Annotated in this window: 51 protein-coding genes and 2 pseudogenes (2 of these 53 only partly in view); 38 read left to right on the top strand and 15 right to left on the bottom strand. The window is 68.3% G+C overall.

All coding sequences use genetic code 11. The features are described 5' to 3' along the window. The 19 genes from IEY68_RS02880 to IEY68_RS02790 form a co-directional block, all read left to right on the top strand. Positions 1-127 carry the 3' portion of an adenine phosphoribosyltransferase gene (locus IEY68_RS02880; RefSeq protein ID WP_058853212.1) on the top strand. 380 nt of this gene lie to the left of the window's left edge, so only the last 127 of its 507 coding nucleotides appear in the window; the start codon falls outside the window, past its left edge; the stop codon is at positions 125-127. A gap of 192 nt (positions 128-319) precedes the next feature. Next, positions 320-1897 (top strand): ATP-binding cassette domain-containing protein, encoded by a 1578-nt coding sequence (locus IEY68_RS02875; protein ID WP_156426014.1) that lies wholly within the window; start codon positions 320-322, stop codon positions 1895-1897. A 176-nt stretch (positions 1898-2073) separates the two neighbouring features. Beyond that, positions 2074-4476: a RelA/SpoT family protein gene (locus IEY68_RS02870; protein WP_062995913.1), complete on the top strand. Its 2403-nt coding sequence runs from the start codon at positions 2074-2076 to the stop codon at positions 4474-4476. 439 nt (positions 4477-4915) lie between these two features. Next, positions 4916-6562, top strand: a complete 1647-nt coding sequence (locus IEY68_RS02865) for a cutinase family protein (protein WP_058853191.1) — start codon at positions 4916-4918, stop codon at positions 6560-6562. 57 nt (positions 6563-6619) lie between these two features. Further along, positions 6620-7552, top strand: coding sequence for a DUF8176 domain-containing protein (locus IEY68_RS02860; protein WP_058853190.1), 933 nt, complete (start codon positions 6620-6622; stop codon positions 7550-7552). Positions 7553-7566: 14 nt separating this feature from the next. Next, entirely contained in the window at positions 7567-8433 is an 867-nt protein-coding gene (locus IEY68_RS02855; protein WP_058853189.1) for a MinD/ParA family ATP-binding protein, read from the top strand. A gap of 64 nt (positions 8434-8497) precedes the next feature. After that, complete coding sequence (locus IEY68_RS02850; protein WP_058853188.1) at positions 8498-9163, top strand: hypothetical protein; 666 nt, start codon at positions 8498-8500, stop codon at positions 9161-9163. A gap of 96 nt (positions 9164-9259) precedes the next feature. Further along, positions 9260-9559 (top strand): hypothetical protein, encoded by a 300-nt coding sequence (locus IEY68_RS02845; RefSeq protein ID WP_030521532.1) that lies wholly within the window; start codon positions 9260-9262, stop codon positions 9557-9559. Positions 9560-9566: 7 nt separating this feature from the next. Next, complete coding sequence (locus IEY68_RS02840) at positions 9567-9836, top strand: hypothetical protein (protein ID WP_030521531.1); 270 nt, start codon at positions 9567-9569, stop codon at positions 9834-9836. Positions 9837-9867: 31 nt separating this feature from the next. Next, positions 9868-10518, top strand: coding sequence for a DUF8175 domain-containg protein (locus IEY68_RS02835; protein ID WP_229718571.1), 651 nt, complete (start codon positions 9868-9870; stop codon positions 10516-10518). After that, the gene (locus IEY68_RS02830; RefSeq protein ID WP_058853187.1) at positions 10515-11321 is read left to right on the top strand and encodes a DUF8175 domain-containg protein; all 807 of its coding nucleotides are present in this window, start codon (positions 10515-10517) and stop codon (positions 11319-11321) included. The genes IEY68_RS02835 and IEY68_RS02830 overlap by 4 nt, the downstream gene beginning before the upstream one ends. 5 nt (positions 11322-11326) lie before the next feature. Beyond that, positions 11327-12889 carry a conjugal transfer protein TraG N-terminal domain-containing protein gene (locus IEY68_RS02825; protein WP_229718570.1) on the top strand — a complete coding sequence of 521 codons (1563 nt, stop codon included), beginning with the start codon at positions 11327-11329 and terminating at the stop codon, positions 12887-12889. Next, a complete protein-coding gene (locus IEY68_RS02820) occupies positions 12886-14376 on the top strand; it encodes an SCO6880 family protein (protein ID WP_058853186.1) in 1491 nt (496 codons plus the stop codon). The genes IEY68_RS02825 and IEY68_RS02820 overlap by 4 nt, the downstream gene beginning before the upstream one ends. A gap of 7 nt (positions 14377-14383) precedes the next feature. Then, entirely contained in the window at positions 14384-16426 is a 2043-nt protein-coding gene (locus IEY68_RS02815) for a putative type IV secretion/conjugal transfer ATPase (protein WP_229718569.1), read from the top strand. Further along, positions 16423-16731 (top strand): transposase, encoded by a 309-nt coding sequence (locus IEY68_RS02810; protein ID WP_058853185.1) that lies wholly within the window; start codon positions 16423-16425, stop codon positions 16729-16731. Before IEY68_RS02815 ends, IEY68_RS02810 begins: the two co-directional genes overlap by 4 nt. Positions 16732-16747: 16 nt before the next feature. Then, entirely contained in the window at positions 16748-18424 is a 1677-nt protein-coding gene (locus IEY68_RS02805) for a peptidoglycan DD-metalloendopeptidase family protein (protein WP_058853184.1), read from the top strand. After that, positions 18421-19032 carry a hypothetical protein gene (locus tag IEY68_RS02800; RefSeq protein WP_058853183.1) on the top strand — a complete coding sequence of 204 codons (612 nt, stop codon included), beginning with the start codon at positions 18421-18423 and terminating at the stop codon, positions 19030-19032. The genes IEY68_RS02805 and IEY68_RS02800 overlap by 4 nt, the downstream gene beginning before the upstream one ends. Before the next feature lie 28 nt (positions 19033-19060). Beyond that, entirely contained in the window at positions 19061-21010 is a 1950-nt protein-coding gene (locus IEY68_RS02795; RefSeq protein ID WP_082681110.1) for a type IV secretory system conjugative DNA transfer family protein, read from the top strand. Further along, on the top strand, positions 21007-21465 hold the full coding sequence (locus IEY68_RS02790) for a DUF4913 domain-containing protein (protein WP_082681109.1): 459 nt from the start codon (positions 21007-21009) through the stop codon (positions 21463-21465). Before IEY68_RS02795 ends, IEY68_RS02790 begins: the two co-directional genes overlap by 4 nt. Before the next feature lie 80 nt (positions 21466-21545). Here IEY68_RS02790 and IEY68_RS02785 read toward each other — a convergent pair whose 3' ends face one another. Both IEY68_RS02785 and IEY68_RS02780 read right to left on the bottom strand, forming a co-directional pair. Then, positions 21546-22142 (bottom strand): hypothetical protein, encoded by a 597-nt coding sequence (locus IEY68_RS02785; RefSeq protein ID WP_058853182.1) that lies wholly within the window; start codon positions 22140-22142, stop codon positions 21546-21548. Between the two features lie 323 nt (positions 22143-22465). Further along, positions 22466-23359, bottom strand: coding sequence for a peptidylprolyl isomerase (locus tag IEY68_RS02780; protein ID WP_058853181.1), 894 nt, complete (start codon positions 23357-23359; stop codon positions 22466-22468). A gap of 191 nt (positions 23360-23550) precedes the next feature. On the opposite strand from IEY68_RS02780, the gene hisS reads away from it, so the two are divergent. Together hisS and IEY68_RS02770 are read left to right on the top strand one after the other, a co-directional pair. Further along, the gene (gene hisS, locus IEY68_RS02775; RefSeq protein WP_058853208.1) at positions 23551-24810 is read left to right on the top strand and encodes a histidine--tRNA ligase; all 1260 of its coding nucleotides are present in this window, start codon (positions 23551-23553) and stop codon (positions 24808-24810) included. Positions 24811-24941: 131 nt separating this feature from the next. After that, entirely contained in the window at positions 24942-25586 is a 645-nt protein-coding gene (locus IEY68_RS02770) for a hypothetical protein (RefSeq protein ID WP_058853180.1), read from the top strand. Between the two features lie 236 nt (positions 25587-25822). Here the strand turns inward: IEY68_RS02770 and IEY68_RS02765 are convergent, their stop codons facing one another. The 4 genes from IEY68_RS02765 to IEY68_RS02750 form a co-directional block, all read right to left on the bottom strand. Continuing rightward, positions 25823-26953 (bottom strand): 2-oxoacid:ferredoxin oxidoreductase subunit beta, encoded by a 1131-nt coding sequence (locus tag IEY68_RS02765; RefSeq protein WP_058853179.1) that lies wholly within the window; start codon positions 26951-26953, stop codon positions 25823-25825. Next, positions 26950-28911, bottom strand: a complete 1962-nt coding sequence (locus IEY68_RS02760) for a 2-oxoacid:acceptor oxidoreductase subunit alpha (RefSeq protein WP_058853178.1) — start codon at positions 28909-28911, stop codon at positions 26950-26952. The genes IEY68_RS02765 and IEY68_RS02760 overlap by 4 nt, the downstream gene beginning before the upstream one ends. Before the next feature lie 372 nt (positions 28912-29283). After that, positions 29284-30297 carry an Rv2578c family radical SAM protein gene (locus tag IEY68_RS02755; RefSeq protein WP_058853177.1) on the bottom strand — a complete coding sequence of 338 codons (1014 nt, stop codon included), beginning with the start codon at positions 30295-30297 and terminating at the stop codon, positions 29284-29286. A 31-nt stretch (positions 30298-30328) separates the two neighbouring features. Continuing rightward, positions 30329-31330, bottom strand: coding sequence for an NAD-dependent epimerase/dehydratase family protein (locus IEY68_RS02750; protein WP_058853176.1), 1002 nt, complete (start codon positions 31328-31330; stop codon positions 30329-30331). A 201-nt stretch (positions 31331-31531) separates the two neighbouring features. On the opposite strand from IEY68_RS02750, the gene IEY68_RS02745 reads away from it, so the two are divergent. Both IEY68_RS02745 and IEY68_RS02740 read left to right on the top strand, forming a co-directional pair. Further along, entirely contained in the window at positions 31532-31849 is a 318-nt protein-coding gene (locus IEY68_RS02745; RefSeq protein ID WP_058853175.1) for a type VII secretion target, read from the top strand. Further along, entirely contained in the window at positions 31846-33459 is a 1614-nt protein-coding gene (locus IEY68_RS02740) for a hypothetical protein (protein ID WP_058853174.1), read from the top strand. The genes IEY68_RS02745 and IEY68_RS02740 overlap by 4 nt, the downstream gene beginning before the upstream one ends. Before the next feature lie 18 nt (positions 33460-33477). Here IEY68_RS02740 and ypfJ read toward each other — a convergent pair whose 3' ends face one another. Next, the gene (gene ypfJ, locus IEY68_RS02735; protein WP_058853173.1) at positions 33478-34404 is read right to left on the bottom strand and encodes a KPN_02809 family neutral zinc metallopeptidase; all 927 of its coding nucleotides are present in this window, start codon (positions 34402-34404) and stop codon (positions 33478-33480) included. A 145-nt stretch (positions 34405-34549) separates the two neighbouring features. Here ypfJ and aspS point away from each other — a divergent pair, with 145 nt between their 5' ends. Next, positions 34550-36373 (top strand): aspartate--tRNA ligase, encoded by a 1824-nt coding sequence (aspS, locus tag IEY68_RS02730; RefSeq protein ID WP_058853172.1) that lies wholly within the window; start codon positions 34550-34552, stop codon positions 36371-36373. A gap of 6 nt (positions 36374-36379) precedes the next feature. Here aspS and IEY68_RS02725 read toward each other — a convergent pair whose 3' ends face one another. Beyond that, entirely contained in the window at positions 36380-37390 is a 1011-nt protein-coding gene (locus tag IEY68_RS02725; protein ID WP_229718568.1) for a hypothetical protein, read from the bottom strand. 191 nt (positions 37391-37581) lie between these two features. On the opposite strand from IEY68_RS02725, the pseudogene IEY68_RS02720 reads away from it, so the two are divergent. The 7 genes and pseudogenes from IEY68_RS02720 to IEY68_RS02690 all read left to right on the top strand — a co-directional run bounded on the left by IEY68_RS02720 (position 37582) and on the right by IEY68_RS02690 (position 46804). Continuing rightward, positions 37582-38749, top strand: a pseudogene (locus IEY68_RS02720) (phosphotransferase family protein). Between the two features lie 524 nt (positions 38750-39273). Continuing rightward, on the top strand, positions 39274-40650 hold the full coding sequence (locus IEY68_RS02715) for a replication-associated recombination protein A (protein WP_082681108.1): 1377 nt from the start codon (positions 39274-39276) through the stop codon (positions 40648-40650). Positions 40651-40686: 36 nt separating this feature from the next. After that, complete coding sequence (gene alaS / locus IEY68_RS02710) at positions 40687-43365, top strand: alanine--tRNA ligase (RefSeq protein WP_058853170.1); 2679 nt, start codon at positions 40687-40689, stop codon at positions 43363-43365. Then, positions 43365-43973: a Holliday junction resolvase RuvX gene (gene ruvX, locus IEY68_RS02705; protein ID WP_058853169.1), complete on the top strand. Its 609-nt coding sequence runs from the start codon at positions 43365-43367 to the stop codon at positions 43971-43973. The genes alaS and ruvX overlap by 1 nt, the downstream gene beginning before the upstream one ends. Beyond that, the gene (locus IEY68_RS02700) at positions 43970-45433 is read left to right on the top strand and encodes an endolytic transglycosylase MltG (protein WP_058853168.1); all 1464 of its coding nucleotides are present in this window, start codon (positions 43970-43972) and stop codon (positions 45431-45433) included. The genes ruvX and IEY68_RS02700 overlap by 4 nt, the downstream gene beginning before the upstream one ends. Further along, positions 45423-46250 carry a shikimate dehydrogenase gene (locus IEY68_RS02695; RefSeq protein ID WP_058853167.1) on the top strand — a complete coding sequence of 276 codons (828 nt, stop codon included), beginning with the start codon at positions 45423-45425 and terminating at the stop codon, positions 46248-46250. The genes IEY68_RS02700 and IEY68_RS02695 overlap by 11 nt, the downstream gene beginning before the upstream one ends. 80 nt (positions 46251-46330) lie before the next feature. Continuing rightward, positions 46331-46804, top strand: a complete 474-nt coding sequence (locus IEY68_RS02690) for a B-4DMT family transporter (RefSeq protein WP_229718567.1) — start codon at positions 46331-46333, stop codon at positions 46802-46804. Between the two features lie 336 nt (positions 46805-47140). Here IEY68_RS02690 and aroB read toward each other — a convergent pair whose 3' ends face one another. The 4 genes and pseudogenes from aroB to IEY68_RS02670 all read right to left on the bottom strand — a co-directional run bounded on the left by aroB (position 47141) and on the right by IEY68_RS02670 (position 50930). Beyond that, positions 47141-48253: a 3-dehydroquinate synthase gene (gene aroB, locus IEY68_RS02685; RefSeq protein WP_058853165.1), complete on the bottom strand. Its 1113-nt coding sequence runs from the start codon at positions 48251-48253 to the stop codon at positions 47141-47143. Between the two features lie 350 nt (positions 48254-48603). Continuing rightward, positions 48604-49125: pseudogene (locus tag IEY68_RS35900) on the bottom strand (shikimate kinase); the annotation flags it as partial. After that, complete coding sequence (gene aroC / locus IEY68_RS02675; RefSeq protein ID WP_308434945.1) at positions 49125-50342, bottom strand: chorismate synthase; 1218 nt, start codon at positions 50340-50342, stop codon at positions 49125-49127. The gene aroC and the pseudogene IEY68_RS35900, both read right to left, overlap by 1 nt. Before the next feature lie 96 nt (positions 50343-50438). Further along, positions 50439-50930, bottom strand: a complete 492-nt coding sequence (locus tag IEY68_RS02670; RefSeq protein WP_062995902.1) for an A24 family peptidase — start codon at positions 50928-50930, stop codon at positions 50439-50441. A 167-nt stretch (positions 50931-51097) separates the two neighbouring features. Between IEY68_RS02670 and IEY68_RS02665 the strand changes: the two genes are divergently transcribed. The 5 genes from IEY68_RS02665 (at position 51098) to IEY68_RS02645 (ending at position 54242) form a co-directional block, all read left to right on the top strand. Next, on the top strand, positions 51098-52234 hold the full coding sequence (locus tag IEY68_RS02665) for a M24 family metallopeptidase (RefSeq protein ID WP_062995900.1): 1137 nt from the start codon (positions 51098-51100) through the stop codon (positions 52232-52234). Positions 52235-52270: 36 nt separating this feature from the next. Beyond that, a complete protein-coding gene (gene efp, locus IEY68_RS02660) occupies positions 52271-52834 on the top strand; it encodes an elongation factor P (RefSeq protein WP_062995898.1) in 564 nt (187 codons plus the stop codon). Position 52835: 1 nt separating this feature from the next. Then, complete coding sequence (gene nusB / locus IEY68_RS02655; RefSeq protein ID WP_062995896.1) at positions 52836-53348, top strand: transcription antitermination factor NusB; 513 nt, start codon at positions 52836-52838, stop codon at positions 53346-53348. A 1-nt stretch (position 53349) separates the two neighbouring features. After that, the gene (locus IEY68_RS02650) at positions 53350-53607 is read left to right on the top strand and encodes a YciI family protein (protein WP_062995894.1); all 258 of its coding nucleotides are present in this window, start codon (positions 53350-53352) and stop codon (positions 53605-53607) included. Between the two features lie 101 nt (positions 53608-53708). Beyond that, positions 53709-54242: a DUF4334 domain-containing protein gene (locus tag IEY68_RS02645; RefSeq protein ID WP_062995891.1), complete on the top strand. Its 534-nt coding sequence runs from the start codon at positions 53709-53711 to the stop codon at positions 54240-54242. Here IEY68_RS02645 and IEY68_RS02640 read toward each other — a convergent pair whose 3' ends face one another. Continuing rightward, on the bottom strand, positions 54243-55217 hold the full coding sequence (locus IEY68_RS02640) for a quinone oxidoreductase family protein (protein ID WP_062995889.1): 975 nt from the start codon (positions 55215-55217) through the stop codon (positions 54243-54245). Between the two features lie 85 nt (positions 55218-55302). On the opposite strand from IEY68_RS02640, the gene IEY68_RS02635 reads away from it, so the two are divergent. Then, entirely contained in the window at positions 55303-55869 is a 567-nt protein-coding gene (locus tag IEY68_RS02635; RefSeq protein ID WP_062995887.1) for a TetR/AcrR family transcriptional regulator, read from the top strand. Positions 55870-55875: 6 nt separating this feature from the next. Here the strand turns inward: IEY68_RS02635 and IEY68_RS02630 are convergent, their stop codons facing one another. Beyond that, positions 55876-56496, bottom strand: coding sequence for an alpha-ketoglutarate-dependent dioxygenase AlkB (locus IEY68_RS02630; RefSeq protein WP_062995885.1), 621 nt, complete (start codon positions 56494-56496; stop codon positions 55876-55878). A 190-nt stretch (positions 56497-56686) separates the two neighbouring features. Beyond that, positions 56687-57283, bottom strand: coding sequence for a TetR/AcrR family transcriptional regulator (locus IEY68_RS02625; protein ID WP_062995909.1), 597 nt, complete (start codon positions 57281-57283; stop codon positions 56687-56689). Between the two features lie 384 nt (positions 57284-57667). Between IEY68_RS02625 and IEY68_RS02620 the strand changes: the two genes are divergently transcribed. Then, positions 57668-57671, top strand: partial view of an alpha/beta fold hydrolase gene (locus IEY68_RS02620; protein ID WP_062995884.1) — the start only. 875 nt of this gene lie beyond the right edge of the window; only the first 4 of its 879 coding nucleotides appear in the window; its start codon is at positions 57668-57670; its stop codon lies beyond the right edge, outside the window.

Genomic DNA, 57671 nt, shown 5'->3' with positions numbered 1-57671 from the left:
TGCCGCCGATCTGTTCGCCAGCGCCGGAGCCGAGGTGGTGGCGGCCGCGGTCGTCCTGGAACTCGAGGCACTGGGTGGCCGTGCCCGGCAGGGCGACTACCCGGTGACGTCGATCGTCACTGTGTAAGCGGTCCCGGCCGGTCCCGGAACCCGGGATGTGACGCGGCACGTAATTCCCTGGCATTCACGGTGGTCAGGGGTGTACTCTCGCCGAGGTCTTGTTCCCGAGGATCGGAGCTGCCGTTGCTCTCATGAGGTAGTCGCTCGTGCGGCCCGCGTTCAGCGCGTCGCTTCCGTATCGATACCTCCAGGGGCAGCCGTGGCCGATATTTCTCTTTCCGATCTTTCTTTCGCCTGGCCGGATGGGACTCCGGTATTCGACGGGCTCGACGTGGTGCTCGGGCCGGGTCATTTCGGGCTCGTAGGAGCCAACGGCGCCGGGAAATCCACTCTCTTGCGGTTGGTCGCACGTGATCTGCCGCCTGCGCGTGGGTCGATCACGGTGACCGGGCAATTGGGCTATCTGCGTCAGGATCTCGGCCTCGCCGCCGGTCGTCGCGTCGACGAAGTGCTCGGTATCGACGAGGTGCGAAACGCGCTGCACCGCATCGAGTCCGGTGGTGGGACCGATTCCGATTTCGAGGTCGTCGGAGCGCAATGGGATATCGAAGAGCGCGCCGTGGCGTTGCTCGGGCGGCTCGGCCTCGGTTACCTGACCGGTACCGTGCGGCAACTCGATCGCCGGCTGGACACGCTGTCGGGTGGCGAAACGGTCCTGCTGGGTCTGGTCGCCCAACTGCTCACCGAACCGGATGTGTTGTTGCTCGACGAGCCCACCAATAATCTCGATCGGGCTGCCCGCACCCGCCTCTACGAGGCAGTCGCGCAGTTCACCGGGACCGTCGTGGTGGTGAGCCACGACCGGGATCTGCTGGAACGGATGGACACCATCGCCGAACTACGTGGCGGCGCGATGCGCTTGTTCGGCGGTAACTACAGCGACTACGAGCGGACCGTCGAACAGGAACAGGAAACCGCTCGCGCCGCGATCCGCGATGCCCGTGGCGATATGCGCAAACAGTCGCGGGAACTGGTGGAGGCGCGGATCAAGCTCGATCGACGACAGCGCTATGGGCAGAAGATGTTCGAGAACAAGCGCGAGCCGAAGATCATCATGGGCCAGCGCAAACGCCAAGCCGAGGTTTCGGCCGGCAAACTGCGCAACAACCATCTGGAGAAGGTGGAGGATGCCCGGAACCGGCTGGATCAGGCCGAGGAGATGCTGCGCGACGATCGCGAGATCCGCGTCGACCTGCCCGGTACCCGCCTGCATCCGGGGCAGGAGGTCGTCGGCCTGCACGAGGTGCGGCTGGCCAACGGGCCGGTGGTATCGCTTGCCGTGCGGGGTCCGGAACGGCTGGCGATCACCGGCCGCAACGGTGCGGGCAAGACGACCCTGCTGCGGCGGATCACCACCGAACCGCCCCGGGTGCCGTGGCGTTCGCTTCCGCAGCGCCTCGATATCTTCGACGAGCACCGGACCGTCTACGAGAACGTCGCCGACGCCGCCCAGCACGCCGAACCGCAACAGATCCGGGCCGGGCTCGCCCGTTTCCTCTTCCGCGGCGCGGCCGCCGATGTTCCGGCCGCCGCGCTCTCCGGCGGCGAGCGGTTGCGGGCGGCACTGGCCGTATTGCTGCTCGCCGAGCCCGCGCCGGGCCTGCTGATACTCGACGAGCCCACCAACAATCTGGATCTGGTGAGTCTCGGCCATCTCACCCAGGCGCTCGCCGGGTACCGGGGAGCGCTGATCGTGGTGAGCCACGAACAACGGTTTCTGGACGAGATCGGTGTCACCCGGCAGTTGGAACTGACTCCGGCCGGGTTGGTGGGATGAGCCCGGGCCCCGCCACCCGGGGAACGTGGGAGGGTGGTGGGGCGTTCTACCGGGTGGCCGGGTATATCGAGAGATGTCGATGGTGTCGCGGTGGGGGTTTCCCACGGTGCTGTGGGGGTTAAAGTTGGTGGTCTGGAACGTTGCGGTGATCGGCCGTGGCACGGAGAGGTGGTGGCATGACTCAGCATCTGGGCGAGGCGAATGTCGAGCAGACGTCCGGCGCACAGTCGAACGGTGCCACCACCCCCGCCCCCGCCCCTGCTGCTGGTCCGCGCCCGGAGACCGCGCCCGAAGCCGAGGGCGTCCGCTCCTCCGGAGCGGTGCCGAGTTCGGCCTCGCGGCGGGTACGCGCCCGGCTGGCCCGGCGGATGACCGGTCAGCGTGGTATCCCGGCCGTGAAACCGGTGCTCGAACCCTTGGCCACGGTGCATCGGGAGCTGTATCCGAAGGCCAATCTCACCCAGTTGCAGCGCGCGTTCGATGTCGCCGACGAGCGGCACGCGACCCAGTTCCGGAAATCCGGTGACCCCTACATCACCCACCCGCTGGCGGTCGCGAACATCCTCGCCGAACTGGGCATGGACACCACCACCCTGGTCGCGGCCCTGCTGCACGACACCGTGGAGGACACCGGGTATTCGCTGGAGCAACTGACCGCCGATTTCGGTACCGAAGTCGCTCACCTGGTCGACGGTGTCACCAAGCTGGACAAGGTGAACCTGGGCGCGGCCGCCGAGGCCGAGACGATCCGCAAGATGATCATCGCGATGGCGCGGGACCCGCGTGTCCTGGTGATCAAAGTGGCCGACCGGCTGCACAATATGCGGACCATGCGGTTCCTGCCCCCGGAGAAGCAGGCCAAGAAGGCACGCGAGACCCTCGAGGTGATCGCGCCGCTGGCCCACCGGCTCGGCATGGCGACCGTCAAATGGGAGTTGGAGGACCTCGCGTTCGCGATCCTGCATCCCAAGAAGTACGACGAGATCGTCCGGCTGGTCGCCGACCGCGCACCGTCACGTGACACCTATCTGGCCAAGGTGCGCGCGGAGATCGTCAACACCCTCGCGGCATCCCGGATCCCCGCCACCGTCGAGGGCCGCCCCAAGCACTACTGGTCGATCTATCAGAAGATGATCGTGAAGGGGAAGGATTTCGACGATATCCACGATCTGGTGGGTATCCGGATCCTGTGCGACGAGGTGCGCGATTGCTACGCCGCGGTCGGTGTGGTGCATTCGCTGTGGCAGCCGATGGCCGGGCGGTTCAAGGATTACATCGCCCAGCCCCGTTACGGCGTGTACCAGTCGCTGCACACGACCGTGGTCGGCCCGGACGGTAAACCGCTCGAGGTGCAGATCCGCACCCACGATATGCACCGGACCGCCGAGTTCGGTATCGCCGCGCACTGGCGCTACAAGGAGACCAAGGGCCGCCATTCCGGAGACGCCGCCGAAGTCGACGATATGGCCTGGATGCGGCAGTTGCTGGACTGGCAGCGGGAAGCCGCCGACCCCGCGGAGTTCCTGGAATCACTGCGGTTCGACCTCAAGGCACCGGAGATCTTCGTGTTCACCCCGAAGGGTGATGTGATCACGCTGCCGCAGAAATCCACGCCGGTGGACTTCGCCTACGCGGTGCACACCGAGGTCGGCCACAAATGCATCGGCGCCCGAGTCAACGGGCGGCTGGTCGCGTTGGAACGCCAGTTGGAGAACGGGGAGGTCATCGAGGTCTTCACGTCCAAGGCGCCCAACGCCGGGCCCAGCCGGGACTGGCAGACCTTCGTCGTCTCGCCGCGCGCCAAGGCCAAGATCCGGCAGTGGTTCGCCAAGGAACGCCGTGAAGAGGCCCTGGAGAGCGGTAAGGAGCAGATCAACAAGGAGGTCCGCCGGGTCGGGCTACCGTTGCAGCGTCTGATGAGCGTCGACGCCATGAACGCCGTCGCCAACGAGTTGCACTACGGCGATATCTCCGCGCTCTACACCGCGGTCGGGGAGCATCAGGTCTCCGCGCACCATGTGGTGCAGCGGCTGATGGCCCAGCTGGGCGGTATCGGCGATGTCGAGAACGAACTCGCCGAACGGTCCACCCCGTCGTCCACCCCGTCGCGGCAGCGGCTCACCGGCGACGCCGGCGTGCTGATCCCGGGCGCCGAGGGGACCGTCGCGAAACTGGCCAAATGCTGCACTCCGGTCCCGGGCGACGAGATCCTGGGCTTCGTGACCCGCGGTGGGTCGGTCAGCGTGCACCGTATCGACTGCACCAACGCCGGTTCGCTACAGGAGCAGTCCGAACGCATCATCGAGGTGGAGTGGGCGCCGTCGCCGCATTCGGTGTTCCTGGTGGCCATCCAGATCGAGGCACTGGACCGCACCCGCCTGCTCTCCGATGTCACCAAGGTTCTCGCCGATGAGAAGGTCAATATCCTGTCCGCGTCGGTGGCCACCCACGGGGACCGGGTCGCGATCAGCAAGTTCACCTTCGAGATGGGTGACCCGAAGCATCTCGGGCATTTGCTGAATGTTGTCCGGAATGTCGAGGGCGTCTACGACGTGTACCGGGTCACCTCCGCCGCCTGAGCGTACCTCCGCGTTCGCTCCGGCCGTGCGCTCTCTGCGTACCTGAGCGTTCGCTCCGGCCGTGCGCTTTCTGCGTACCTGAGCGTTCGCCCCCCGGCCGTGGGGTCTCCGCGTACCCGAGTGATCGGTCCGGCCGTGCGCGCTCCGCGTACCTCCGCGTCCGCTACGCCGTGCGCGGACTGCGGATGGGCTACGCCCGACCGCGACCGAACGGTGTTTTGGGGTCTTGGCAGCGGATCTGGGTCTGTCGGAAATATATAACGTTCGAGCTTCGGCGCGCCGCGTCACATACGGATGAGCATGGCGGGTCGCGTAAACTCTTCGCCGCTTCAGCGGTCATAGCCGGAATCTGTTACCGTTTACTGCGTTTCGTCGCGCTCGGTAACTGCGGTAGGACTGATTGCGGGTCGCTATGGCTGGACACACAAGATTCTCGGGGATGCTGATCGCACTCACCGTCGCTGTGGCGACGGCGACGGCGGGCACGCTTGTCGCCCCCGCGTACGCTCAACCCCCCAACTCGGCGGGTCCGCCGACCGAACTCACGGTGACATCGTGTCCGGCACTGTACGCCTTGGGGATCCAGGGCACCGGGGAATCGTCGCCGGACGCGGCGCCGACGACCGATACCGGCATGCTGTCCACCGTCTTCCGGCCACTCATGGCAGCGGCACCTGAACAGGGACTCGTGGAGCGGGCCTATGTGCCCTACGAATCCAGTTTCGGTGGGGTCGACGGCGGTAGCGCCACACCGTATTCGGATTCGGTGAAGGGCGGCCTGATCCGGCTGCGGAGTATGGCGAACTCGGTGGCGCAACGCTGCCCCGAAACCCGCTTCGCGATCGTCGGGTATTCGCAGGGCGCGCATGTGGCCTCGGTGTTCGCTCAGGAAGTGGGCCAGGGGCAGGGCAGCCTGCCCGCCGAAAAGGTTGCCGCCGTGGCGCTGATCGGCGACCCCACCCGCAATACGGGGGCCTCGTTGTTCCCCGGCTCACCCGGCAAGGCCAATCCCGATCCCGCACCCGGTACCGAAGGGACCGAGATCGGGCATATCGCGGCGCTGAACCAAACGCCCGCCTCCGGCGGCGGTATCGCCCCGGACCGCGATACCGCGGAGAATTTCGGTGCGCTCACCGGCCGCGTGGCCAGCTTCTGCGCCGCGGGCGATCTCGCCTGCGACGCCCCCGAGGGCGCACCGATTCTCAAGGCGGTCGCCGGTGTCGTCGGTCAGATGAAGCTCAGCGGCGGCGATCCGATCGCCTCGCTCACCTCGATCGCGCAAGCACTCGCCTTCACCTCGATCAAGACCGCCACCAAGGTGGTCAACGAGGATATCCAGGGCACTTCGCTGGCGACATTGAACATCTCGCCGAAGAAGTCGATCTCCGAACGGTTGGCCGATGCCGCCGATCCGCGGACCCCGCTGGATATCCCGGGCGCCATGCGCGCACTGCTCAAAGTGGGCATGATCGGGCTGAACGCGGTGGTCACGGTGGTGCGGACGGTCCTGAACCCCACGGCGATCGCCGAACTGGCCACCGCCGGCCTGGCGAATCCACCGGCAGCGCTGCTGATGCTGGGAGTCAAACTGCTCGGGGCGATTCCGCAGCTCGTTCCGCCCACCACCGGTATCCGGCTGGTGAGTCAGGCTTTCGACGCGGTGATCGACAACATCACCGACAATCACGCGCTGCTCGATACCACGACATGGGTTCGGTACTGGGACACCATCCAGCGGCATCAGGCCTATGGCAACGCGGCCATTTCGGCCACCGGCGAAGCGCCCACCCGCTTCATCGCCGACTGGTTCGCCGCCGCCGCGCGGGATCTCGCCGCGGTCCACGGCAGCGGCAACGAGCCGGTCGCGGAAAAGGCGGCGCCGCAGGTGGGAAGCGTGCCGGACGGTGGAGTTCCCGCTCCGAACGGATTCTCAGGTTCCGACCCCGGCGCGTCTCCCGCGCCCGCTCCCTCCGGTACGGGACAATTCCCTTTTGGGACAGGAGTGAACAATGGTGCCCCGGAAGGTCCGGCGGCCGCCGCTCCCGCACCCCGTACAACCGAAACCGACTCGTTCTCCGTGAACTGATCGCCGAGAGGGATCGATGATGCCAGATCACGCGCCCGGCGCCAGGGGAATGGGGGAATGTTGAAGTCCTACAAAAAGCTCGATCGATGGTACGGTCCGCTGGAGCCGGAAGGGGCGCGCGATACAGGCGCGTCGATACCCACGCCCGAATCCGCCGACGAGGACGTGCCGGGAGCCGACGACGGCCCTGCCAGGTACCCCGACTACATCGCCGAGGCCGGAAGCGCATCCGCGCGACCCGATCCCGCGCCCGCCGAACTGTCCGGTCGGCGTACCGAGTTCACCGGCGGCTGGTCGGACTGGGTGGATGCTCCCGACGACGACCGTGATGCGGATCTGGTGCGGTTCCCCTGGGTGGATACCGACGGAGAACTCGCCGAACCGGCCCGGATAGGCCGTGCTCCGTCCCGGCTGCGCGATGCCGGAGCCGATCACGGTGCCCACCGGCGGCGCACCGCCGGTGTACTCCTCGCCGCCGTCGTACTGCTCGGTATCGCCACGGCCGTGGTTCTGTACCTGCTGGCGCCCGGTACGCCCGGTGCCGCTGCCCCCGGTGTGGCTCCCGGCGAGGGCTCGGGGCTGCGTTTCACCGCCGGCAGCACAGGAGCCGATCCCACCGCCGCGGCGTGTCCGGAAGAACGGACCGCTCAGGTGGTACGCGGCGCGGGCCCCGGTACGACGAATTCCGGACCCGAGGCCATCCTGCGTTTCCAATACGCGTACTACGTGCAGCGTTCCGGCGCCGAGGCGCGCGCTGCGGTCGCGCCCGATGCCCCGGTGTCCGCCCCCGAGGTCATCCAGGCGGGTATCGACAGCGTCGCGCCCGGAACCGAGCACTGCGTACAGATCGTGACCGTGGCCGACGGCCGGTACACGGTCGAGGTCACCGAGTTCCGGCCCGGTGGCGAACCCGCTACCTACAGCAGGCAAACGGTCACCACCGCGGTGATCGACGGCCGCACCCTCATCACGGGTATTTCGGCCGGATAGAGGAGAGTGCACCGATGGGAGAGGATTGGAGCCGCTGGCTCGATACCGCACCGGGTTCGGCGGCGGACGAGACCGACGGAGACCGGAAGGCGCGAGTGGTGCGGTTGCCGGGCGGTGCCCGGACCCGTGCGGCGGGCGCACCCCGGCCGATCCTGGTGGTAGGTGGTTGCGGGGGAGCCGGAACCACGACCACCGCGCTAGGCCTGGCAGGTGAACTCGGTCTGTCCGGCGCGGCAACGGTGGCGGTGGACGCCACTCCCGCGGGGGGCGATCTCGCGCTGCGCGGCGCCGACGAGCATCTGCATCCGATCAGCATGCAGCAGTGGCTGTACGGCCGGGGCGACGACGAACCGGCCCCCCTGAAGGAATGTATGTCGCGGGCGACCTCCGGTATCGGCCTGCTGTGGCGCGACGCTGCACCGCTGCGCCGCCGCGCGAGCTATCTCACCGTGGCCCGGGCGGTGGACCAGGCCGGGTACACCGGCGTCTACGACGGCGGGAATCCGATCGCGAGCCGGCAGTTGCGGCCGCTGCTCGACGACGCGGATGTCGCGCTGGTCCTGACCATCCCGGCGCGCGTGGACGCGGCCAACCGCTTGCGGGTGACCCTCGAATGGCTCGATGACGAATACGGCGACTCGTCGGAGCCGATGGGCGGCGGGATCGTCGGTGACACCACCATCGTGGTCTCCCATCAGCAACGCGGCGCCGATTCGCGGGTAGCCGAGCATTTGCGGGAACATCTGTCCGGGTGGGTCCGCGATATTGTCGAGGTGCCCTACGACCCCCATCTGGCCCGCGGCGAACTGGTCCGCCATATCGCGCTCGCCGACGAGACCCGGCAGACCTACGAGCGCCTACTCGCCGGGATGGCGTCATGATGCGATCCCTCCGCCAAGGCTGCGGGCTCCGCGGATTACCTGCCGCATCTCGGGGGGAGGCAAAATGTCTGTTGCTATGAATCTTCCTCGCCGACCCGACCATAACGCCGTTGCCGGAGTGGTACCGCCGCCGGAATCGCGCCGTGCCGCGGTCTGGGACCGTCCTGTTCCCGGTGCCGGCCGCGCGCCACTGGTGTGGCTACTGGGCGTCCACGGCGGCGCGGGCGCGAGTTCGCTCGCCCACGTACTGGCGCCTGCCGCGGATTCGGGCCGGCGCTGGCCCGGTGTCTTCGACCGCGAATCGCCGTTCGTCGTGCTGGTGGCGCGGGAGACCATCGCGGGACTGACCCACGCGCACGATCTGCTGCGCCAGCATCATTCCGGATTCGCCGGACCCAGCCAGGTTCTCGGCCTCATCACGGTGGCGGCTCGCCCCGGCCGGATGGCGCCGGAGATCCGGCGTTACCGCGAGGTGGTCGCCTCACTGGCCGGGCAGGTGTGGCAGGTGCCGTGGTACGAGGAGTGGACGCTGGTCGAACCGGAGAAACTACCGGTGTGGACGCCGGGGGTCGCGACCTCAGCGCAGCGCCGCCGCCGGATCGACCCACTCGACGAGGTCCCGCTCGATATCAGGGAACTCGGTTCGGAGATCGTCGCGGCCGCCCGGGCCGCGCTGGAGGAATCGGAGGCCGCCCCATCTCGGGGCCGATCGAGATTCGTAGAGGAGTGATGCCGTGATCGCCGCCGTCGAGCACGTAAACCATGTCGTGCTCCCCGCGCTCGCGCGGACCGAATGTTGCACCTCAACTATCGAGAAAGGCACCCGATGAGCACCGTACTTCTCGCGGTTCACCAGGTCTACGACACCGTTGTTGTGGCCCAGGTGGGTAACCCGACGCCCGAGGCCCCGCCCGGGTCGGAGAAGATCCTGCAGCTGGTCCGGTATCTCACCTGGTTCGTGCTGCTGTCCGGGATCTGCGGCATCATCTACGCGGGCGGTAAGTTCGCGTGGGAGAAATGGACCGGCGGCGGGCTGGAGTCCCCGAAGATGGTGGCCGGGGCGATGATCGGCGGCGTGGTCGCGACGAGTGCCGGCACCATCATGAACGCTGTCATCGGAACGTGAGGTTGTGATGGATCTGGTCGGGGCGGCCGGTGTTCTGGCGTACAAGCAGATGCCGGCCGAGGTGTTGGAACCGTTGATGCAGTTGCTGAACTGGTTGCTGTGGTTCGTTCTCATGGGCTGTCTGGCGTGGATGATCGTCTCGGCCGGGAAGCTGTGGCTGACCTTCAAGGGCGATCTGGCGATGAACGACGCTTCACACGGAGTGCTCATGAGCTTGCTCGGCGCGATCGTGGCCAGTGGCGCCTCCGGTATCGCCCTGGCGTTCCTGCCCGGATGAGCCGGGGCGAGGCGAGGAGAACGACCTGCGCATGAATTCGACCGTGATTCCGGCTGCGCGCCGGGCCGTCCGGCCGTCTGCCCGCTGGGCTGCCCGACTGCTGTCCGTGGCACTGCTGTCCGGCGCCGCGGGCTGTGGTGGCGGGGACGCCGCGGCGCCGCCCGATCTGTCCGCGCCGCCGACGAATGTCCGATGGTTGCCGTTCCAGGGCGTATCGTTACCTCATACCGATCAAGGTCCGGCAGCGGAAACAGACGGTGCCGCAACGAGTTTCGAGCACTCTCCGATCGGCGCCGGAGTGGCCGCGGTGGTGCACGCCGTGCGCCTGTCGATCGCCGACGACGGACAGTGGTCGAGTATCGCGGCCCGGGAGGTGGTTCCGGGCCCGGCGAAGGACGAATGGGCGGTGAACCGGGTGCAGCTCTCCATCAGCGGGCCCGCGGATCCGGTCTACGCGCCGCGACTGCTCGGGTACCGGATCACCGGGTACAGCGATCAGCGCGCGACGGTGGATGTGTACACCGAGTACTCGGACAGTTCGAAGGCGGTGAACCACACGATCGTGGAGTGGTTCGCGCAGGATTGGAGGTTACGGCTGCCGGATCCGCAATCGACCACGCGACCGATCGACCCTGTAGCCGAATTACCGAGTGACACTGTGAAATTGGAGGCGCCGAAGTGAGCGGGAAGGAGACCTATCAGCGTGACCGCGTCTCCTTCGGCGTCGTGGCGTCCGCGGCGGTCCTCGCGCTGATCGTGGTGGTCGGTGTCGTCATGTGGACGGGCCGCGACGAGGAGCCCGAATCGGGTCCGGCGCCGGCCGTGGCGGTGGGCGAGGGTTTTGCCGATCCGGAGGTGGATGTGTTCAACCGGCGCATCGATATCCCCAACAACTCGGCGGGGCAGGTCCTTCCGCAGGATCCGTCCCCGCAGCGTAAGCAGACCGATCCGGACTGGCTGACCGCCGCTCCGAAGGGCACCACCGAACCCCGCGGCTGGCAGCGGGTGTACGGAGCATCGGTGCCGTTCTCGAGCTCCGACGGACCGCTGCGGATCGAGGACGGCTTGGCGGTGGGGTATTCGCATACCCCGCAGGGAGCCGCACTGGCCGCGGCCCAGATCACCTACCGGCTCAACGCCCGGCCGGCGGACCGCGCTCTCTACGTTCGGCAGGTGCGGGTTTCGGCGCAGCAGATCGCGGCCTACGACCAGGCTCTGGAAGCGGATCGGCTGCCCGAACAGCAGCCCGAATCGGTGACCCGGTATCTGGTCGCGTCCGATGCGTTCAAGATCGACGATTACGCGGACGATATGGCGATCGTGCGGTTGGCGCTGCGTGCTCCGGCGCTCGACGCGAAGCCGGTGTGGGTGACATTGCGGCTGATCATGGTGTGGGACGCGGGGGACTGGCGGCTCAAGCCGACCACCTCGCCGAACACACAGACCGAGTATGTCGAATCGCTCGAGGGGTGGACTCGATGGTGATTCCGATGTTGGGACGAAATGTGGAAGCTCAGGTAGCGCGCGAAGACAGCCCGTCCGAGCGCGGGGAGCGAATCCCCGCGGTATCGCACCGGGTGTCACTGGCCAGACGGCTCATCACCATCCTCGCGGTGATCTTCACCGTATCGATGGCGACGCCCGTCGTGGCCTACGGTCAGTCCTATGGGTTCGACGAGACCTGCAACGAGATACACGACGCGCTCGACGAGCTCGGTATCCCGGGGATCTCGCTCGGTGACGCCGCCTCGGCGGTGTGCAAGGCGGGCAACGCCGCCACGCATCCGGGTGAGGCGGCCACCGCGGTCAAGGACAAGGCGTGGGATTCGACCTTCGGCAAAGTGGTCGATTCGTTGATGAACGGTCTGGGCGAAGCCATCATCCTGGCACTCACGTTCTGGATGAAGGTGCCCAACGAGGTGGCCAGCGACTCCGGTTCGCTGTTCACCAAGATCAACGACTACACGTATCAGATACAGATACTGCTGCTGATGGCCTCCATCATCATCACCGGTCTGAGATTGGCCGAGTCCAGACGCGGTGGCGCTATGCAGGAAGCGGCCGAATCGTTCCGCATGTTCACCAGGGTGGTGTTCAGCTCCTGGATGCTGGGCGCGGTGATCGTGGCCGGAACAGTGGCCTCGGACCGCTTCGCCGAATGGATCATCCAGGACTCCACCGACGGCAATGCCCGCAACATGGCCGAGCTGATGGTGAAAACCAGTAAGCTGCAAGCTTTCTCGCCCGGCCTGGTGCTCATCATCGCGATCGTCGGCCTGCTCGGCGCACTGGCTCAGATCGTGCTGGCCATCGTCCGGCAGGGGTTGCTGGTGATCGCCGCCGGCGTCCTGCCGTTGGCGGCGGCGGCCTCCGGGATGAGTACCGGAAAGCAGTCGTATCAGAAGCTGGTCGGCTGGATCATCGCCTTCATGCTGTGGAAACCGGTGGCGGCGATCGTGTACATGATCGCGTTCACCACCGCCGGGCACGTGGACGAGATGACCCCGGCGGGTGGGCTGCCCGAGGCCGAGGAAGCCCAGCGGATGCTGGTGGCGATCGTGCTGCTGTGCAGCGTCGCGTTCGTCCTGCCGGCGCTGATGCGCCTGGTCACGCCCGCGGTCGCCATTGTCGGCAGCGGCGGCTCCGGTCTCACCGCGACGGGTGGAACCCTTATCGCGGCAGCCGGTCTGGGTGCTATGGGTACCAAGGCGGTCGGTGCGAAGGGTGCGGCCGCGCCCGGTCGCGCCGGTTATGTCGGCGGTGCCGCGGGACCTCCGCCCCTCGGCGGCGGTCGTGGTGGTGGCGCCCCGCGTCCGATGCCGCCGCCGCGCGGTGGCGGTGGCGGCGGTGCCCCGGCGGGGGGGCAGGGACCGCGCTCGAGCGGATCCACCGGCGGTGTACCGTCCGGTGCGTCCCGCGTGGCCAACAGAATCGGCGCCGCCCGCTCCGCGACCACCGGGATGACCCGCGCGGACCAGGCCATGGGTGACGTCGCGGGCGACCGCTGGACCAACCGTTCCCCCGACCTCGGTAGGAGCACCATCCCGCGATGACCAGCACCGAATTCTACGAACGCCGCTCCTACGGACTGTGGCAGAAACCGCGCAGCGCCGGTCTTTTCGGGCTGCGGTGGGAAGAGACCGTGCTCGGGTTCGTCGTGGTGATCACCGCGCTGTTCACCGCCATGGTCGGCGGTTTCCAATGGGGCGCCGTCGTGGGCGGGGTCGGTGTGGTGATCATGGCGCCGCTGGTCATGCGACGCGGCGGCCGTTCGGGCTACGAGACGGGATTGATGATGTTCCACTGGATGCGTTCGCGTAGCCGCGGTGAGCACGTGTACCGCGGCGGCCGGTTCTCCCGGGTGCCGGGTGGTTTCACCCGGCTGCCGGGGTTGCTCGCCCCCTCCAAGCTCTACGAGGGGATCGATGCCGGCGGTTACAGCTTCGGAATGATCCATCTGCCGCAGTTCGCGCAGTACACCGTGGTGCTACGGGCGTGGCCGCAGGGTCACGAGGCGGTGGACCAACCGGTGATCGACCGCTGGGTGTCGGCATGGGGTACCTTCCTCGCCTCGGTCGGTCAGACCAGCGATATCGTCGCGGTGGTTCCGGTGATCGATACCGTCCCGGAGACCGGCAACCGGCTGCTTACCGAGGTTTCCACGATCACCCGGCCCGAGGCCCCGGATCTGGCGCAGCAGGTGATGTACGAACTGGCCACCGAGTTGCCGCAGGAGCGGGTGCAACTGCTGCCCCGGGTCTCGATCACCTTCAAGGCCACCACCGCCGAACGCCGCAAGAACCCGGCGGAGGAAGCGGTCGAGATCGGTCGCCGGTTGCCGGGGATCTGCGCGGCGCTCGCCGAAGCGGGGGTCCGGGCGCAGCCGATGTCGGCCGACGAGGTGATCTCGTTCATCCGGCGCAGCTACGATCCCGCCTCGCAGGCCGATCTCGAGGTGGCGGCGGGCGAGCCGGAGGGACACGGCTTGGACTGGGCCGATGCCGGTCCGGTATCGCACGACGAGAAATGGGATCACCTCATCCACGACGGTGGCCGGTCGGTGACCTGGGAGATGGATACCGCGCCGGAGGGCGCGGTGGACGAGCGGGTGCTGCAGCGGCTGCTGGCGCCGAACCCGGAGGTTCCGCGGAAACGGATCGCCATCGTGTACCGACCGCATTCGGCGGCCGACGCGGCCGAGATCGTCGACGACGATTTCAAGAACGCCCTGGTCGCCCAGCAGAGCGAACGAGGTGTGGTGTCGGCCTCGGCGACCCTGCGGGTCGGTGCGACCCAGCAGGCGCGTGAGGAGCAGGCGCGTGGCCATGGCGTCACGCGGTTCGGCGCCCTGGTCACCATTACCGAGCCGAGCCGCGGCGACCTGCCGCGGATCGAGGCGATCACCCGTGACCTGTCCACACAGGCCCGGCTGAAGATTCGCCGCTGCTACCGCTACCAGGCGGCGGCCTTCGCGGCATCGCTCGGCTGCGGGGTGATCCTGCCCGAGCACGCGACCATTCCCAAGGCATTGGCGGGGTGAACGACTGATGGCACGCGAGCACGAGCCCCCCGTACGGGAGCGCAACAGAACCCGGGTCGCAGGCGGCGACCGGGCCCATGCGGGCAGGGACGACGACCGGCGCGCACGGGGCGACCGGGACGGGCAACGCGCGTCCGGTGAACGGCGCGATACCGAACGCTCGCGCGCCGACCGCCGGGCCCGCCCCGCGCGCGACGGTGACTCGGACGGCCGGGATCGGACCCGGCGCGCCCGGGTCGATACCGCCGCCGACCGGGCGATGGGCACACCGGAATTCGACAAGGTGGCCCGCCGGGCGAAGGCGCGGGCCGAGAAGCGCCGGCAATCCGGCCCGCAACTGCTGGACGCGGCCACTCGTTCCCGATTGGAGGAGGTGAGCCGGGAAGGCGCGGGTATCCGCGCGGCCTGGGCCACCTTCCGGGTCCGCACCGACGATATCCGCCGCCGCAATTACGCGGCTCGCGCCGAACAGGAGTACCAGGACGGGTTCGACCGGCAGACCGCCCAGCTGACCGAACGCGGCTACGCGGGGGCCGGCGGCGGCCGGATGAACGTGGTGGGCCGGCCGGTCGAGTACCGTGCCACCACCGCGCAGGTCGCGGGCCTGTGGCCGTGGTCGGTGGGTGCCGGCGCCCCGCTGATCGGTACCCCGCTCGGTTCCCATCTGCACACCGGGTCACCGGTGTGCTTCGATCCGATGAACTGGTTCATGCGTGGTAGCTTCATCACCGCGCCGAGCCTTTTCGTACTGGGGCTCAACGGGTTCGGTAAATCGTCACTGGTGCGGCGGATCGTGCTCGGCGGGGTGGCGCAGAACATCACCCCGCTGATCCTCGCCGATGTGAAACCCGACTACCGGCGCCTGGTGGAAATGGTCGGCGGCCAGGTGATCGACCTCGGTTACGGGCACGGCAAACTCAATCCGCTCGCCGGCGGTGTGCTCGGCAATATCGTGCCGCTCTTGGAGGAACACCCCGAGTTGCAGCGTCAGGTGCTGCAGGACCTGCGGGCCCGGCAGGTGACACTGATCGCCGGCCTGGTGGAACTCGTGCGCGGCGCGCGGGTGCGCGATTACGAGGAGACGCTGATCGCCACGGCGCTGCGCATCCTGTACCGGCCGGGCAGTGGGTACACGCCGGAGCAGCCGCCGATCATGGAGAATCTGCTGGAGGTCATCGTCGCCGGTGGCGAGGAGATGATGCTCGACGCCGGCGCCGACAGCCCGGTCGAATATCACGAGGCGATCCGAGGTTTGCGGCGGTCGCTGCGTGCCCTCACCCAGGGCCCGTTCGGTGCGGTGTTCAACGGTCAGACCTCGGTGCCGATCGATACCGATTCGGTCGCGGTGTGCATCGATGTCTCCCATATCCCCAACGGCGACAAGAAACTCAAGGCCGCCGTCATGCTGGCCTGCTGGGCGGACGGTTTCGCCGCAGTCGAGGCGGCGCATACCCTCACCGACGCCGGAATGGCGCCGCAGCGGTACTTCCAGGTCGTGATGGACGAGTTGTGGCAGGTTCTGGGCCTCGGCGATTTCATGGTCGACCGGGTCGACGAACTCACCCGTCTGCAGCGCGGTATCGCGACCGCACTGATCATGATCAGCCATACGATCAAGGATCTGCAGTCGCTGGGTTCGGAGGCGGCCATCGCCAAGGCCCTCGGTTTTCTGGAGCGGGCGCGGGCCAAGATCTTCGGCGCCCTGCCCGCCGAGGAGATCAAGCGACTGGACAGCACGGTGCCGTTCACCGCGGCCGAAGAGGAGATGGTGACCAGTTGGTCGGCACCCCAGGCGCTGACCGGTGAGGCCCTCAAACCCGGCCAGGTCAGACCGTCTCCGCCCGGGACCGGCAAATTCCTGTTGAAGATCGGTGAGGATCGGCGGCCGGGCATTCCCTTCCATATGGAATTCACCCCCGCCGAGAAGCTCAGCGGTATCCACGACACCAACCAGCGCTTCGAGGAATTCACCTCCTATCCGGGCCGTTTCGCCGCCGTACCGGCCTTGCCCCCGGACGGTTCGCAGCCGGTAGGCGGGAGCAATTCATGATGCCGCATCGGTCCTATCGCCGGGTCTCACCGGAGGTCCGGGCCGCCGCGGTGGAACAGGTCCTCGCTCTCACCGGCAAACTGCGCAGCGAATCGGAGGCGTGCCGGTTGGTCGCCGAACAGATCGGCGTGCACACGAATTCGGTGCGCAACTGGGTGCGCGCGGCGGAGGGACCGAGCCTGGAGCGCATGGACGCGGGCGCTCTGCGTCGCAAGGTCGCGCTGTTGCAGCAGCAACTGGCTGCCGCCGCGCAGGTGAACCGCGCCCTGGCCGACACTCTCAACGAAACCCGGCGCGACACGTGAACCCCGCGGGAGCCCGGTGAACGCGAAATCGGTGCTGTGGACCTGCCTCGGCCTGGTACTCGGTCTGATGACGGTCATCCTCGTCATCGTGATGCCGGCCGTGGACGACCCTTGCGAGGGTGGTTCGGTGCTCGACCCGAGCCGGACGACCCTGCCGCCGCTGGGGGGCTATCCGCCGGGTGATCCGCGTGCCGCGGGGGAGACCGCCGTACCGGACGGCTCGACCGCCAACCCCACGCTGACCGCGACACCGTCGCTGGCCGCCGGTGCGGGTCCGCTGGGCCGCAGCTGGCCGATGGCCGCCGGGACGTATTCGGTCTCCGATGTGTTCGGGTCCCGCGGCGGCGGGCACAAGGGCATCGATCTGGCGGCCCCCGACGGTACGCCGATCTTCTCGGTGGCCGACGGAGTCGTGGTGGCCGCGGGCCCTGCCTCGGGTTTCGGTAACTGGATCGTCGTCGATTCGATCGATCCGGGCAACGGGCGCGCGTACTCCGCCGTGTACGGCCATATGTGGGACAGCGGCGTACTGGTGCGGGTCGGCGAAACCGTCCGGGGCGGACAGCATATCGGCACGGTCGGATCTGCCGGTGAATCCAGCGGTCCGCACCTGCATTTCGAGATCGTGCCGGGCGGCCGCTTCACCGGCGGCCGGCAGATCGACCCGATGCCCTGGCTCGACGGCGCGCCCACCCCCGATCTGGGTGGCGCCCGCGCCTATTCGACCGATCCGGAATGCGTACGCGGTTTCGGCACCGCGGGCGGGGCGCTGGCCGACGGGAAAGTGCCACCCGAACTGGAGATCTGGTATCGCCGTGCCGGGTCGCTGTGCCCCGAGGTGACCCCGTCGCTGCTGGCCGCGCAGGGCCGGCAGGAATCCGGATTCCGGCGTGGTCTCACCTCGCCGGCGGGTGCGCAGGGGCTCGCGCAGTTCCTGCCCGGCACGGCCGCGAGTACCAATCCCGACGACGGACAGCCGTATGTCATCGACGCCGACGGTAACGGGGTGGCCAGCGTATGGGACGACGGTGACGCCATCGTCGGACAGGGCCGGTACATGTGCGCGATCGCGCACAAGATAACCGGCTGGATCGGTGAGGGCAGGGTCCAGGGTGATGTGGTGGCGCTGACCCTGGCGGCCTACAACGCGGGCGAGGGCGCGGTCCTGGCGTCCGGCGGGATGCCGAACCAGGTGGCCGCGCACTACTCCGAGACCCAGCCCTACGTCACGAATATCCTGGCCATGGAGGCGGAGTATCGCGATCCGGGAGCCACGGGACGCTTCAGCCCCGACAGCGAGGGATCGGCGGGCGACCAGGTGGTCCAGGCCGCGCACGAATGGCTCGGCACGCCGTACGTCTGGGGCGGCGGTGGTCCGCAGGGGCCCAGTGGCGGTGGGCTCGACGGCCCGGGTCTGACTTCGGCGGCGGTGTTCGCCGCCTCGTCCGGGGCCGTATCCCTGCCGCGTACCGCCGAACAGCAGTGGGAGGCCGGGATCGAGGTGCCGGTGGCGCGGATCCAGCCGGGAGATCTGGTGTTCAGCGAGTTCGGCCCGCGCGGACCCGCGCGGGTCGGGATCTACATCGGCAGCGGGCAGATGATCCAGGCGGCCCCGGCGCTGACCGCGGACTCGCCCGGTGGGGTGGCCGAAACCGCCGTACCCGGTGACGCCCGAGCGAGGAGGGTGCTGTGAACACGCGCGGATCGGCGCCGTTTACGAGGTCCGGGCGGTTAGCCTGGAACGAGAAGACGAGTGCTGGTGCGGGACTGGTGGTGATGCTGATGCTGGCCATCACGGTACTGAGTGGATGCGGTGGCAGTGGCGGTGGCGAGGACGTGGGATCGGGTGGTGCAGTGGCCACTTCGACCCCCCGGCGGCTCGAGGCCGTGCCCGCCCCGGATCCGGTGACTCCCGACGGTGTCGCGGTGGCGGCGTTACGCGAGATCTATCAGTGGGAGCCTGCCACCGAGGTACCGGGAGCCTCGCTGGAGCGGGCACGGAAATGGCTGGGCCCCAGTTTGGTCCGGGTGCTGGACGCGTCGCCGGCGAGCGCCGGCGCTCCGGCTGTCTCACTGCAGTGGGGCGATTGGGCGTCCGCGGGTGCGCGGGTGGAGGCGTTCACCTTCGCGTCCGGGGATCGTCCACCGGCCGGACCGGATCCCGCCGTCGCACAGTTCAAGATCGGAATCGAGCAGACCGTCGTCTACCCGGACGGCCGCGAGGAACCCCTGGCGCCGTCCACCGTTATCGCGACCGTTGTACGTACGCCCCAGGGCTGGCGTCTCGACGGTTACCGGTGACCCGGCAGGCATCATTCAGGAGGCAGGAATGGCGAAGAAGAAACCGCTGAAGGACCCGGCCGTGGTCGGGCCCGATCTGACCCTGATCGCGATCTACGTCGGCGGTGCCGTCCTGGGAACCATCTGGGTGGCCCTGCATCTGGGCAATATGCTCTCGCTGCAGAAGCAGGATATGCCGGTCAATCCGATCGATATCGTGGCCGGAATGGTCAAAGGTGAGCTGCACTGGCCCACCGGCACCACCGTGATCCTGCTGCTCGTACTGCTCGCGCTGGCGCTGTTCGTGCTGTTCCGGCGGCGGTCTACCGCCAGACGTCTGGTGGGCCGGCTCGCCGTGGACGACAAGGCCGATGTGATGGGCAACGGCGGAGCCATCGCCGCGCTGACCGAGGCCGGTGTCCGGGAGAAAGCCCAGAACATGGGGGTGAAACTCGGTTACAACGACGCCCCCGGGGTGCCGATCGGGGTCGCCGTGGCCGACGGCACGATGCTGTACGGCTCCTACGAGGATCTGCATCTCGATATATGGGGTCCGCGGCAGGGCAAATCGACTTCGCGGGTCATCCCGGCGATTCTCACCGCGATCGGCCCGGTCCTGGCCACCTCGAACAAACGCGATGTGGTGGACGCGACCCGGGATGTGCGTGAGGCCAAGGGCAGTCGTACCTTTGTCTTCGACCCGCAGGGTGTGGCCGCCGAGGATCCCACCTGGTACTGGAACCCGCTGGCCTGGGTGGACGCGAACAGCGACGGCTGCGAGATGCGGGCCGCGCGCTTGGCGGGTCATTTCGCCGACAGCGACAGTGGTTCGGATTCCCGTAACGACGCCTTTTTCGATCCCGAGGCCGAGGATCTGCTGGCCGGGCTCTTCCTGGCCGCCGCGATCGCGCACAAACCGATCACCCAGATCTGGGAGTGGGTCACCGAACCGCAGAACATCGAACCCATTCAGTTCCTGCGCGACGCGGGCCACGATTTCTCCGCCTCCGGCCTGGCCGCCCAGTACAACGCCGATCCGCGCACCCGCAGCGGTATCTTCGGCACCGCCAAGAAGATGGTGCGCTGCCTGAAACTGCGCAACGTGCACAAATGGGTCACACCGCACGACCAGAAAAAGCAGGAGCTACCGCGGATCCAGTTCGACGAACTGGAGTTCATCGAGAAGAACGGCACGCTCTACAGCCTGTCGCTGGAGGGCCGGGGTTCGGCGGCGCCGCTGGTGAGCGCGCTCACCGAGGCCGTGATCGATGTGGCGATGCGCAAGGCCTCGCGTTCGGCCTTCGGACGGTTGCCGATTCCCTTGCTGGCGGTGCTGGACGAGGCGGCGAATGTGGTCCGGTGGAAGGATCTGCCGAAGCAGTACAGCCACTTCGGCTCCCGCGGCATCGTGGTGATGACGGTGCTGCAGTCGTGGGCGCAGGGCGCCCGGTGCTGGGGTGACGACGGGATGTACGCGCTGTGGTCGGCCGCCAATGTCAAAGTGCTGGGTAGCGGCGTGGACGACACCAACTTCCTGCGGGAGCGTTCGGAGTCGATCGGCGAGCATTCGGCCATCTCGGCCTCGGTATCGGAATCCAAGGGCGGTAAGAGCTATTCGCGTTCGCTGGGTTCCTCCAAGACCTTCACCGTGCAGGCCCTGGCGACTCTGCCGCGCGGCCGGGCCATCGTGTTCTCCTCCGGCGCCCCACCGGTTCTGGTGCGCACGGTGCCCTGGTGGGAGGGCGAGTACGCCTCCGCGGTGAAGAAATCCATCGAGCAGCACGACCCGCAGCGCAAAACACTGGTCACCGATCTCATCGGGTCCCCGGCGCTGATCAAAAAGCCACCCACGGAGCCGGACCACGGTGCGGCAGGCGCACCCACAGTGCTGGACAAGAAACCGGCAGGCGCACCCACGGAACCGGATAACGGTCCGGGCGGAACACCCCCGGGCCCGGAGAACGGGCCGGGAGAGAGGCAGGAGGTTCGACCGCGGTGACCGAGACTCCCCAAGAGCAGCAGATACCGACCTACAAGAACGTGGTGGAGTTCGTCGAGAACTACCTCAGCGTCGTCTATCGCCGACAGGTCAGCGATCTCAGCGATACCGTGTGGTGCCCCGAATGGTGGAACCATACGGAGGCCATCGCGCGACTGGACGCCGTCTGGCGCGCCTGGGAGCACCTCCGGCAGGACGGTGCCACCGGGATGAGTGTGTGGTTTCTCGACCACGCCGATAAGCATATGGCCGTGCTACTCGATCCGAAGGGTCCGTTCAAGTACTGCAGTGTGCGCAACGGGCACAAGGATATGCTCATCCCGCTGCCGCTGACGGCCCCGCCACACGGGATGTTCAGCAATCCCGCCGACAACTCCGAGCCGGCCGACCCGGAGCCGACCGACCCCGAGCCGGCCGAGAACCTCCAGTCGGCCGGTAGCGAAGCGCGGCGCTGAGACCGTAGCCCGCCGCGACAATAAGAGAATGCCCGTCCAGTGGGACGGGCATTCTCCGTTGTTCCGGCCGGAACCGGTGCCTAGCGACTGCGTTCGAGACCCCGGGCCAGTTGTTCCTGTTCCCGGGCACGCTGTACCGACGGTGCCTGCTCGGGCCGGGTACGGACCGCCTCGCTCGGCGGGGTCGCCTGACCTACCTCGACCAGCATCCGGGCCGCGGCCAGTTCCGGCGCGACACCGATCTTGGCCAGATGAGCGGCCAGTGCGGCACGCCGCTCCACCGAGTCGTAACGCACCGCGTCGGCCACGTTGCCGGCCTGATCGGATTTCTCGGCGAAGGAGCTCATCGAGAAGCGGTCCTTCTCGAGCTGGACCCCGCGATAGCCGGGCGCGTCCCGTTGCGGTACCGCGGTGCCGGGCGGCCCGACCTCCACGACAGACCGTGAAATGGTCTGCGAGAGCGCCAGGTTGCGCGGATCCTTGGACTTGGCGTCACGCGCCTCGCGGATCTGCAGCTCCCGGGCCTCTTTCGCCCGGGCCTCGGTCATCTTGACCCGCATCTCGGCCTCACGCTGACCGCGTTCCCGGGCCTTGAGTGCGACCAGTGTCGCGATCTGCAACATCGTCTTCATCATGGCCGCGGTTTCCCGGCCGATGTCGTCCAGTTCCTCGGACATGGCTGCTCCCAGATACTGCGGTGTGCACTATTGGATGTTGTGGTGCCACGACGTAGCGAGCCGAACCGGCGGATCGACGATCCACCGTCCGGCCCGCGAACCGCCCGGCGGAGGTTTGCCCGGCGCGACGCGAACACCGGGAGAACCCGCGAGCGGCGCTCCGGCCCGGAACTGCGGCCGATGAGCACGACTTGGTCACGCGCACTCCCTTTTTCGAGATTACCCGAGAAATGGGGGCACAGTCTTTGCAACGTTGCGCCGACCAGCATATATCGCCGGAAACCGAGGTGAGCGGAACTCGCCGGGCGGCCGGGCAGCCGGGATCAGTCGATCCGGACCGAGTTCAGCGTGACGGGCTGGGTGGGTTTCCCGTCGCCGGGACCGTTGGATTCGTCCTGGCCCTGACCGGCGATCTTGTCCAGCGTCGCCAGCCCACCCTCGTCGACGGTGCCGAAGATCGTGTAGTTCGGCGGCAGCATCGAATTGCCGTACACGATGAAGAACTGGCTGCCATTGGTGCCCGGCCCGGCATTGGCCATGGCCAGCACACCGCGCTGGTAACTGATCGGCTGCTGCAGGGCCGGGTCGTTCGGCGCGTATTGATCGGTGGGGTACTCGTTGTCGAATTCGTAGCCCGGACCACCGCTGCCGGTGCCGGTCGGGTCACCGCACTGCAGCACCTTCAGCCCCTCACCCTGGGTGAGTCGGTGGCAGTTGGTGCCATCGAAATACCCCTGGCCGGCGAGGCTGGCGAAGCTGTTGACCGTGCAGGGCGACTCCGCGTTGTTCAGTGTCAGCCCCATCGGTCCCTGGTTGCTGTCCACACTGATACTCAGCGAGGAGTTGCCGGCCCCGGTTTCGATACCGTCGGTGCGCGGCTTCTGCACCGGTTTGGCCGCGGGTTCGGCGCTGTCGCGGTAGGTGCAGTTCACACTGGCCGGCTTGGCGGCCGGGGGCGGCGGCGGGGCCGCGCCCGGTGTGCTGGACAGCGAGGCGTCCGGTGTCTGCGAGGCGCTGTTCTGGGCCGTCGTATCGGCGTTGTCGCCCCCGCGGGTCAGAAAGTACACCCCGGTCACCGCGGCGATCACCACGACGACTCCGAGCGCCGATCCGGCGATGGTCAGTTGTTTACGCTTGCGCGCGCGTTCGGCCCGGTTGGCGAGCTGTCGTTCCAGCTTGCGTTTCGCCGCCGCTCGGCGTTGTTCGTTGCTGGGCACTACCACGTTCCTCCCGTGCGGCGGCCGGACCCGGCAGGCCCGGCCGGTCGCGGCTGGTCTGTTGCTTCCGGCTCTAGAGTCTGCCATCTCCGGCGCGCTACACCCGGATATCGCCCGGAACGGCCGCTCGGGCGGAGGTGCGGCCCAACCGGTTGGACTCGACCGGGCCGGGTGGGGGAAACTGGTTCACCGTGACCAAGACCAGCAGCTTCTCCGCCCCGAAGGGGGTCCCGGATTACGTTCCGCCCGGTTCGGCCGAGTTCGTCGCGGTACGCGACGGCCTGCTCCGCGCCGCCCGACTCGCCGGGTACGGGCATATCGAGCTGCCGGTCTTCGAGGACACCGAATTGTTCACCCGGGGCGTCGGCGAATCCACCGATGTGGTGAGCAAGGAGATGTTCACCTTCTCCGACCGCAGCGAACGCAGCGTCACGCTGCGGCCCGAGGGCACCGCTGGGGTGATGCGCGCGGTGATCGAGCACGGTCTGGACCGCGGCCAGCTTCCGGTGAAGCTGAGCTACGCCGGACCCTTCTTCCGCTACGAGCGGCCGCAGAAGGGCCGGTACCGCCAGCTGCAGCAGGTCGGTGTGGAGGCCATCGGCGTCGACGATCCCGCGCTGGACGCCGAGGTCATCGCGGTCGCCGATGCCGGTTTCCGCGGCCTGGGCCTGACGGGATTCCGGCTGGAGATCACTTCGCTCGGTGACGAGACCTGCCGCCCGCAGTACCGCGAGCGGCTACAGGAATATCTGTTCGGACTCGACCTGGACGCCGAGACCCGCCGCCGGGCCGAGATCAACCCGCTGCGGGTACTCGACGACAAGCGGCCCGAGGTGCGGGAGATGACCGAGTCGGCACCGTTGATGATCGATCACCTGTCGGAATCGGCGAAGACCCACTTCGAGCAGGTCCTCGCGCACCTCGACGCACTCGGTGTGCCGTACGTGCTGAATCCGCGAATGGTGCGCGGGCTGGACTACTACACCAAGACGACCTTCGAATTCGTGCACGACGGATTGGGCGCGCAGTCCGGTATCGGCGGCGGCGGGCGTTACGACGGCCTCATGGCCGAACTCGGTGGGCAGGCCCTGTCCGGTATCGGGTTCGGTCTGGGTGTCGATCGTACGGTTCTGGCGCTGGCCGCCGAAGGCGTCACGGCGGGAGATCCGGCCCGCTGCGAGGTGTTCGGTGTTCCGCTCGGTGAGGCCGCCAAACAGCGGATGGTGGTGCTGGCCGGTGAGCTGCGCGCGGCGGGGGTCCGAGTGGACCTGGTCTACGGCGATCGCGGAGTGAAGGGCGGTATGAAGGCCGCCGATCGGTCGGGCGCGCGGTACACCCTGATCCTGGGCGATCGCGATCTGGCCGAGGGCACCGTCGGACTGAAGGATATGCAGACCGGCGACCAGAGCCAGATCCCGCTCGACGAGATCGTCGCCACGCTGACCACGTAGTAGTCGCGCTCCGCCCGCCGCGGCGGGCGGAGCGACGGGGTCTTCGGCGGAGCTGTAGCGAAATGCACACTGCCCGACGGGGCGTAGTACTGTCCGGTGCGACCCCGTCCCCGGACCGAAGAGCGCCTGCCGTGACCGATGTACCCCCGCCCGATGCCGAGCAGCGAATCGGGCTGGATCTGGTGGCCCCCGAGGTCTACGCGCCGGTGCTGCGCCGGCTGACGCTGGTCGCCCTCGCCCTCGCGCTCGGTGTCGGCGCGATCACCGGCCTGCTGTTCGGCGGGGTCGTGGGCGTGGTGGCGGCACTGGTGGTGGCCGTACCGGTCGTGGGATACGTGGTGGCCGTCCGGCGGCGCCGGTTGTGGCTGCGCGGAACCACCATCAATGCCCGGACCCTGCTGGGCACCCGCTTGCTGGATATCGCGACTGCCACCGGGGTCGAACTGCTCGTGTACCCCGGCAGGCTGAGCCGGCTGGTGCTGCGGCTCACCGCCGGACCCGATCGCCAGATCGTCCCGCTGGCCATGTACACCGACGCCGGGAGCGGCCGGGAACTACATCTGCTGGGGTTGCGGCGGCTCGCCGACGCGCTGGTGCGCAGCGAACTCCCGGCGGCGCTCGCGGTCGCCGATCTGCTCGTCCATCAACTCCGGGCCGAAGCGCGCGATGCGGCCCTCTCGGAGCGGCCGCTGTATCGGGCAGTGACGCTGACCCGGGCCAAGGACTACGTCGCCCCGATCGTTCTCACCGATCAAGAGATCACGACCCTGTTCTGACCGGTATCGGCGCATCGGGATAGCCGCTTGCGTCGTCGTGCTCTCGCCCGGCACCGAAAACAAGCACGAGTGACGGCGCTCACTCGTAGTTTCGGCCATCGTCGCACCGCTGCCGACCGGCGTTGCGGCGGCGGCCCGACAGCGCTGAATGCGCCGAGCGGTGACCATCACGGTTTTCGTCACCTCCGCGGCCTTCACCGACCGAGGTGACGACCGCACCACCCGGCGCTATGCCCTCATGTCCCGTCGGCAGGCACAGCGGTCGTGGATTCGTGGACTCGGTCCACGGTCCAGGTCTCCGGGCCGGTGAGCAGGTTCTGCAGTGAATTCGCTGTTACCGGGAACCGTTCCCGCGCCGCCGCGGTCTGAGCGCGGACACCGTCGTCGTAGGTGGGCCGGTCCACCGACCGGAAGACGCCCGTCACCACATGGTCGAGGTCCTGATCGGAGAGCCGCGACAGCGCGTAGGCGTATTCGGGATCGTCGGCGTGCGCGTCGTGGACGATGATCTCGTCGTCGCGCACATTCGCCGCTGGTACCACGGCCAGCCCGAATCCCCGTCGTACCACGGCGTACTCACTGTCGGCGCCGAACCGCAGCGGTTCACCGTCCCGCAGGCGGATGAGCCGGGATTCGTTGTCCCCGCGGCGCAGCACATCGAAGGCTCCGTCGTTGAAGATCGGGCAGTCCTGCAGGATTTCCACGAACGAGGTGCCGCGATGTTCGGCGGCCGCGCGCAGTACCTCGTTCAGGCCGGTGCGGTCGGAGTCCAGCGCCCGCGCGGCGAAGGTCGCTTCGGCGCCGAGCGCCACCGACAGGGTGTTGAACGGATGGTCCACCGAACCCATCGGGGTCGATTTGGTCACCTTGCCCGGTTCGGAGGTAGGGGAGTACTGCCCCTTGGTCAGACCGTAGATCCGATTGTTGAACAGCAGGATCGTCATGTTGACATTGCGGCGCAGCGCGTGGATCAGATGGTTGCCGCCGATGGAGAGGGCGTCGCCGTCCCCGGTGACCACCCAGACCGACAGATCCGGCCGGGTCACCGCCAGGCCGGTGGCGATCGCCGGGGCGCGGCCGTGGATGGAGTGGATGCCGTAGGCGTCGAGGTAGTACGGGAAGCGGCTCGAGCAGCCGATCCCGGAGACGAACATCAGATTCTCCCGGCGCAGGCCGAGATCGGCCAGGAAACCGCGCACGGTGGCGAGGATGACGTAGTCACCGCAGCCGGGGCACCAGCGCACCTCCTGGTCGGAGGTGAAATCCTTGGCCTTCTGCGGGCCGTCCGCGGTCGGTACCCCGGACAGGCCGGAAACCGGGGTGAGCCCCAGTTCGGTTCCGGCCAGCGATGGTTCGACGATGGTCATGCCGCACCCCCGTTCGTACGATACGTGGCCCCGGCCCGCGCGGCGCGGGCCTTGTCCTGCTCGAGGCCGGCCAGGGTACCGTCCCGCGCCGCGTCGACGACACCGACGAGTTCCTGGGCGGAGAACGCCGTACCGGCGACCTTGGTCCACGGCTGGACATCCACCAGATATTTCGCGCGCAACAGCATGGCCAGCTGGCCGCCGTTCATCTCCGGCGCCACTACCGTGGGATAACGCCGCAGGATCTCGCCCAGATCGGGCGGCAGCGGATTCAGGTGCCGCAGATGCAACTGCGCCACTCGTCCGCCGCGCCGCCGCACCCGTCGGCATGCCTCGCCGATCGGACCGTAGGAGCTACCCCAGCCGACCAGTAGCAGCTCGGCCGCACCGTCGGGATCGTCCACCTCGGCGGGCGGCACCGTGATCCCGTCGATCTTGGCCTGCCGCAACCGCACCATCAGATCGTGATTGGCCGGATCGTAGGAGATATCGCCGCTACCGTCGGCTTTCTCCAGGCCGCCGATCCGGTGGGCCCGGCCCGCCGTACCCGGTACGGCGAGCGGGCGCGCCAGCGTTTCCGGATCGCGGACATAGGGCCGGAAGTCGTCTTCGTCGCCGGTCTCGAATCCCGGGTCGATCGGGGCGAGTTCCGCCACCGCCGGGATAGCCCACGGTTCGGACCCGTTGGCGATCGAACCGTCGGAGAGGAGCAGCACCGGCGTCCGGTAGGTCAGGGCGATACGCGCGGCCTCGACCGCGGTGGCGAAGCAGTCGGCGGGGGAGCGCGGCGCCAGGACGGCCACCGGGGACTCGCCGTTGCGTCCGAAAAGCGCCTGCAAGAGGTCGGCCTGCTCGGTCTTGGTGGGCAGCCCGGTGGACGGGCCGCCGCGCTGTACGTCGACGATCACCAGCGGAAGCTCGGTCATCACGGCGAGCCCGATGGTCTCGCTCTTCAGCGCCAGACCGGGGCCCGACGTGCTGGTCACGCCGAGCGCGCCGCCGAGGGACGCCCCCAGCGCCGCGCCGATCCCGGCGATCTCGTCCTCGGCCTGGAAGGTGGTGACACCGAAGTTCTTGTGCTTGCTCAGCTCGTGCAGGATATCGGAGGCCGGGGTGATCGGATAGGTGCCCAGGAACAGCGGGAGACCTGCGAGGGAACCGGCTGTGATCAGGCCGTATGCCAGTGCGGTATTACCGGTGATCTGCCGGTAGGTGCCGGCGGGAAGTACGGCCGGGGCGACGCGGTAGGTGGTGGCGAAGGCCTCGGTGGTCTCGCCGTAGTTCCAGCCGGCCCGGAAGGCGAGGATATTGGCCTCGGCGATATCGGGTTTCGCGGCGAATTTCTCCCGCAGGAACTTCTCGGTCCCGCCGATGGGCCGCCCGTACATCCAGGACAGCAGCCCCAGCGCGAACATGTTCTTCGCGCGCTGTCCGTCCTTCTTGCCGACTCCGGTGGATTCGGTCGCGGCCAGCGTGAGCGAGGTCATCGGCACCTGATGGACCACGAATTCACCCAGGCTGTCGTCGGCCAGCGGATCGGCCGCGTAGCCGACCTTGGTGAGGTTGCGTTTGGTGAACTCGTCGGTGTTGACGATGACGGTGCCACCACGTGGTAGCTCGCCCAGATCGGCCTTCAGCGCGGCCGGGTTCATCGCGACCAGTACGTCCGGCTGGTCACCGGCGGTGAGGATATCGTGGTCGGCGATCTGGATCTGGAACGACGACACACCCGGCAGCGTCCCCTGCGGTGCCCGGATCTCGGCCGGGAAGTTGGGCTGGGTGGCCAGGTCGTTGCCGAAGGCCGCCGCCTCATGGGTGAACCGGTCGCCGGTGAGTTGCATACCGTCGCCGGAATCGCCCGCGAAACGGATCACGACACGGTCCAATACCACTGTGCCGGAATCGTTTCCGGCCGACGCGGTCTCGGGGCGGCCGATGCTGTCGTGGTGCGAAACCATACGCGTGCTTCACTTCCTCGTCGAAATGAGCTGCCAGTCGCCAACCTACCCCGGGGCGGGGCAGCCGCGCCGGAAAAGCGCGGGCCGGGTCGGCGGTGGGCGCGGAACGAGGTGCTCGTGCGCCTTGTCTGTGTGGTACCTACCAGGGTAGGCGTACCTCCGCCTCCGCTCCGGCCGTGCGCGGACTGTGGATGGGCTGCGCCCAGCTGCGCCTATCGGGCGTACCTCCCCTTCGCTGCGGCCGTGCGCGGGTTGTGGGTGGGCTGTGCCCGGCTGCGGCGATCAGGCGCGCCGAGCGTGAGCGGCTGTGGTGCCCAGGGCCCGTGTCCGGGCGTCCACCGAGGCGTCCGGCCCGGTGGCGGCAGTGCCGGTTCAGGCGAACAGTTCGAGCTGGGGGGTTGTGCGGGGTTCGGCGGCGGGTGGTGTCCGAGGTGCGTCTTCCCGTTCGGCGAGCAGACCGTGCTGTTCCAGGAGCGGATCGATGCGCTCGCGCAACCAGCCGACGTACTCGGGTGCGACCACCGCGCCCCGGTACAGCTGGCGGTACCGGCGCAGCAGCGCCGGATGGTGTTCGGCCAGCCAGCCCAGGAACCAGCCGCGGGTGCTCCCGCGCAGGTGCAGAGGCAAGGTCACCGCCGATACCGCGCCCGCCGCGGCCAGTTCGCCGAAGAGTTCGTCGAGCTGGGACCGGCCGTCGGTGAGATAGGGGACCACCGGCGCCACCATGACGTGCACCGCGAATCCGGCGTCGGTGCAGGCGCGCACCAGATCCAGCCGCGCGCGCGGTGCCGGGGTGCCGGGTTCCAGGCCACGGTGCAGTTCGGGATCCAGCAGGGCCAGTGATATTCCGATGTGCACGGGGACCTCGCGCGCGGCCAGAGTGAGCAGCGGCAGGTCCCGGTGGAGCAGGGTGCCCTTGGTGAGGATGGAGAACGGGGTCCCGGAATCGGTGAGGGCGCGGATGATTCCGGGCATCAGCCGGTACCTGCCCTCCGCTCGCTGGTAGGGGTCGGTATTGGTGCCGAGCGCCACCTTCTCCCGATGCCAGGACCGGCGGGTGAGTTCACGCCGCAGGACCGCGGCGATATTGGTCTTCACCACGATCTGGGTGTCGAAATCGGTTCCGGCGTCGAGCTCCAGGTATTCGTGCGAACCGCGCGCGAAACAGTAGCGGCAGGCGTGCGAACATCCACGCATCGGATTGACCGTCCACCGGAACGGCAGGTTCGACTCGTCGGGGACCTTGTTCAGCGCACTCTTGCAGAGCACCTCGTGAAAAGTGATCCCGTCGAATTCGGGAGTCTGTACGGTGCGGGCGAACCCGGCCCTGTCGAGGCCGGGCAGCGCGCCGTCGTCGGCGTCCAGGGTTTGGTTCTGCCACCGCACCGAACCAGTCGAACACGCGTTCTAAGTGCTGTCAAGCAGCCGGGGTGAAATCGGGCAGCGGGGCGTGCGGATCGGCGAAGAACGCGACCAGGTCGCGTACGGTGTCGTCGGTCGGGCGCGGCTGGTAACCGAGTTCCCGGGTGGCTTTGCCGTGGTCCACCAGCGGCGCCGAGATCAGCGCGCCGAGTGCGGCCTTCGAGACGATATCGGTGCCCAGCCGCTTGCCGATCGGTTCCATCACGGGGATGAGACCCGCGACCAGTTTCGGGGAGATGGAGAAACGCGGCCCCTTCTTCCCGCCGTGCCGCGCGGCCATTCGGCAGAGGTCGAGCATGGAGATCATTTCGCCGCCGAGCAGGTAGTTCTCCCCGGTCCGGCCGTGCTCGCCGGCCAGGACCAGGCCGCGCGCCACATCGCGTACATCCACGAGGTCGAATCCGCCGTCGATCATGGCCGGGATACGGCCGCGCGCGGCATCGCGCAGCGAACGGTTGATCCGCGACAGCGGGGTGCCGTGGTCGGCGGGCCCGAAAACCCCGGTGGGATTGCAGATCACCGCGTCCAGGCCCGCTTCGACCACCGTGCGGAGTTCGATCTCGCCGTTCCATTTGGAGCGGTCGTAGACCGGCAGGCTCGCCTCGGTGGACCGCAGGGTCGTCTCGTCGATACTGCCGCCGCAGCTGTACTGGTCGAAGGCGTGGATCGAGCTGGCGTGGACGAACCGGCGGGCCCCGGCGGCGTGCGCGGCCTCGGCGACCACCCGGACACCCTCGGTGTTCACCCGCCAGGCCAGATCGTGCTTGTCGGCGAGGGTGATCACCGCGACAAGGTGGTAGACGATTTCGGCGCCGTCGAGGGCGGCTCGCATGGATTCGGGATCCAGGACATCGGCGCTCACCCAGGTGATATTCGCCGCGCCGGGTTGCGGCGGCGCCACCCGGTCGATGGCGACGATATCGTCGCCGCGCTCGGCGAGCAGCGGGAGCAGATTCGTACCCAGGTAGCCGGCTGCGCCGGTCACTGCGACCTTCATGGAGACGACAATATAGAACTTGTTCTAATTTGCAACATGTTCTAGTTTTGCCGCCCCGCAGTGTCTCGTGTGCGGGCGGGCGGGTGGGCTATATTCGGGCGGCGACCATTTGGTGCCGCAAGGGGTGTGCGTCGTTGCGGCATACGAGACATTCCACGTGGTGGCCACGATGAAGTTCACGAAGAATGAGGGGGGAGCTCGATGAGTGATATCTCGGTAGCAACCGAAGCCCTGCGCGCGTTCGGAATCACGAATTCCGGGATCGGGACCGAGATCGCGGCGGCCGGCAATATCGACGCTGTAGCCAATGTCGCCTCGCTGACACCGGTTTTCGGTTTGATCGGTGCCGACTATCTGGCCATGTTCGCCGCCGCTCAGGTGCTGCAGGCGCGCGATATCAACGATTTGTCGGCCAAATACCAGAAGCTGTCGGAGGCCGCCTTCACCTCCGCGTTCAACTACGACATGACCGACGACGGTGCGGCCGGTGCGCTCGGTGCGGCCGGGGGTGGCCTGTGAGACCGATCGATACCACCGCCGCGGCGGGCGTTATCGCGCCCGAACTCCAGCAGGCCGTGCCGACCGCTCCCGTGCGCGTTCCGGAGACTGCCGCGCCCTCGACGCAGCCGGACCCGGGCGCTGCCATCCAGGATGTACCGCTGGCTCAGCTTCCGGACGGTGAGCAGCAGCTGGACGCGCCGGAATTCTTCCTCTCCCAGCGGATCTCCGATGACGCCCCAGCGGCCGCCGGTGCACCGATGGCGGGACTGCCGGGATTGTCCGGGCTGGGCGGTGACGCGGCCGATGCGCAGGACATCCTGTCCGGCGCGGCCGAGGACGCCTCCGACCAGGCGAACCAGCTGCTCGGCGCCGTCAACCAGGCCGCGGCGCCGGTGGTGGATACAGCCCAGGGGGTGCTCGGGCAGGTACTGAACACCGCCGCCGGTGGTGGTCCGTCGGGCACGGCGGCGGCCGGAGGCGCTCCGGCGGCGGCCGCCCCGGCACTGCCGTCCGATCCGGTGGGAGCGCTGCTCGGCGGTGCCGCCCTGCCCGCCCTGCCCGGTATCGATGTGCTGTTCCAGCCGATCCGCGATCTGCTGAGCAGTTTCGGCACCGGAGTCATCGGCGCCCTGGACCCGACCGCGATCCTGAGCCAGTCCTCGCAGATCATCGAGACCGCCATGAGCGTGGGTAAGAGCAGCCTGACCGCCATGGGACAGGTCTGGGAGAGCGATGCCTCGCAGACCGCGCAGACCGCCGGCCAGGAGGCCAACAACTCCGGCCTGCAGACCAGTCAGCGCGGTATCGATATCGCGGCTCTCACCCAGGCTGCCGCGTCGGTCGTCCAGCAGGGCAATGCGCAGCTCAGCACCATCGCCACCTCGTTCATCGGTCAGGCTGTCGCACTCGCCCCGGTGGTGATGACCCCGCCCGCGCAGACCGCGCTCATCGCCTCGGCCACCGAACATCTGGGCCAGGCCGTGATCGTGGCCAACGCCACCCGCGGTGATCTCGCTGGGAAGACCGCCGAACTGGGCGGCATGGTGCAGAGCCTGACGGGTGTCAATGGTCAGCAGGCCGCCGAGGCCGCGCAGAGTGTGGCACAGAGTGTCGGTGAGCCGATTATGCAGCAGGCGCAGAGTATGGCCTCCGATACCTCGGGCCTGGAATCGGTTCTGGGCTCCTCGACCGGCGACCCGGCTGCCACAACTCTCGCCGGCCTGAACTCCGGCAGCCCGGGTACTACCCCGGGCAGCCCCGGCCTCACCACGGGTAGTCCGGGACTGTCGACCGGATCGCCGAGCGGTACGCCGGGAATACCCGGCTCTCCGTCGGTGCCCGGGGTGCCCGGCGCCGCCCAGACGCCCTTGGCGAATGTGCTCCGGCCGGGCCCGGCCACCGGGATGCCCGCGGCCACCACGCCCGCCTCGAGTTCCTTCATGGGTGGTGGTGCACCCGGCGGTGCCGCCGGGCAGCGCAACAGCGACGAGGAACACTCCCGCACGGTCGACCCCTACCGCAGCGCCACCGGCAACGACGACCTCACCGGGCCGCTCGGGGAATCCGCACCCGAGGTCATCGGCGCGGTGGACGCCGACGAGGACGCCGGGTACGACAACCAGTTCTGACGCATCGGGTCCGGCGGGTCAGCGCAGACCCGCCGGATTGTTCAGGTCGGCAGCCGAGTAGGTGTCGCAGGCCGATACCTCGCCGGTGCGGTACCCGGTGAGGAACCATTTCTGGCGCTGTACGGAGGCGCCGTGCGTCCACGCCTCCGGGTTCACCCGGCCGTGGGCGGCCTCCTGGATCCGGTCGTCACCGACCGCGGACGCGGCCGAGAGCGCGTCCTGGATATCGGTATCGCCGAGCGGCACCAGAAAAGGTGTATCCGAACCCGGCGCCGGGGTCTTGTCCGCGAAGTGGGCCCAGAGACCCGCGTAGCAGTCGGCCTGGAGTTCGGTGCGCACCGCGCCGGACCGGGGACCCTTGGGGTCCTGCTGGGCCCGGCCGATATCGCCGAGCAGATTCTGGATGTGGTGGCCCACCTCATGTGCCACCACGTACTCCTGCGCGAGCGGGCCGCCGGTGGCGCCGAACCGGTCGACCAGCTCCTGGAAGAAACCGACATCGAAATAAGCGGTCCGATCGGTGGGGCAGTAGAACGGCCCCACCTCGCTGGTGGCGTATCCGCAGCCGGTGGAGACGCCGCCGGTGAACAAGCGGATTCCGGGCGCAACGTATGCGGTGCCGGTCTGCTCGGGGAGTGCCTCCGACCAGACCGCGTCCAGACTCTGCGCGGTGAGCACCACCCGGCAGTCCACGTAGGTGTTGGCGTCCGCGCCGGTGCGGCAGTGCTCCGGCGTGCCGGCCGTCTCGCTGGTCCCCAGTTGCGGATCCTCGGCGCCGGTGAACTGGCCGAGGAGCGAACCCGGGTCCCCGCCCATCAGCAGGGCGAGCACCAGGACGATCAAACCGCCGGCGCCGCCGCCGAGAGCGAGTTTTCCGCCCCGGCCCGGGCCTGGGCCGGAAGAGGCGCGGCCGGGGTCGATCTGGATCCGCTCGTTGAAGGTCATCGCTGATCCTGTCTGTGAACGTGTTCGCCGCGGCGTGCTCGGGTGCTCGCAATATATCCGTTTACGTCCGCTCGGCGGGGCCCACTACGATGGCAACCGCATCCGGAGGCCGTCCCGGTGTGCTCCGACCGTCGAAAGGAATACCGTGCTGCGCACCCACTTGGCCGGTTCATTGCGAAGTGAACAGGCCGGTCAGACCGTTACCCTCTCCGGTTGGGTGGCACGGCGGCGTGACCACGGTGGCGTGATCTTCATCGACTTGCGCGATGCCTCCGGCGTGGCGCAGGCGGTGTTCCGCGAAGGGCCGGCGGCCGAGCAGTCGCACCGGCTGCGGGCGGAATACTGCGTGCGGATCGTCGGCGTGGTCGAACAGCGCCCAGAGGGCAACGAGAACCCGGAACTGCCGACCGGCGCGATCGAGGTCGATGTCAAAGAACTCGAGGTGCTCAACGAGAGCGCGCCGCTGCCGTTCCAGCTCGACGAGCAGCCCGGCGAGGAGGCCCGGCTCCGGTACCGCTATCTGGATCTGCGCCGCGAGGCTCCCGCCCACGCCATCCGGCTGCGGTCCAGGGTCAATGCCGCAGCCCGCTCGGTGCTCGCGCGGCACGAGTTCGTCGAGGTCGAAACCCCGACCCTGACCCGCTCGACCCCGGAGGGTGCCCGCGACTTCCTGGTGCCGGCCCGGCTGCAGCCCGGTAGCTTCTACGCACTGCCGCAGAGCCCGCAGCTGTTCAAACAGTTGCTCATGGTGGGTGGTATCGAACGGTACTTCCAGATCGCGCGCTGCTACCGCGACGAGGACTTCCGCGCCGACCGCCAGCCCGAGTTCACCCAGCTCGACCTGGAGATGAGCTTCGTACGCCAGGAGGACGTCATCCTGCTGGCCGAGGACGTCCTGGTGGCGCTGTGGGAACTCATCGGCTATCACATCCCCACACCGATCCCGCATATGACCTACGCCGAGGCCATGCGGCGCTTCGGTAGTGATAAACCGGACCTCCGCTTCGGGGTGGAGATCACCGAATGCACCGAATACTTCGCGAACACGCCGTTCCGGGTGTTCCAGGCGCCCTATGTGGGCGCGGTCGTCATGCCGGGCGGGGCGAGCCAGCCGCGGCGCCAGCTCGATGCCTGGCAGGATTGGGCGAAACAGCGGGGGGCCAAAGGTCTGGCGTACGTGCTGGTCGGCGAGGACGGCACGCTCAGCGGTCCGGTGGCCAAGAACCTCACCGACGACGAACGCGCGGGACTGGCCGCGCATGTCGGCGCCGTGCCGGGTGACTGTGTGTTCTTCGCCGCGGGTCCGGCCAAGGCGCAGCGCGCGCTGCTGGGTGCGGCGCGCTCGGAGATCGCGCACCGGACCGGGCTGATCGATGAGAACGCGTGGTCGTTCGTGTGGATCGTGGACGCCCCGCTGTTCGAACCGGCCGCCGACGCGACCGCCAGCGGCGATGTGGCGCTGGGATACTCGGTGTGGACGGCGGTGCATCACGCGTTCACCTCGCCGAAGCCGGAATCGCAGGACACCTTCGACACCGATCCCGGCAATGCGCTCGCCTACGCGTACGACATCGTCTGCAACGGCAACGAGATCGGCGGCGGCAGTATCCGTATCCATCGCAAGGACGTGCAGGAACGCGTGTTCAAGGTGATGGGCATCAGCGAGGACGAGGCGCAGGAGAAATTCGGCTTCCTGCTCGACGCGTTCGCCTTCGGCGCCCCGCCGCACGGCGGAATCGCTTTCGGCTGGGACCGGATCGTCGCACTGCTGGCCGGGCTGGACTCCATTCGCGAGGTGATCGCGTTTCCGAAGACCGGTGGCGGCGTCGATCCGCTCACCGACGCGCCGGCTCCGATCACCGCACAGCAGCGCAAAGAAGCCGGTCTGGACGCCGTACCCCAGCCGAAGGGGAAGGTGGCCGAGGCCAACGGCGTGGCGCAGGCGCCGGCCAAGGCCGGCGGCGCGTAGCTCCCGCTATACCGGCGAAACCGGGCCTCCGGTGAGCGTGCGATACGCGTAGGTGACCGCTATCACCGCCACCGGGCCCGCGGCCAACAGGCCGAATCCGCACGCCAACAGGCCCAATGCCGTCACCGCGACCACGGTCAGCACCAACAGCAGCACCCGCCACGGATCGCGCAACACCAGCAGGAAACTGGATTTGATCGCCTCCACCGGGCTCTGTCCCTGCTCGATCGCGAAATGCAGCGAGAACATGCAGCCGATTCCCACCACGATCCCGGGAATCAGGCACAGGGCCGAGGCGAGGGTGGTGGCGAGAAAGGCCAGCAGTGCGGTCAGGAACGCGTTCGCCATACTGCCCAGGTAGAAATACGAGCCGAAACCCGGACGGTAGCCGTCGGTTTCGTAGAGGGCGCCGCGGACCATGGCGGCCTGCAGCAGCCACAATCCGGCCATGACCGCGGCGAAGATCACGAACAGGCCCAGCACCGAGCTCGGCTCCACGACGCGGACGACCAGATAGAACACCAGGTAGATGATCAGTCCGAGGGAGGTGACCGCGACCCACGGACCGGGGTTGAGCTTGAATTTCTCCAGGCCGTAGCTGAGCGCGTGCCCGATATCGAGGCGGCCGGGGATTCCCGTGCCGTACATCTGATGCCCGTAGACCTGTGTGTTCGGGTCCGGTCCGGTGCCGGGTGGGCCGTACACAGGCTGTCCGGGGGCCACGCCGGTTTCCGTGGCGTCGTACGGGGTGGTACCCCGGTTACCGGGTGCGGGTGCACCGGATCCGGCGGGCTCTGGCGGCGGGGTGTAGCGTGGCGCGCCGGATACCTCCTCCGCGGTCGCGGCCGGTTTGCCCGCCGGTGGCGGCGCGCCGGGCAGTGGGGTGTCGCTGCTCACCACGGCGCTGCCGGATTCGGCCGGTGCGGCAGGCCGCGGGGCGTCCGGTGCCGGAGGTTGTTTGCCTGCCGTGGCCGGATCGCCGGGAGAGACCGGGACGGAACGCGGTGTGTCGGTCACGCTGGCATACCTTTCGACGCAACTGGTTTCCGGTGTGGCGCACAGCAGTTCAGATCGAGAAAACCCGACCCGCCCAGCGGTGTCAAGCAGGCCGGTCACACGGCGGGGAACCCAGCGGACACGCCGACCGACACGGAAAGGTTGTTCAACCGCTCGCTAGAAGTGACCGAATGCGAGTAACTTGAAATGCGATGACTGCACTACTGGCCGAACGAGCCACCGAAGTCGTATCCGCAGCACAGCAGTTGCTCACAAAGCGAATGGGTGCTCCGGTGAAGCTGAGCGACCCCACCGAACTCAGCGGTAGCGGACGGACGACCGTTCTACGTGTCCGGGTCGCCGAGAACGCCTTCTCCCTACCCCGCACCCTGATCATCAAGCAGGTGCGCGGGTCGGTATCGGACCCGAAGCATGTCACCGTCACCCCCGGCGTCGCCAGCGTCGATTCGGCATTCCTCCGGGAAGCGGTGTCCTACCAGTTCACCACCGCGCTGAGCCGCGCTGAGCGCCCCGGCGCCTACCTCATCGCGCACAACCTGCCCGATCGCCTACTCGTCCTCAGCGACCTGGGGGGAGAACACCAAACTCACCGATGTGCTGAGTTCCGGCATCGAACCGGCCACCCGCAACGCCATGATGGCGTTCGCGCAGGCCCTCGGCCGGATGCACGCCGCGACCGTCGGGCGCGAACCCGATTTCGTGGCGCTGCTGCGCCGGGTCGACGTGGTGCACCGGGTCGACGGAATCGCCCAGCAAGCCGAGGCCGCCGTCACGGAGATGCCGGCCCTGCTGCACCGCGAACTCGGGATGGAAATCCCCGACGAGGTGAGCGAACAGATCGCGCACGGCGCGCGACTGTTCACCGGCGGCCGGTTCCGTGCCTTCAGCCCTTCGGACCTGTGCCCGGACAATGTGATCCTCAATGAAGAGGGCGCCCGCATCCTCGACTACGAATGGGGCGGATTCCGGGACGCCACCCTCGATATCGCCTACGCACTGGTCTCCTTCCCCGGATGCCTGTGCGATATCGAACTCTCCCGCGAGCGCGCTCTGCAGATGGTGGAGGCCTGGCGCGCCGAAGTGGTCGGTGTCTGGCCCGCCCTCGCCGACGACGCACTACTCGCGGACAAAATCCTCGAAGCCCGGTTGATCTGGGTTTGGCTCAGCACCTACTGGTTCCTGCCGGCCGATCACGCGCGCATCGCCGCCGCCCGCGAACACGGGCTGTCGGTGCCGCGATCGGACGCACTGCTCAACAGGTGGGCCGCTCTGGCCGAAGACGCGCGATGCCTCGGCAACGACGCCGTCGGCGATTTCGCCGAAGCGGTCTGCGCGGTCCTCGACGAACACTTCAGCTGAGCTGTGTTTATTTGCGGCGCCTTCGGCGCCGCTGGCGGGGCCCTATCAACCCCGGTTCTTCACTCCTTCGCTCGGTCGCTGCGCTCCTTCGCTTCGTCGCTCCAGAACCGGGGCGGGCCCCGCCGTTGAGGTGGACCCTCTGGAGTGGACGGAAGGTTCGTGTATGTGCAGCTTCAGCCTGGGGGCTTACGACTCTGTGAGTGCTCGATGCTCGGCTATCTATGGGTGGCCGACTGCATGCGCTCGGTCGCTGTGCTCCTTCGCTTCGTCGCTGCAGAACCGGGGCGGGCCCCGCTTACGGAGGTGGACCGTCCGGAGTGGACGGAAGGTGTAGGCATAGGGGCGCCTCGACCGGCCTCGGTAGGATCGCGAGTCTTCAGTGCTCGGGATGGTCGCCGGTCTCCGGACGGCCGACTCCACGCGATCGGTCGCTGTGCTCCTTCGCTTCGTCGCCCCACAACCAGGGCGGCATCGAGGCGTACGCACGGCGGAGGGGTGTCGGCGGTGGGCGGTACGGTCGCAGCATGAGTGACGGTCTGTTCGAGATGCCCGGTGCGGGGGCGGGCGCACCGGATATCGCCTTCGCGGGTGAGGCCGCACGAGAGGGTGGGGCGCACGCACCGCTCGCGGTACGGATGCGGCCCGCCTCGCTCGACGAGGTCGTCGGTCAGCGGCATCTGCTGGGGCCGGGGTCTCCGCTGCGCCGGCTGGTCGAAGGGTCGGGGGCGGCCTCGGTACTTCTCTACGGTCCGCCGGGTACCGGGAAGACAACTCTCGCATCCCTGATCTCCCATGCCACCGGCCGCCGGTTCGAAGCTCTGTCCGCGTTGTCCGCCGGGGTGAAGGAGGTGCGCGCGGTCATCGATATCTCGCGGCGGCGTCTGACCGCGGGGGAGCAGACGGTGCTGTTCATCGACGAGGTGCACCGCTTCTCCAAAACGCAGCAGGACGCGCTGCTGGCCGCGGTCGAGAACCGCATCGTGCTCCTGGTCGGCGCGACTACGGAGAACCCATCGTTCTCGGTGGTCGCGCCGCTGCTGTCCCGGTCGCTGGTACTCCAGCTGCATTCGCTCGGGGCCGACGATATCCGCGCCGTTCTCACCCGGGCCATCGCCGACCCGCGCGGTCTCGACGGGCAGTACACGGTCACCGGCGAGGCACTCGACCATATCGTCCGCCTCGCCGGTGGTGACGCGCGGCGCGCGCTCACCGCACTCGAGGCCTCGGCCGAATCCTCGCTGGACGGGACGGTGGACCTCGACCTGGTGGCGGCCAGTATCGACAAGGCGGCCGTCCGCTACGACCGCGCCGGTGACCAGCACTACGACGTGATCAGCGCGTTCATCAAATCCATCCGCGGATCCGATGTCGACGCCGCCCTGCACTACCTGGCGCGAATGCTGACCGCCGGGGAAGATCCGCGTTTTATCGCCCGCCGCCTGATGATCCATGCCAGCGAGGACGTCGGAATGGCCGATCCGACCGCCTTGCAGACCGCCACCGCGGCGGCCCAGGTGGTGCAGCTGGTCGGGTTGCCGGAAGCCAGGCTGGCGCTGGCACAGGCCACCATCCATCTGGCGACCGCGCCGAAATCGGGTGCGGTGGTCGCGGCCCTCGGCGCGGCCATGGCCGATGTGGCCGCCGGGAAGGCGGGGACGGTGCCCGCGCATCTGCGGGACGGGCACTACGCGGGCGCGGAGCTTCTGGGTAACGCCCAGGGCTACCGCTACCCGCACGACGCCCCGGACGGGGTGCTCGCCCAGCAGTACCCGCCGGACGAACTGGTGGGGGTGGACTACTACCACCCCACCGACCACGGTCACGAACGGGCGGTCGGTCCGAGGGTGAGTACGCTGCGCAGGATCGTCCGCGGTCTGCGGCCCGGAAATCCGGCTCGGTGATAATTCGGGTGCGCGGCACCGGTAGGCTGGATATTCGTGCAGACCCACGAGATCAGACGGCGGTTCCTGGACCATTTCGTAAGTGCCGGGCATACAGAGGTGCCCAGCGCATCGCTGATTCTCGACGACCCGAACCTGCTGTTCGTGAACGCGGGCATGGTGCAGTTCAAGCCGTATTTCCTCGGTCAGCAGACCCCGCCCTTCGCGCGCGCGACCAGCGTGCAGAAATGTGTGCGCACCGGTGATATCGAGGAAGTCGGCGTCACCACGCGGCACAATACGTTCTTCCAGATGGCGGGCAATTTCTCCTTCGGCGATTATTTCAAGGAAGGCGCCATCCGCTTCGCCTGGCAGCTGATCACCGACTCGCAGGAGGACGGCGGATACGGATTCGATCCGGAGCGGATCTGGGTCACCGCCTATCAGGACGATCCCGAAGCCGCCGAGATCTGGCGCCGGGTGGCCGGTATCCCCGACGAGCGGATCCAGTTCCGCGACGGTAAGGACAACTACTGGGATATGGGCGTGCCCGGTCCCGGTGGGCCCTGTTCGGAGATCTACTACGACCGCGGCCCCGAATACGGTCGCGACGGCGGGCCGGTCGCCGACGAGGACCGTTACCTGGAGATCTGGAACCTGGTCTTCATGCAGGACATCCGTGGCGAGGACAGCCCGAAGCTGGGCTTTCCGCCGGTGGGTGTGCTGCCGAAGAAGAACATCGACACCGGTATGGGCGTCGAGCGCATCGCTCTGGTGCTGCAGGGCGTCGACAATGTCTACGAGACCGATCTGCTGCGTCCCATCATCGACAAGGCCGAGGAACTCACCGGCCGCTCCTACGGTGTCGAACACGCCGACGATGTGCGATTCCGGGTCATCGCCGATCACGCGCGCACCTCGGCCATGCTGATCGCCGATGGCGTCAACCCCGGTAACGACGGCCGCGGCTATGTGCTGCGCCGGTTGCTGCGGCGGATCGTGCGCTCGGCCCGGCTGCTCGGTGCCGAACAGCCGGTGATGAGCGAGTTCATGCGGGTCGTGAGCGATCTGATGGCGCCGTCGTATCCCGAGCTGGCCACCGACTATTCGCGGATCGAAACCGTCGCCGTCGGCGAGGAGACGGCGTTCCGCAAAACGCTGAGCACCGGGTCGAAGCTGTTCGACGAAACCGCCGATCAGGTCAAAGAGGCGACCCCGCGCGGCGCTACCGGCACCATCTCCGGTGCCGACGCCTTCACCCTGCACGACACCTACGGTTTCCCGATCGATCTCACCCTGGAGATGGCCGCGGAGGCCGGACTGTCGGTGGACGAGGACGGGTTCCGCACCCTGATGGCCGAACAGCGTCGGCGGGCCAAAGAGGACGCGCATGCGCGCAAGCACGCGCACGCCGATCTGTCGGTGTACAAGGACCTGGTCGACCGCGGCGACACCGAGTTCACCGGATTCGACGAGCTGACTTCCGAGGCGCATGTGCTGGCCCTGATCTCCGACGGGGTCCGGGTGCCGACCGCGCCGGCGGGTACCCCTATCGAGGTGATCCTCGATCGCAGCCCGCTCTACGCGGAATCCGGTGGGCAGATCGCCGACCGCGGCACCATCACCGCGTCGGGCACCAAGCTCGTCGTCAACGATGTGCAGAAGATCGCCAAGAAGCTGTGGGTGCACCGGTGCACTGTGGAACAGGGACAGATCACCGAAGGTGATGTGGTGCTGGCCCAGGTCGATCCCGGCTGGCGGCGCGGTGCGACCCAGGGACATTCCGGTACCCATATGGTGCACGCGGCGCTGCGTCAGGTGCTGGGCCCGAACGCGGTCCAGGCCGGTTCGCTCAACAAACCGGGATACCTACGGTTCGACTTCAACTGGCAGGGCCAGCTCACCGAACAGCAGAAGGCCGATATCGAAGCGGTGTCCAACGACGGCGTGGGCGAGGATTTCCCGGTGAACACCTTCGTCACCGATCTGCCCAAGGCCAAGGAGATGGGCGCGCTGGCGCTGTTCGGGGAGAACTACGGCGACCGGGTGCGCGTGGTCGAAATGGGCGGCCCGTTCTCCATGGAACTCTGCGGTGGCACCCATGTGGGCCACTCCTCGCAGATCGGCCCCATCACCCTGCTCGGGGAGTCCTCGGTGGGTTCGGGTGTACGCCGCGTGGAAGCGTTCGTCGGCTTGGACTCCTACCGGCACCTGGCCAAGGAGCGGGCGCTGCTCGCCGGTGTCGCCTCGATGCTGAAGGTCCCCTCCGACGAGGTGCCGGGCCGGGTCGAGCAGTTGGTGGACCGGCTCCGGGTCGCCGAGAAGGAGCTCGAGCGGACCAAGATCGCCGCGGTGTTGTCCTCGGCGGGCGCCTTCGCCGACGCCGCCGAACGGATCGGCGAGGTGTTGCTCGTCGCGGCCGCCGCGCCCGAGGGGGTCTCGGCCGGTGATCTGCGCACCTTGGCTACCGATATCCGCGGGCGGCTGGGCACCACCCCCGCCATCGTGGTGTTGCTCGGAAATAACGAGGGCAAAGTGCCCTTCGTGGTGACCGTCAACAAGCCCGCCCAGGCGCTGGGATTCGCCGCAGGTGATCTCGTAGCCGTCTTCGGGCCGCGGATCGCGGGCCGTGGCGGCGGCAAGCCGGAGATGGCGCAGGGCGCGGGCTCGGATCCGTCCGGGATCGAGGCGGGTCTGGCGGCAGTGCGTGATCACATCGGCACACACGCCGGCTGATGGCGGTGGGCTCGCAGGACGACCCTCTCGTCGACCGGCCCGACCCCGTCTCGGATCCGGGCCGGGGCCGGCGGTTGGGGATCGACGTGGGCAGCGTCCGGATCGGGGTCGCGGCGAGTGACCCCGACGGGATTCTGGCGACACCGGTGGAGACCGTGCCGCGCGATACCGGAGCCCGCCGGGCCGGGCGTCGCTCACCAGGTGCTGGGCGCGATACCCGCACCGGCGGCTCCGGGCCCGGTCCGGGAACCGATATCGCGCGAATAGCGGCCATCGCACAGGAGTACGAGGCGGTGGAGATCATCGTCGGTCTGCCCCGCACACTGCGCGGCGAGAAGGGGACCTCCGCGCGGATGGCGACGGAGTTCGCCGGAAGGTTGCGCGACTCGCTGCCCGAAGTGCCGATCCGGCTTTCCGACGAACGTTTGACTACGGTGTCTGCTGCACGCGCTCTGCGGGACAGCGGTGTTCGAGCGCGCGGACAGCGGCAGGTGATCGATCAGGCGGCTGCTGTATCGATCCTGCAGAGCTGGTTGGACGAACGGAGTTCTGTGATGAGGTCGGCCGAGGACGCGGCACGTATCGCGTTGTCCGGAGACGATGAATGACGGATCGATGGGCGCAGGCGGAGGCGCGATTCCGGCAGCGTGAGGCCGAGCGGCGGTACCGCCGCGACGACAAGGCCTGGGAGCGGTCCCGCCGAGGGCCCGCCACGCCGGTCGCCGATGAGCCGGACTGGGACGACCCGGAGGACGGCTGGGATCCGCTCGAGGACGACGACACCGCCGTCATCCCCCGCTATGTCGACGACGACGATTTCGACGACGAGCCCGAGCCCGAGCCCCGGCCCCGGTCCCGCCGTCGCGCCGGTACGCGCACCGCGCCCGCTCGCGGTGGCCGGGCAGCGGCCCGGAAAGCCGCCCGCAAACAGGAGGGTGGCCGTCGCCGGCTGATCTGGGCCGCGGGCGTGATCCTGCTGGTGCTGATCGTCGGTGCGGGGGTGTACAAGCTGGTCAACCGCTATACCCCGGCCGAGGATTTCGCCGGCCCGGCGGGTGCGCCGGTGGTGGTCCAGGTGAAGTCGGGCGATACCGCCAGCGAGGTCGCTTCGACGATGGCGGACGCGGGAATCGTCGCCAGCTCCGCCGCCTTCTACGAGGCCGCGGTGCAGAACGAGGGGATGAGCGCCCTGCAGCCCGGTTACTACGCGATTCCGGTGCACAGCCCGGCCGTGGACGCGGTCGCGGCGCTGGTGGCGCCCGGATCGCGGGTCGGCAATGTGGTCGTATCCGAGGGCCGGCAACTGCACGATCAGCACGATGTGAACACCGGCGCGCGTAAGGAGGGCATCTACACCAAGATCGCCGCCGCGAGCTGTGTGGGCGCGGAACCCGAACGCCGCTGTGTCACATACCAGCAGCTGGAACAGGCCGGTGCCGCTACCGACCTCGCCACGCTCGGTGTACCGGAATGGGCCGTGGAATCGGTCCGCACGGTGCCCGATCGCGCGCGCCAGCTCGAGGGTTTGATCGCCGCCGGCAGCTGGGATTTCGACCCGAGCGGGTCCGCGCAGGACATCCTGCGCCAGCTGGTCACCGAGAGCGCCGACAGCTATGAGGCCACCGGATTGCTGGAATCCGGCCGGGTCAACGGGCTCAGCCCGTACGAGACGCTGATCGGCGCCTCCCTCGTAGAACGTGAAGCGCTGCCCCAGGATATGAGCAAGGTAGCGCGAGTGATCGTGAACCGGCTGGAAATCGATCAGCCGTTGCAGTTCGACTCCACGGTCAACTACGCGCTCGACAAGACCGAGGTCGCGACGACCGATGCCGACCGCGGGCAGACCACGGCGTGGAACACCTACGCCATGCCCGGGTTGCCCGCGACTCCGATCTCCTCGCCCTCGATCGCGGCGCTGGAGGCGATGGAGGAACCCGAGCCCGGTACCTGGTTGTACTTCGTGACGGTCGACAAAGAGGGGACGACGCTGTTCACGGCGAGCTATTCCGAACACCTGCAGAACATCGAATTGGCCCTGGAGAGCGGGATTCTGGATAGTGGGCGCTGATCCGGCGGGGCCGCGCCGCGCCGCTGTGCTCGGCAGCCCCATCACCCATTCGAAGTCTCCGCAGCTGCATCTGGCCGCGTATCGCGCGCTGGGGCTGGACTGGACCTACGAGCGGATCGAATGCACCGCCGAGCAATTGGCCGGACTGGTGGACGGGCTCGGCCCGGAATGGGCCGGATTGTCGGTGACCATGCCGGGCAAGGAAGCGGCGCTCGCGTACGCGCAGGTTCGCACCGAGCGCGCCGTGCTGGTCGGTTCGGCCAACACCCTGGTCCGCACCGCGGCCGGCTGGCGGGCCGACTGTACGGACGTAGACGGTGTCCTGGGCGCGCTACGCGGCGGTGGAGTGCGAGAACTGTCCGAGGCCGTGGTGCTCGGTGCCGGAGGCACCGCACGACCGGCACTGCTGGCCCTGGCGGAGCTCGGTGCGCGGGCGGTCACCATCGTCGCGCGCGATGCCGGCCGAGCAGCGGGTGCGCGGGAGCTCGCCGAGCGGCTCGGCCTATCGGCTCGGGTGATCGGATTCGACGCGCCGGACCTGGCCGCCGTCTGTGGCAGGGCGGGTGCCGTCGTCAGCACCGTGCCGTACCCGGCGGCCGCGACGGTCGCCGGTTCGGTGGCCGCCGCGCCCGTCGTGCTCGACGCGCTGTACAGCCCGTGGCCCACACCGCTGGCCGAAGCGGTCACCGCCGCGGGGCACATTGTGATCGGCGGTCTGCAGATGCTGCTCGAACAGGCCTACGGTCAGGTCGAACAGTTCACCGGCCGGCCCGCGCCCAAGGCGGCGATGGCCGCCGCGCTCGCCGATCTCGGGTGATGCGTCCGGTGCCGTTCCCGATTCCGGCGAATATCTGTAACGGGTTCTAGTTCGCTGCGCGGGGCGTTATGGTGATCGGCATGACTGCGTGGTTGTTGCGGGCACTGGCGCTCGGTGGACTGGCCGTCGTGCTGCGGGTACTCCTCGGGCTCGCGATGGGGTACATCCCGACCTACGGGGTGTGGTTGCGGCTGCTGTGCCTGGTGGTACTGATCGGCGTCGCGGTGGCCTGGGGGCTGCGCGACGGCCGGGCCGACCGCCACGAGCACCCGAACCCGGAACACGGGGGGCCGGATCTGACGATCCGCTGGCTGCAGACCGCGGTGGTCGCGGGTGTCGGCAGCGGGCTGATCTGCTGGCTGCTGGACTTCCTGCCGAAGATCGATCTCGGCGACGGCGGCCTGCTGTTCGAGGCCACTGCCGCATCGGCGTTCATCGTCCTGCTGATCTTCGTTCCCGGGCTCATCGGCGTGGCGGTCGGGCGGTGGCGGGGCAGCCGCGATAACGACCGGTCGGCCGGTACCGTCTCGCCCGCGCTCGGTTCCCCCGCCTGAGAACAAGGTCGAACCCGCCTGAGGCGACGATCATCCGGGCGCCGCGGCATCGGGGTCGCAGGGAGACCGCGAGCGTCACCGAGAGATCCTCGTCGGCGAGTTCGCGGATCGCCGGCCGCAGTTCCATCGGTGTGGCCGGAGAGGGACAGCCGCTGACCGTGGCGCAGACGCGGTCCGGCTCGTAGAAAAAGCGGTGCAGAACCTCGGTGAACGCGTCCGCGATGCCGAGAGACGGCTCGAGGCGTCCGGGAAGGTCGGCTGCACAGCAGGATTCGAGGGCCGCGATCGTGGTGATCTCGGCCCTCTTCTGCTCACCTCACAGCAGGTGGTTCCGCCTCACAGCAGGATCGCACTGCCTCCGCCGGAGCCGGCGACCGCCGAGTACGCGGCGGCGAGCAGGGCGGGGTCGGGGCCTTCCAGCCGGCCGGGTTTGGCGAGCCCGTCGAGCACTACGAAACGCAGCACCCCGGAACGGGTCTTCTTATCGGTCTGCATACTTTCCAGCAGTTGCGGCAGCGCATCGGGATCGTAGGTGGTCGGCAGACCGACGCTCTCCAGGATGCTGCGATGCCGGTCGGCGGTGGCATCGTCGAGACGGCCGGCCAGCCGGCCCAGTTCCGCCGCGAAGACCAGACCCACCGATACCGCCGCGCCGTGCCGCCAGCGGTAGCGCTCCCGGCGTTCGATCGCATGGCCCAGCGTATGGCCGTAGTTGAGGATCTCGCGCAGCGCGGACTCCTTGAGATCGGCCGCGACCACCTCCGCTTTGACCGCCACCGCACGGCGGATGAGTTCCGGCAGAACCTCACCGGTCGGGTCCAGTGCGGCCTGCGGGTCGCGTTCCACCAGATCGAGGATCACCGGGTCGGCGATGAAACCGGCCTTGATGATCTCCGCCATGCCCGCGACGATCTCGTTGCGCGGCACGGTTTCCAGGGTCACCAGATCGACGAGTACCGCGGACGGTTCGTGGAAGCATCCGACGAGGTTCTTTCCGGCCTCGGTGTTGATCCCGGTCTTACCGCCGACCGCGGCGTCCACCATGGCCAGCAGCGTGGTGGGGACGTGCACGATCTTCACCCCGCGCATCCAGGTCGCGGCCACGAATCCGGCGAGGTCGGTGGCCGCCCCACCGCCGAGACCGACCACCACATCGTTGCGGGTCAGGCCGATCCGGCCCAGCACCTCCCAGCAGAAGCCGGCGACCGCGAGTTCCTTACCCGCTTCGGCGTCCGGGATCTCGATCCGGTGTGCGTCGATGCCTGCTTCGGCCAGCGTGGCACGGACGACCTCCGCGGTCTCGACCAGCGAAGGCTGATGGAACAGGGCGACGGTTCGTACGCCACCCGAACCGGTGATCACCTCGACGAGGTCTCCGAGCAAACCGCGGCCGATGATCACCGGATAGGGCTGGGCGGTGCGGACCTCGATACGCGTCGGTTCTGTCACGTGTGCTGCTCCGATCCTGTCTGTGGCTGCTCGGCCTGGTCTCGTTGCTGTCGGCGGGCCCGGGCCCGCCTGGCGCGCGCCCGCCGGGACCGCCCGGGGGTCCGTAGGCCGTTCTCGGCGGACGGAACGCTCTGGGTGGCGGCCGGCGTGCCGCCGGTGTCACCCGTTCCATCGGTTTTCTGTTGCGCGGCGTCTTCGGCTGCCGGGGTTCCGGTGGCCGCCGCGCGTTGCGCCGTCGCCCGGCGGGCGCGTGCCCGCCGGCGGGCACGCGATCGACTGGTGCGCTGGCCGGTCGAGCCTCCGGGGCTCTCGGAGTCCGGGGTGTCGGGGGTGGCCCGAACCGATTCCAGCGCGAGTTTGCCCAGAATGGAGCGGACCACGCGGCCGGGACTGCGGCCATCGGTGCGCACGCGCACCGATGTCACTTCACGATAGAGCGGCCGGCGGGCCCGCATGAGTTCCCGGTATTTCGCGCCCGGGTCGGCGCCGCCGAGTAGCGGGCGGTGGGTGCCGGCGCCCGTGCGGCGCAATCCCTCGGCAATGCTGATCTCCAGATACACCACGGTCCGGTCGCGGAGCAGTGCACGGGTGTGTTCGGAGAGCACCGCGCCGCCGCCGAGGGAGACGACACCGCTGCGGGTGCTGAGCGCCTGCCCGACGACCTCTTCCTCGATCCGGCGGAATTCAGGCTCTCCGCCGGAGGCGAAGATTTCCGGGATGGTACGGCCGGACACCTCCTCGATACCGACGTCGGTGTCATAGAGCTCGACGCCGAGTTCCCGGGCGAGTTTGCGGCCGATCGTGGTCTTGCCCGCGCCGGGCGGGCCGATCAGCACCACCAGTGGGCCGTGCGGACCGGGCTGCTCGGTCATTACGCCGGGTCGGCGACATTATCGCCCGGGTTCAGATGCGGTCGCCCGCTGATCCGCTTCACGTAGCCGTCGAGATTGCCGACCGTTTCGGCGAGCGAATCGCCACCGAACTTCTCCAGGGCGGCCTGCGCCACCACGAGCGCGACCATCGATTCGGCGACCACCCCGGCGGCCGGGACGGCGCACACATCGGAGCGCTGGTGGATCGCCATGGCCTCCTCGCCGGTGGACATATCGACCGTCCCCAGCGCCCGCGGAACCGTGGAGATGGGTTTCATCGCCGCCCGCACCCGCAGCGCCTCCCCGTTGGTCATACCGCCTTCGAGACCACCGGCACGGTTGGTGGACCGCACGACGCCGTCGCTGCCGGGGCGCATCTCGTCGTGGGCCTGGCTGCCGCGTCGCCGTGCCGTCTCGAAGCCGTCGCCGACCTCGACGCCCTTGATCGCCTGGATCCCCATGAGCGCCGCCGCGAGCCGCGAGTCCAGCCGGTTCTCGCCGCTGGTGAACGAGCCCAGCCCGATCGGAAGTCCGGTGACGACCACCTCGACCACACCGCCCAGGGTATCGCCGTCCTTTTTCGCCGCCTCGATCTCGGCGATCATGGCCGCCTCGGCATCGGCGTCGAACGCGCGGACCGGGCTGTTGTCGATCGCTTGCAGATCGGTGCCGGTGGGCACTACCCCGGTGGTGTTCGCGGCCGTACCGATGGACACCACGTGGGACACGACCTCCACGCCGAGGGCTTGGCGGAGGAAGGCGCGCGCCACGGTGCCGGCCGCGACCCGGGCGGCCGTCTCCCGGGCACTGGCGCGTTCCAGGACCGGGCGGGCGTCGTCGAACCCGTACTTGAGCATGCCCGAGTAGTCGGCGTGACCGGGGCGGGGACGGGTGAGCGGGGCATTGCGGGCCAGTTCGGCCAGTTCGGCCTCGTCGACCGGGTCGGCGGACATCACGGTCGTCCACTTGGGCCATTCGGAATTGGCGATCTCGATGGCGACGGGCCCGCCCATGGTGCGGCCGTGGCGGACCCCGCCGATCACGGTGACCTTGTCGGCCTCGAATTTCATCCGGGCGCCGCGACCGTAACCCAGCCGGCGGCGCGCCAGCTGTGCGGAGATCTCCTCCGAGGTCACCTCGACACCGGCGACCATCCCCTCCAGGATGGCGACGAGAGCGGGTCCGTGAGATTCTCCAGCAGTTATCCAGCGCAGCACGCCGACCATCTTCCCATGTCGGCGCGACGGGCGGGGGATGCGGTCGGCCGTGCTCATCGGCCCGGGAAGCATCCGGTTTCCGGGATTGCCGTGTGGTCACCACAGTGCGAGCCCCAGAAGTGTCGCGGCACACATCGACGGGCCGTGCGGGATCCCCGGCCCGGGGTGTCCGGGCACCGGGGCCCGGGGGTCGGCGGTCCGCCGACGGCCGCCGGATATCCGGCGGCCGGCCCAGTGGCCGAGCAGTGCGCCGGCCCCGGCGACGGCCGTGCACACCGGGGCCACGAGCGCCGACCACACCCAGGCCCGATCACCGCCCAGCCCGGCGGCCGCGCCCAGCCCGATCGCCAGTTTCACATCGCCGGCGCCCAGCGCGGCCGGCCGTACCAGATGGATCAGCAGGTATGGCACCGCCAGTAGGGCCGCACTGCGGCCGGCGGTGAGGAACTGCCCGGTCAGGGCCGCGTAGCCGAGCACGGCGGCGGCTCCGGAGAGAGTCAGGGGGTTCGGCAGCCGCCGGGAGCGGATATCGCTGATGCTCAGTACTGCGCACCAGGCGGTGAGGGCGAGGAAACCGAGGGTGGTCACGTCTCCACGATCGCGGCCGACCGGGACTTCCGGCGCCGTCGGAGGTGATATGTGGACAACCGCGACAGTCGCGCCGATATGTGAATACCGAGTACTCCGGATCCATAACAGCGCCCGCCGGTCGGGCGGCCCGTGTGCCGGGGCCGGGTCGGCGGTACTTTTGTCCCATGTCTGCTGATGCCGGCTGTGGCCCCCGGGCCCGGCCCGATTTCGCTGCCCGGCGCGGTGTTCTGCGCAATCTGCTGGTGGAGAACGAGATCGACGGCCTGCTGGTCACCGATCTGGTGAACATCCGCTATCTCACCGGGTTCACCGGTTCGAATGCCGCGCTGCTCGTGCACTCGTGGGATACCACCGGCGCCGAGGACCACACGGTGATAGCGACCGATGGCCGCTACGACAGTCAGGTCGCCGAGCAGGTGCCCGATCTGCGGGCCGAGATCGCTCGCGCGGTGACGCGGCGGGTGGTGGAACTGGCGGGGGAGTGGCAGTTCGGGCGACTGGGGTACGAGAGCCATATCGTCACGGTCGACCAGCACCGGGCGCTGCTCGAACTCGGTTCGGGCCTGGAGTTCGTGGCCACGCCCGGACTGATCGAGCAACTGCGCATGGTCAAGGACGAATACGAGATCGATCGGTTGCGCACTGCGTGCGCGGTCGGTGACGGCGCGCTGGCCGCGCTGCTGGAGAACGGGGCGCTGCGGCCGGGGCGCACCGAGCGTCAGGTGGCCCGGGATCTGGAATGGGCGATGTTCGAACTCGGGGCCGCCGGGGTCGCTTTCGAGACCATCGTCGCGGCCGGGGCGAATTCGGCCGTTCCGCATCACCGGCCGACCGAGGCGGTGCTGGCCGCCGGCGATTTCGTGAAGATCGACTTCGGTGCGGTGGTGGACGGTTACCACTCGGATATGACCCGGACCTTCGTGCTCGGCGAACCCGCGCAGTGGCAGCGCGAGGTGTACGACCTCGTGTACGCCGCACAGCGGGCCGGTCGCGAAGCGTTGCGGCCCGGTATCCCGTGCGCCGATGTGGACGCGGCCGCCCGCGAGGTCATCGCCGCCGCCGGTCACGGCCCACTGTTCGTGCACGGTCTGGGGCACGGGGTGGGGCTGCGCATCCACGAAGCGCCCGGAATCGCCAAAACGGGCACGGGTACACTCCTGTCTGGCGTGGCGGTGACCGTCGAACCAGGTGTGTACTTTCCCGGCCGCGGCGGGGTCCGGATCGAGGACACGCTCGTGGTGCGCGAAGGGGGCCCGGAATTGCTCACCAACACCAGCAAAGACCTGATCGTCGTCGGATGACGACGGTCGCCCGAGAACCGAGGAGACCCGAACACAGTGGCGGACACCAGCGACTTCAAGAACGGCCTCGTGCTGAAGATCGACGGTAATCTCCAGCAGATCGTCGAGTTCCAGCACGTGAAGCCGGGTAAGGGTCCCGCGTTCGTGCGGACGAAGCTGAAGAACGTGCTGTCGGGCAAGATCGTCGACAAGACCTTCAACGCGGGCGTGAAGGTGGAGACCGCCACCGTCGATCGCCGGGATATGACCTACCTGTACCACGACGGCTCCGATTACGTCTTCATGGACGGCGAGACCTTCGACCAGATCACCATCTCGGAGAGCACCATCGGTGAGCAGGCCCGTTTCCTGCTGGAGAACATGACCGTCCAGGTCGCCACCCATGAAGGTGCCGCGCTGTACGTGGAACTGCCGGTCACGGCCGAGTTCTCGGTCACCCACACCGATATCGGCCTGCAGGGCGATCGTTCCACCGGCGGCACCAAGCCCGCCACCGTGGAGACCGGTGCCGAGGTCCAGGTCCCGCTGTTCATCAACACCGGCGACAAACTCCGCATCGATACCCGCGACGGCAGCTACCTGGGCCGCGTCAACTCCTGACGTGGCAGACCAGCCCGCGGACAAGAAATCCGCCTACAAGAAGCTCGGCGCCCGCCACAAGGCGCGCCGCCGGGCCGTGGACCTGCTCTTCGAGGCCGAGGCCCGCGATATCGATCCCGCCGATCTGGCCGACGAGCGGATCGAGCTCGCCGCCCGCGACCAGGGTGTGGCTCCGGTCCACGCCTACACCCGCACGCTGGTGGACGGTATCGCCGAGGAACTCGACCGGGTCGACGGGACCATCGAGTCCTATCTCCAGGATTGGACGCTGCCCCGGTTGCCCGCGGTGGATCGCGCCATCCTGCGGGTCGCGGTATGGGAATTGCTGTACGCCCCCGACGTCCCGCCGATCGTCGCGGTGGACGAGGCGGTGGAACTGGCCAAGGAACTGTCCACCGATGATTCCCCGGGGTTCGTGAACGGGGTGCTGGGACAGGTTGTGCTGGTGGCCCCGCAGATCCGGGCGGCCGCGGCCGCCGCCGGGCGCAAGGCCGATCCGGAACCGGAGGACTGAGGTGCGCAAGTACCTCGTGCTGGCCGCCCGAACCCCGGCTTACGATCCGGCGGTGGCCGAACCGCACCGTCGGTTCCTCGCCGAGTTGCGGGCAAAGGACATGCTGCAGGAATCCGGTCCGTTCACCGACGGCAGCGGCGGCGCCTATCTGGTGCTCGCCGATTCGCTGCGGGCCGCCGAGGCGGTGGTGTACTCCGATCCGCTGCACACCACCGGTTCCTCGGAGATCACGATCCACGAATGGGAGATCACCGGCTGAGCCTGTTCCGGATCTCCCGTTGTCTCGTGCGCCGCGCGCTCGAATGAGAGGACGATAGGCTATCTATCGCAGTATCCCCTGATGTGGAGGAGTGCGGACGAATGACCGAAAACGCGGGTATCACCCTGCCCGAGGGCGGGTGCACGGCCGCGGAGGCCTGGGAGATCTTCGACCGGCTTCCGGCCGCACGGGTGACGGAAGTGGCCACCGGCCGCTGGCGCGGTGCGGAACTGCCCACCGGCCACCCGATGGACGGCACGCTCTCCGAATCCGGCTGGTACGGAAAACAGTTCGATGCCCCGGAGCAGGTGCATCCGCTGCTGTTCACCGATGAGCGCGGCACGGTGTTCGCGGTGGATCCGCGCCGGGTTCCGCTGTCTCTGGCCGGGAAGATCCCGTCGCACTGGCTGCGCCCGGTCCGCGGCAAACTGCGCATGCTCGCTCCGCTGCTGCGCACCCGCAAGGCGACGGCGCGGTTACGCGATATCGAATACCGCGGGGTGGTGAGCGCCGCTATGGTCTACGACCATCTGCCGATCATCGACCATTTCCGCCGCCTCGACGACGACACGCTGCTCGGTGTCATGGATATGCGTGGGCTGGCCGAGCCGTATTTCTTCGTGCTGAAGCGCTGATCACGGCTGTGCGTGGTCCGGCCGCAGGATGATTTTGCCCAGTGGAACCCGGGATTCCACCCGTTCGTGCGCCTCGGCGGCACGATCGAGCGGCAGGATCGCCTCCACCGGCGGGGCCAGTCTCGGCACCCGTTCGAGTATCGCGGTGCGGGCCCGGCCCACTCGTCCGTGCCAGGCCGGGCCCGAGCATCCGGTCAGCGTGAGCCCACGGGGGATCAGTTCCGCCGCCGACACCCGGGCCGGTTCCCCGGAGAGCCAGCCGTAACTGAGCATCCGTCCGGATCCGGGGGTCATCGTGTCGAGCAGTGTGGTCGCCGAGGTGCCACCGAAGGAGTCGAAGACGATATCGATGGCGCCGTCCGCGCTGCTGTTCAGGTCCCCGGCCCACTGCTCCGGGCGGTGGTCGACCACCTCGTCGGCGCCCAGTTCTTTCGCGCGCCGAGCCTTGTCCGGACTGCCCGCCGTGGCGATCACCCGCGCTGCGCCGAATTCCCGGGCCAGTTGGACCAGATAGCTGCCCACCCCGGTGGCGCCCGCCTCGATCAGGACTGTTTCGGTGCCGGTCAGTGCGGCGGTCTCCAGCAGTGCCAGCGCGACCGAACCGCTCATCATCACCGCCGCCGCATCGGTGGTCGAAACACCCGCCGGTATCGGCGTCGTCGATTCGGCTCGTACGCAGACCGATTCGGCGTAGGAACCCGCTCCGGCCGTATCGGCCACCACTCGCCGGCCGAGGTATTCGGTGCCCACTCCCTCGCCCACCGCGATCACTTCACCGGCGGCCTGGAAGCCGAAGACCACCGGTGGTGGCGAGGTCATCGGGAAGGCGCCGGAACGAAGCTGGGTCTCGGGGTACAGGACGGGGATCGCCTCGGCTCTGATCAGAACTTCGCCCGGTCCCGGGCGTGGCTCCGGCGTCTCCCGTGGTACCAGGACTTCTGGTCCGCCGATGCCCGTCATTACGATTGCCTGCATGGGAAACTCCATAAGTTGACTGCCGGTCCAGTTGACTTCCCTCAAGATATGGACCGGCGGTCAAGTTGTCAACGAAAGTGGTGTGATGGCTCCGAAAGAACGTGCGGACGCCGCCCGCAACCGGCGCGCCATCCTGGACGCGACCGCGGCGTTGTTCGCCGAGCACGGTGCCGAGGCCGTCACGATGGACCGGGTCGCCGCGGCGGCCGGGGTGGGGAAGGGGACCATCTTCCATCGCTTCGGGAGCCGTGCCGGTCTGCTGCACGAAATGGTCGCCGAGAGCGCTGTCACTCTGATGGCGGCCGTTGCCGACGGTCCGCCGCCGTTGGGCCCCGGTGCGCCGGCCGCGGACCGGTTGCTCGCCTTCTTCGACGCGATGGCGCGACTGGTGATCGACAATCTGGCGCTGATGGAGGTCTATCGATCGGTTCCGCCGCATCCGCGCACCGAGGAATTCCATCTGTTCTGGCGCGACCACATCACTGCGCTTCTGCGTGAAGCGCGCCCCGATCTGGACGCGGAGACGGTGGGCCGGCTCCTGATGGACGGTCTGGCCGGTCAGACCGTCCCCGATATGGTCCGCGCGGGCTCGGCCGAACGACTACTGGCGGGGGTCGACCAACACGTGCGCGCGGTGCTGCGCGCGCCGTAGCGCGGCTCAGCGTACGTTGCGCGGCCGGAACTGGACGCTGATCCGCGGACCGATCACCCGGCGGGTCTTGGGTACCGCGTGCTCCCAGGTGCGCTGGCAGGAGCCGCCCATGACGAAGAGATCACCGTGACCCGGGTGGAAGCGCAGGCTCGGGCCGCCGGTCCGGGGGCGTAACAGGAGCGGGCGTGGCGCGCCCAGGGTGAGGATGGCGACCATGGTGTCGTGGGTGGCGCCGCGCCCGATGGTGTCCCCGTGCCATGCCACGCTGTCGCGCCCGTCGCGGTAGTAGCAGAAACCCGCGGTGCGAAACGGTTCGCCCAGTTCGGCCCGGTAGTGCTCGCTGAGTGATTCGCGTGCCTCGGTCAGGACGGGGTCGGGGAGTGGGTCGGATTCGCCGTAGAAGCAGAGCAGTCGTGGAACGTCGACGATCCGGTCGTACATGGATCGTCGTTCGGCCTGCCACGGCACGGTGGCGGCGAGGCGGTCGAACAGATCGTCGGCGCCGCGCAGCCAGCCCGGGCGTAGATCGACCCAGGCGCCGTGGTCGAGGCGGGTGCGCTCGACGCCGGTGAGCGAGGCGAGTTCCACCTCGCCGAACCCGTCGAACAGCGATCCCTGCAGTGCCATGCCGACAGGCTACCCGGAATTCGAACGTATGTTCCCATCGGGCTTGTATCCGCCCGGCCTGCGCCCGCTCGGCTGCCCCGCTACCGATGAGGTGTTCATGCGAACATCCGACCTCGGGCTTCGGCGCGCGAGCGGCGGTCGCGACGGATGTGGATCTGCCGACCGCGGTAGCGCCGGCCTGCGGCGTGGCTCATATGTTGTCGGCGATCCGGCCGGTGGCGGGGATCGCGCGCTCGACCGCGATGCGCACCAGTTCCTCGGCCTGCTCCTCGGTGAACACACCGGGGAGTGTGAGTCGTTCGAGGGTGAGCCAGTTCAGGGCCAGGAACAGGAGTACGACGGTGTTCTCGTCGCCCGGCATCTCGTTGTCCAGATGGTTGCGGATATTGAAGTCCAGGTCGGCACGCACTCGTTCGGTGAGCAGGGTCTGTAGTTCGGGTCGGCGGGTCGCTTCGAGCCGGAGTTCGAGCAGGGCGAGGTAGCCGGTGCGGAAGCGGGTGACGCGGCCGACGACTTCGGTCATCAGTTCGGTGACGGTTTCGCGGGAGCGCGGTCCGTGCAGTTTGGCCATGGTCGATTCATCGGGGATCAACCGTTCGTAGTACCGGTGGCCCACTTGGACGAGCATTTCGTCGCGGTTGGCGAAGTAATTGGAGGCCGTCCCGGCAGGCACTCCGGCCTCCTGGTCCACCGCGCGGAAGGTCAGTCCGCGGGCCCCTTCTCGGGCCAGGACCTCGATCGATGCGTCCAGCAACGCCTGTCGGCGTTCGGGATTCGTGCGGACCACTTGACACCACTCCATCTGTAGTACTACGGTTCAAACCACTTCGAACAGAGTACTATATCTGAGGCAGTAAGAACGACGGAGCTCGTCTACTGCCCCGCCGAAGGCCCGGCCTCCACCGGTTTCACGAAAGGCAGTACCGATATGCGAAAGCGCCACAGCACCTTCCCGATTCGGAACAACCAGCAGCGATTCACGGCTCGCCCGGTGTCGCCACGGGCGGTCGCCAACTCCGGGAACGGGTGGCCTCGGCACGGTAGGCGCGGCGCCCGGTAACGACCGACCGGAACGGTTCGCTCGTACTCGCGACCGGGTGAAGACACGGACCGGAGCACGGGAGCGGAGCCGGCGCGGCAGTCAGTACTACAGAAGGGAATCGCTCGAGCTATGC

Origin of the sequence: Nocardia jinanensis (assembly GCF_014645735.1) — a bacterium.
GTDB classification, from domain to species: Bacteria; Actinomycetota; Actinomycetes; order Mycobacteriales; family Mycobacteriaceae; genus Nocardia; species Nocardia jinanensis.
The sequence above is the reverse complement of the archived record's forward strand: the minus strand, read 5'-3'. Positions and strand labels throughout refer to the sequence as shown.

Excerpts from the sequence above, each read along its gene's own strand:
- IEY68_RS02795 (WP_082681110.1), top strand. The coding sequence starts at position 19,061 with ATGGCGAAGAAGAAACCGCTGAAGGACCCGGCCGTGGTCGGGCCCGAT.
- IEY68_RS02760 (WP_058853178.1), bottom strand. The coding sequence starts at position 28,911 with ATGGTTTCGCACCACGACAGCATCGGCCGCCCCGAGACCGCGTCGGCC.
- IEY68_RS02750 (WP_058853176.1), bottom strand. The coding sequence starts at position 31,330 with ATGAAGGTCGCAGTGACCGGCGCAGCCGGCTACCTGGGTACGAATCTG.
- IEY68_RS02690 (WP_229718567.1), top strand. The coding sequence starts at position 46,331 with ATGACTGCGTGGTTGTTGCGGGCACTGGCGCTCGGTGGACTGGCCGTC.
- IEY68_RS02860 (WP_058853190.1), top strand. The coding sequence starts at position 6,620 with ATGTTGAAGTCCTACAAAAAGCTCGATCGATGGTACGGTCCGCTGGAG.
- IEY68_RS02865 (WP_058853191.1), top strand. The coding sequence starts at position 4,916 with ATGCTGATCGCACTCACCGTCGCTGTGGCGACGGCGACGGCGGGCACG.
- IEY68_RS02825 (WP_229718570.1), top strand. The coding sequence starts at position 11,327 with ATGTTGGGACGAAATGTGGAAGCTCAGGTAGCGCGCGAAGACAGCCCG.
- IEY68_RS02645 (WP_062995891.1), top strand. The coding sequence starts at position 53,709 with ATGACCGAAAACGCGGGTATCACCCTGCCCGAGGGCGGGTGCACGGCC.
- IEY68_RS02765 (WP_058853179.1), bottom strand. The coding sequence starts at position 26,953 with ATGACCATCGTCGAACCATCGCTGGCCGGAACCGAACTGGGGCTCACC.
- IEY68_RS02840 (WP_030521531.1), top strand. The coding sequence starts at position 9,567 with ATGGATCTGGTCGGGGCGGCCGGTGTTCTGGCGTACAAGCAGATGCCG.
- IEY68_RS02820 (WP_058853186.1), top strand. The coding sequence starts at position 12,886 with ATGACCAGCACCGAATTCTACGAACGCCGCTCCTACGGACTGTGGCAG.
- IEY68_RS02835 (WP_229718571.1), top strand. The coding sequence starts at position 9,868 with ATGAATTCGACCGTGATTCCGGCTGCGCGCCGGGCCGTCCGGCCGTCT.
- IEY68_RS02845 (WP_030521532.1), top strand. The coding sequence starts at position 9,260 with ATGAGCACCGTACTTCTCGCGGTTCACCAGGTCTACGACACCGTTGTT.
- IEY68_RS02700 (WP_058853168.1), top strand. The coding sequence starts at position 43,970 with ATGACGGATCGATGGGCGCAGGCGGAGGCGCGATTCCGGCAGCGTGAG.
- IEY68_RS02810 (WP_058853185.1), top strand. The coding sequence starts at position 16,423 with ATGATGCCGCATCGGTCCTATCGCCGGGTCTCACCGGAGGTCCGGGCC.
- IEY68_RS02745 (WP_058853175.1), top strand. The coding sequence starts at position 31,532 with ATGAGTGATATCTCGGTAGCAACCGAAGCCCTGCGCGCGTTCGGAATC.
- IEY68_RS02715 (WP_082681108.1), top strand. The coding sequence starts at position 39,274 with ATGAGTGACGGTCTGTTCGAGATGCCCGGTGCGGGGGCGGGCGCACCG.
- IEY68_RS02640 (WP_062995889.1), bottom strand. The coding sequence starts at position 55,217 with ATGCAGGCAATCGTAATGACGGGCATCGGCGGACCAGAAGTCCTGGTA.
- IEY68_RS02855 (WP_058853189.1), top strand. The coding sequence starts at position 7,567 with ATGGGAGAGGATTGGAGCCGCTGGCTCGATACCGCACCGGGTTCGGCG.
- IEY68_RS02870 (WP_062995913.1), top strand. The coding sequence starts at position 2,074 with ATGACTCAGCATCTGGGCGAGGCGAATGTCGAGCAGACGTCCGGCGCA.
- IEY68_RS02630 (WP_062995885.1), bottom strand. The coding sequence starts at position 56,496 with ATGGCACTGCAGGGATCGCTGTTCGACGGGTTCGGCGAGGTGGAACTC.
- IEY68_RS02850 (WP_058853188.1), top strand. The coding sequence starts at position 8,498 with ATGTCTGTTGCTATGAATCTTCCTCGCCGACCCGACCATAACGCCGTT.
- IEY68_RS02665 (WP_062995900.1), top strand. The coding sequence starts at position 51,098 with ATGTCTGCTGATGCCGGCTGTGGCCCCCGGGCCCGGCCCGATTTCGCT.
- IEY68_RS02635 (WP_062995887.1), top strand. The coding sequence starts at position 55,303 with ATGGCTCCGAAAGAACGTGCGGACGCCGCCCGCAACCGGCGCGCCATC.
- IEY68_RS02815 (WP_229718569.1), top strand. The coding sequence starts at position 14,384 with ATGGCACGCGAGCACGAGCCCCCCGTACGGGAGCGCAACAGAACCCGG.
- IEY68_RS02785 (WP_058853182.1), bottom strand. The coding sequence starts at position 22,142 with ATGTCCGAGGAACTGGACGACATCGGCCGGGAAACCGCGGCCATGATG.
- ypfJ (WP_058853173.1), bottom strand. The coding sequence starts at position 34,404 with ATGACCTTCAACGAGCGGATCCAGATCGACCCCGGCCGCGCCTCTTCC.
- ruvX (WP_058853169.1), top strand. The coding sequence starts at position 43,365 with ATGGCGGTGGGCTCGCAGGACGACCCTCTCGTCGACCGGCCCGACCCC.